Here is a 55,200-nt window from a genome sequence, read left to right as displayed (position 1 = left end):
CCGGCGGCTCTTCTTCGTCATCTTCGCTCCTGATTCGCAGCAAGAATCCTCGCCGCTGTCAGGCAGAAAATCCACTCAAGCTACTGTCCGAATTTGCGGGGCCAGCTCTGTATTCAGCCGTCGCCACCTCGCGCTCGATAGGCGAAAGCGCTCTGAAGCCACGCAACGGACTGCCAAGCGTGTGTCCGCGCACGTGATCGAGCGTCCACATGTCCTTGGAGTCGAAGCGCAGATGCGGTTGCGCGATCATGGTCTTGCCGTCGGGCCGGACAAAACCGAGATCCTTGATCGCGTCGGCGACGTCCCAGCCGTGATAACAGTCCTCCCATTCACGGCGACCGCTGAAGCGGCCCATTGCCGGCGTCGCGCGGCCCTCGTATTCCGCGGCGAACGCCACCTTGTGGGTCCAACGGCAACCTTCGGAGCAGTAAGTGTAGATCTTGCCGTCGACCTCGTCGCAGACGAAGTCCTCGCGGATCAGGCAAGGGACCATGCAGCTCCAGCAACGATGCGGGTACGAATAGCCCACCTCGCTGTTGAAGAGGATGTTGGTCTCGCCGGGCACGCTGAGCTTGGCGTGCCATTTCCAGAAGTCGCCGAATTCGGCGTACCAGCCCGGATATTTGTGCTCGAACCACTCGAAGTCCCGCTCGGTCTGGGCCTCGATACGCCAGAAGTTCACCGACCATCCGACTGTGAAGAACTGCGCGGTCTTGTGGACATAGTTCTTCTTGACGATCCGATCCCAGGCGGCGGCGACGTCATCGTGATGGATCTTGATGCCGTACTTCTCGAGCGGCAGCATGTAGGTCCGGTAATAGTCTTCGTAGATCCAGCGATGCCAGAGCTCGGCGTAGGACTCCTTGTTCTTGTCGCGGTTGGTCGTGCCGCACTCGATGAACGTCCCGATCGCGGCATCGACAATCGCGTGATTCTGCCAGAAGGCGTATTTCAGATCGCGCTCCAGCAGCTGGTGGTTCGATGGATCGTTGATCATCGCCATCAGCATCGAGTGACCGTTGCCGATATGACGGGATTCGTCCGACTGGACCGACAGGAACACGGTCGGCAATGCATAGTCGCCGTTGCGCGCCGCCTCCGACGGCATCGCCACGAACAAGGTATTGGTGAAGGCGGTTTCCGCGACGACCGTCAGATAGACGTTGGCCGCGGTGATTGCGTCACCGGTCAGGAAGCCCTCGGCGAACTGGCGGCCGATCGTGGTCGCATAGCATTTACCGAACGCGGCTTCCGTGATGTCGAACCCGGCTGGATCGATGTAATTCTCCATGTACCACTTCTTGAGGTCATCTGGATCGTCGAGTGCCGGAACTCGTCGACCATCTGCATGGTGAAGCCGGTGCGCAATTCCTCACCGGGCGCCAACCGCCCGACCATCGCCATCGAACGCGCCGCCGAGATCTCCGGGAACGGGATGATCGCCAGGAACAGCTTCATCCTCTCGACCCATCGCGGCTCGACATTGCGGAACATGTCGCCGCGCAACGCCGCATCCAGCGCGCCATAGACGCGGTTGTCTTTCTCTTCCTGCATCGGGAAATATGACCGCAGGACCTGCTTCATCGGGTCGCGCGGTGTCTTCGAGATCTTGTAGTCGGTCGGGAAAGTCATCGCCTCCTGCACGTAGCTTGGCGTCCAACCAAGGTCCGCGACGCGGTTGGCCGCTTCAGCGATGCTGATCCCCTTCTGCGCGGTGATCTTGTTCAGTGTCAGACTTGCAGACATTTCCAGCTCCTTTGAACGTTGCGTTATCTTCGGCATTCTCGCTTCGGTTCCGGGTCAAACCCCTGGATCGCTTTGTTGAAATTCTCCGCCGCAAAACACACTTTAAGTCCGTTAAATGGATTGATTGATCTGCTGACTCGTCGCTTCACGTCAGCCCGGTTTCTCGGCGCTGACGGTCTCGTCACCTCCGTTGGCTCGTTTGATGAGAGGTTTGCCTTCGGCAACGAATTTCGCCGAGAGGACCAGCGCACCAGTAGCGAAATCCCTGCCGTGCGCGGCGATCATGGCCTCCGCGATCTCGGCCAGTTGAATGAAGAAGGCGTCTTTCGACCCGGCTTCCTCGCTCATGTCCGGTTGCGGAGACGGCATTTGTGCCTGTTGCTTTGATGCAATCATGGTTGCGTTGTCCTTGCTCATCATGCGTGCCCCGAACGTTGGTGGTCGCCGGACGAAGGACCGTTGTCGATCTCCCGCAGGGACGTGTCGAGCCATTCACGCTCGACCACCAGGCGTCGATGCTCCTCCCGGAGCATCTCCAGGCGCGCGATCGCTCGCTCCAGTTCGGCATGCGCGTCGCTTCCGGCGTCGGCGCGCGCCGCGCCACGCACGGCGCACGCGAGTTCGATTTCGGCTCCGCCACGCGCGTACTCATTCTTGATTTGCATCTCGTTGTTATCGACCATCTCGTCGATCAGCCTGTCCCGGGCAATCATCCGATCACGGGCGCGCTGCAATTCAGCGGCTTCCTCGGTGGTGATCGGTGGCCGGCATCGGCTGTCCTTTGTCACTCGCGCAACTCTCGTTCGATGATCTGGACCGAAGCTTTGCATGTCGCGGCACATGCCCTACGGGATCAGGACCGCGCGGCCATGAATGCGTCCATGATGCAGATCGTGAAGCGCGTCATTGGCCTGGCTCAGCCTGTATTCCTTGGTGTGGAGTTCGACGAGGCCGCGATCCGCGAGCGCCATCAGCTCGACCAGCTCGGCGTATGTGCCGACCAGGTTGCCGACGATGGTCTTTTCCGACGTGATCATGTCGATGGTCGGGATATCGATCTTCCCACCATACCCGACGATGTAGTAGTAGCCGGCGTTCGCTGTCATCGACAGGCCCTTGGCGATGGCGTCACCCTCGCCAACAAAATCGATCACGGCCTCCGCGCCGCGCCCGTCGGTCAGCGCCAGCACGGCCTCGACTTCGTTGCCGTCTGCCTTCACGACATGATGTGCACCGCACTTCTTGGCGAGTTCGAAAGACTGTTCGGCGCGATCGACCACGATGATTTCTGCCGCGCAGAGCGCTGCGAGAACCTGGATGCCGATATGGCCCAGCCCACCGGCGCCGATCACCGCGACATATTCGCCGGGCAACAGATGACGGGATGCCTTCTTCGCGGCGCGATAAGCCGTCAGCCCGGCATCGGTGTAGGGAGCAACATCCTTCGGTGCGAGCGACTTCGGCAGCTTGATCAGGGAGCGCTGCCCCGTCAGCAGATACTGCGCATAGCCGCCATTGGCATTGATGCCGGGAAACGAGCTGTCCAGCGCATGCATGTCGTCGCCGCGCCGGCACGCGAGACAATGCCCGCTGGTCACCAGCGGATGACAAATTACGCTGTCGCCAACCTTGATCCCTTCGACACCCGGGCCGATCGCTTCGACCCAGCCGGCGTTCTCGTGGCCCATGATGTATGGAAGCTTGACGTCGACCTTGCTGCGCCAGATGCCCTCAACGATGTGCAGATCGGTGCGACAGACGCCGGCACCACCGATGCGCACGATCACGTCCATCGGGCGCGAGATCTTCGGGTCAGTTACGTCATCGAACTTGACGAACTCCTTCGCCGTCAGCTTCTCGTCGAACTCATGAAGCACCGCCGCTTTCATTAAACGCCTCCCCGGCAAAATTTTTATTCTGTCGATCTGACGCGATCGCCATCCCGCTGAACAGTTGAGCAAGGGCTGTGCCAAGCGCACAACGGCCTGATCTTTCTATTGTTCTTGCGATCTTGGGAGTGCTCGCGCCGATCCGCCTCGGAGCAGACTTTGCGAGCGACTGTTCCGAGACGGAACAGTTCGACGGCTGCAACAGCGGGTGAGCAGAAATTTGGATTTCTGATTGTTTGATCTATGATCGTGAGAACCGCGCCACGCGCGAGAACGACCCGAACCGGGCTACGACCAAGAGGAAATCGCCAAGCCGCGACTCCCGGAGGAGCTATGATGCTGACCGCCAGCCGACGCATGGACAATGCTTGGATGACGCTCGATCAGCGCGGCGTGCCGCCGGCAGAGCTTCTATCGGCCGATATCTACGACAGCTGGATGCGCTGCATTTCGCTTGGTCTCGATACATTGCGCCCTCCTTCGCCCGAGTTAGTGAGCTCCGCTGTTTTGCGCCAGGAGCAGCAGCGCTGTTCACTGATTCGCGGCCTGGCGCTCGCGGAGATGCACACGCTGCATCAGCAGATCGCCGGCTCCAATTTCATGATCGCCTTTGCAAATGCCGACGGCCTGCTGCTCGACATCATCTCGGACTCGAGCTTCAGTGATGCCTCGAACGCAGCGAGCATTCGGCCCGGCACTATCTGGACTGAAGCCATTTGCGGCACCAATGGCCTCGGCACCGCTGCGTATCTCAAGCGGGCCATCGTCGTTCACGGGGGCGAGCACTTTTTCTCGCGCTACAACAATCTTACTTGCATCGCGGCGCCAATCTTCGCGCCCGATGGCGAACTGGCCGGAATACTGGACGCGTCATCGGATTGCATGTCGAGGCAGGCGCATACCCAGGCGCTCGTCGTGATGGCGGCAACCCAGATCGAGAATGGTCTGTTCCGTGAACATCACCGCGGAAACATCCTGATCGCTTTCCATAACCGCGGCGAGTATCTGCATACGTTGAGCGCGGGCCTGCTGGCCGTCGACAACGAGGGCAGGATCCTTGCAGCCAACAGGGCCGCAAGCGTCCTGCTGCATGGCCTGCCAGCCTCGCCGGGTCGTCGCTTCGCCGACGTCTTTCGTACGAAATTCAACGCCTTTGTCGATGAAGGCCGGCGCAAGGAACGCCAGCGCCTCGAGGACGAGGTCGGTAGCCAGTTCGTCGCAACAATCGAGAACGCGCGCCAGTTCTCGATGATGCAGGCCATCCCGCGGCCTCGGCCGTCGACGCCCAAGGACGTCCCCACCCAGTTCGTCTCCGCCGATCCGGCGATCGCTTCCGTTGTCCAACGGGTGGGAGTCGCGGCGGTCCGCAAGATCCCGATCCTGATCCGTGGCGAAACCGGCACCGGCAAGGAGCAACTCGCCCGCCATGCTCATACCGCCAGTGGACGGGCCGGCGCTTTCGTCCCGGTGAATTGCGCAGCGCTCCCTGACAGCCTTATCGAGGCGGAGCTGTTCGGCTATGCCGAAGGCGCTTTCACGGGAGCAAAAAAGGGCGGGGCTGCGGGACTGTTCAAGGAAGCGGACGGCGGAACGCTCTTCCTCGACGAGATCGGCGACATGCCGGTGACGTTGCAGGCCGTGCTGCTGCGCTTTCTGGACGATTGGACTGTCCGGCCGGTCGGTGGCACCAAACGTCAGGTCGACGTTCTCCTGGTGTCTGCCACCAATGCCAATCTCGACGAATCGATTGCAAAGGGCCGATTCCGATCCGATTTGCTGTTTCGCCTCAACACGCTAGAGGTGACGTTGCCGCCTTTGCGAGAGCGTTCCGATTTCGCCGAGATTGCGCGCCATTTGATCCACAAGATCGATCCCTTGATGGATTTAACCGAAGGGGCGATCGATCGTTTGGCCGAGCTCGATTGGGATGGAAACATCCGCGAACTGCGCAACGTGCTCTCCCGATTGTCGCTGGCCGAGCCGGGAGATCTGATCGACGAGACATCGGTCGAGTCCGTACTTGCACATTCAGGCGGCGAGCGCCTGACCGGCAGGGCGGTGGGTGGTAGGCTCAAGGCCAATCTGCATGAGATTCAGCGTTCGCATGTGCTGACCGCGTATGCGGAAACGGGCAACAACATCAGCAAGACCGCGCGCCGTCTGGGCGTGTCGCGCAATACGATCTACCGTGCCCTGCGCGGCAGCAAGGATTAGCACAATCGTGGCGAAGGCTCTGTGGCGACAGCGCGATCCGGCTGCAACTGGAGGCGCTGAAGTCCAGCCCCTCGTCGGGTTCAATTGGGAGTGTCGCCATGTTTGAACCGGAGAACAGTCTCGAAGCCCTGATGCAGGCTGCCGCAAGGGACGCCAGCGTCGTTCCCGCATTCTATCGCGCGTTGCTCGAGACGGAGATCTACATTCTGACGCCGGGAGCGCCGATGAAACCTGGACGCCGTCGCTCGCTCAAATTTCAGGAGGAGATCAACGTTGCAACGGTCGATTTCCAGGACATGAGATGGCACCCCACCTTCATCTCAAAGAAACGTATCTACGACTATTTAAAGCAGCCTGAGGTGTGCCTTGGCGCCGCCGCGCGCAATCTGTTCGAAATGTTGCCTGACTCTAATTTCTGGCTCAATCCGTTGTCCGAATGTCAGAAGCCGCTGCCCGCCACCGAGATCGCTCTCCTCATGAGTGGCAAGATCTTTGACATGCCGATTAAGTCCGCGCGATAGGCGCGGTGCTTGTGCAACAATGTATCGGCACGACCAGCTAGCACGACACGTTGAATTCGTCGCTCTCGCACTCAGCCGGACCGCATCCTGAGGCTTGGTCGGCTTCGGCTTCGTGGCCCACGGGGCGCCCAGGACGAGTTTGTTCTGGCTGCCATCGCTCAAAATCTGAGGCGCCTCGCGTCGTTCGTTGCGCGACCACCACCCGCTCATGCTTTGTGCGTTGCGTCGCGTAGGAGCTGCGTTGAGAGCGTTAGGGTCGGCGGATCAAAGCCGGTCGGCCTTACCGAATGGCCGAAAGACATCCGTCGGTTACAGCCGACTTTTGCAACAAAATCGGCCTTGCCCGGACATCGCCAGAGGCGGGGCTAGCTGACATGTCGCTTGCTTGACACCTCTCGTAGCGTTGGTCTCTAATCCCCAGGCAAGTCCTGAGGCTGGAGGCGAAATTTTCGCCGCCAATCAAGAATAAGGCCAACTGCTCCGCCAGGCGAGTGCCGGGTAAAGGAGCAGAGGCTGAAAATAGCTTCCTGGGAGGGAACAATGGACAGACGCCAGACAATCAAAATGCTTGGTGGTGCGGCGGCGATCGCCGGTACCGGTTTTCCGGGGTTTGCTTTTGCGCAGGCTCAAAAGGAAATGGTCACGGTCGTGAAGATCGCCGGCATTCCGTGGTTCAACGCTCTTGAAAAGGGAATCCAGAAGGGCGCCAAGGACTTCAGCATCAATGCCACCATGGTTGGACCGGCGAACGTCGATCCGGCACAACAGGTAAAGCTGCTCGATGACCTGATCGCCAAAAAGGTCAACGTGATCGGCTTGGTGCCGCTGGACGTCAAAGTCTGCGAGCCGGTGCTCAAGCGCGCCCAGGCGGCCGGCATCAAAGTCATCACCCATGAGGGCCCCGAACAAGAAGGCCGTGACTGGAATGTCGAATTGATCGATTCCGTTCGCTTCGGTGAAGTGCAGATGGAGCGTCTCGCCAAGGACATGGGCGGCGAAGGCGATTACGTGGTTTATGTCGGGACGTTGACGACGCCGCTTCACAACAAATGGGCCGACGCCGCGATTGCCTATCAGCAGAAGAATTTCCCGAAAATGAAGCTCGTCGCCGACCGTTTCCCCGGCGCCGACGAGATCGATACCAGCCAGCGCACGACGCTTGACGTGATCAAGGCCTATCCGAACCTGCGCGGCATTCTCGGCTTCGGCTCGAATGGGCCGATCGGGGCCGGCAATGCGGTGCGTCAGCAACGCCTTGGCAAGAAGATCGCCGTGGTCGGCACGGTGCTGCCGAGCCAGGCGAAATCGCTCATCGCGGATGATACCATCCGCGAAGGTTTCCTGTGGAATCCCACCGATGCAGGTTACGCCATGGTTGCAGTTGCCAAGCTCGTGCTTGATGGCAAGCCAATCACGGATGGCGTCGATGTTCCCGGCCTCGGCAAGGCTGCCGTCGATGTGGCCGGCAAGCAGATCAAGGTCGACAAGATCATGCGGATCAACAAAGAAACCATCGACGGACTGATCGCCGGAGGACTCTAGAACTACACCGGTCCCAGCCGCCTCGTCGCGCTGCATTCCCGGCTTTCCGGCCGGGAATGCGATCCTCGTCGAGGCGATCGCTTGACGAGCGGTCCCATTACAGGACGAAGCCTTGACGACTTTCCTGGAGATGTCCGGCATATCAAAACGTTTCGGCGGCGTGCATGCGCTTCGCGACGTCGATCTGACGCTGGAGGTCGGAGAGGTGCATTGCCTTGTCGGCGAAAACGGATCCGGCAAGTCCACGCTGATCAAGATCATTTCCGGCGTCGAGGCGCCGGAACCAGGAGGCCGGATCGTCATTTCCGGCAAGGAGTACCCAAGACTAAGCCCGGTCTACTCCACCCATTGCGGCATTCAGGTCATCTATCAGGATCTATCGCTATTCTCCAACCTCACCGTCGTCGAGAACATCGCCATGGCGCACCATCTTGGCGGCGTCCACACGGTGAACTGGTCCTCTATGCGGGCCATCGCCATGGCCACAATGGCGAAGGTCGGCATTGAGGTCGATCCAGAAACAAAAGTCTCCGAACTCAGCATTGCCGGACGCCAGCTGGTCGCGATCTGCCGGGCCTTGGCGGCGGATGCCAAACTTCTCATCATGGATGAGCCGACGGCGTCGCTGACCCGCCACGAGGTCAACACCTTGATCAAGCTCGTCAGCGACCTGAAAAGAAGCGGTATCTGCGTCGTATTCGTGAGCCATCGCCTCGACGAGGTGCTTGAGATTGCCGAACGCGTGACGGTGTTGCGGGACGGCGCAAAGGTAGGCACCTTTGCCGCAGCGACCATCGACGGCAGCAAACTCAGTCACCTGATGACCGGGAAGGCTTTCGAGTATCAGAAACAGGTGCCCGACCTTGCCGTGGGTGCGGTTGTTCTCGAAGTCCAGGGGCTTGGCCGCGATGGTGACTACGACGATGTGAGCTTGCAATTACGCGCCGGAGAAGTCGTGGGCCTTACCGGATTGCTTGGATCGGGCCGAACCGAGCTCGCACTGTCGCTGTTCGGCATGAACCCACCCGATCGAGGCACCATGGCGCTTGACGGCCACCGCATCGCGCTGAACACGAATGCAGACGCGATCCGTCGAGGCATCGCCTACGTATCTGAAGACAGGCTTACACTTGGCCTCATCCTTGACCAGTCGATCACGTCGAACGTCACGCTGACTGTGTTGGAACGTCTCGCCGGCGCGTTCGGCCTGATTGGCGCACGCGCGCGGCAAAGCCATGTTGCGCGATGGGTCGCCGAACTCGGAATCAAGGTCTCTGATCCCAACAACCCGGTCAAGACGCTCTCCGGCGGCAATCAGCAGCGGATCGTGCTCGCCAAATGGATGGCGACCAACCCGCGGGTGCTTATCCTCGATAGCCCAACGGTCGGTGTCGACATCCGCGCTAAGGATGGGATTTATGAGATCATCCGGCGGCTGGCCCGCGAGGGCGTCGCAGTGCTGATGATATCAGACGAAATCCCCGAGGTACTTTATCACAGCCATCGCGTGCTGGTGATGCGCGAAGGGCGTTTGACCGCTGACGTGATGGCCGCAGACACCTCCGAAGATGCGCTTCGGCAGGCAGTCAATGCCTGAATCGCGGTTTGCTTCATTTGGCAGGTTTCGGCGCAGCCATGAGTTCTGGCTGTTGATCGTGATCCTCGTGCTCTGCGCCAGCCTGGGCGCGGCGAACGGCCAGTTCCTGACCATGCAGAATCTGTTTGACCTGCTGACCTCCTACGCATTCGTCGGCATCCTCGCCCTCGGGCTGCTCGTGGTGCTGATCGCCGGCGGAATCGACATATCCTTCACGGCGACGGCATCGGTGGCGCAATATGTCACGCTTACGGTGGCGAACGCATACGGCGCGAACTGGATCTGCGTTTTTGCGATCGCGATCGGCATTGGCGGTGCGCTCGGCGCCCTCAACGCGATCTTCATCCAGAAGCTTCGGATACCATCAATCATCGTGTCCGTCGCAACGTTGAACATTTTCTATGGGCTGCTGATTTTCTTCACGGGCGGTAAATATATCTATTCGTTACCCGACTGGTTCGCGACCGGGATATTCTGGTTCGAGTTCGATTGGGGCAAGGATACGTCCTACGGCGTCAACCTGCAGATCCTCGCGCTCGGGTTCTCATTTCTCTTCACCTGGCTCCTGCTCAATCGTAGCAATATCGGTCGTCAAATCTACGCCATGGGGGGCAATACCGATGCCGCGCAGCGACTCGGCTTCCATGTCTTCGGCCTCAACATGCTGGTCTATTGCTACATGGGGGTCATGGCCGGTATCGCCTCACTGGTCCAGGCGCAGCTTGCACAGTCCGTCGCTCCGACGGTGCTGGTGGGCAAGGAGCTCGATGTGGTTGCGGCCGTCGTGCTCGGCGGCGCCAGCCTGATGGGCGGCGTCGGCACCGTTCTCGGCACGTTTCTGGGGTTGGCACTGCTCGCCATCCTGCAGAATGGAATCATTTTGCTGGGCGTTTCGTCCTACTGGTCGCCATTTTTTGTCGGGTTGGTCATTCTGATCTCGGTCTCGGCGACAGCCTGGTCGCAGCGAGAACGGCGGACCCGGAGCGCGCGGCCATGAGAAATGAGTCCACCCTCGCCCTTCGCGGACGCCTGATCCGTTTTGCCGGCAGCGGGACGATCGCAACCCTGATGCTGTTGTTGGTCGCGCTCTGGTTGGTGTTCGCCATTACCATCGGCGACCGGTTTTTCTCCGTCAACACGCTGCAATCGATGGCCTTCCAGATGCCGGAGCTCGGCATCCTTTCGCTTGCGATGATGCTGGCCTTGTTATCTGGCGGCCTCAACCTTTCCATCATCGCCACCGCTAATCTCCGGACTGACCATTGCCTTCCTGCTGACGCACTACATTCCGGGCACTCAGGGCATTGCCTGGGCCGGCGTACAAGTGCTGGCGATTGCGGCAGGGTTTGCCGTCGCGGCACTGGTCGGCCTTGTCAACGGATTTGTCATCGCCTATCTCGGCGTTTCGCCGATCCTCGCAACCCTCGGCACCATGACACTCTGCAAGGGACTCGCGATCGGCCTGACGCGCGGCAATGTCATCTCCGGATTTCCGGAGCCCATTGTTTTCATCGGCAATGGAACGGTTCTCGGGGTGCCTTTTGCCCTGATCGTGCTGGCGCTCTGTGCGTTGCCCGTCGCGCTCATGCTAAACGCAACGCCCTTCGGGGCAAGGGTTTACATGATCGGCTCGAACGAGAAGGCAACCCGCTACTCCGGCGTCGATACCCGCGCCGTCCTGCTCAAGCTATATGTCCTCTCGAGCCTTCTCGCCGGCGTCGCAGCGGTCGTCATGCTGGCACGTTTCAATTCAGCCAACGCGGCATATGGCGAAAGCTATCTGCTCGTCACCATTCTTGCAGCAGTGCTCGGTGGCGTCGATCCATTTGGCGGCTTTGGCAAAGTCGGCGGATTGCTGCTTGCGCTGATCATCCTTCAGGTGATCTCCTCGGCGTTCAACCTTCTCAATCTCAGCCAGTTCCTCACTCTGGCGATCTGGGGTGGCATCCTGATTGCCGTTGCCGCGGTTCCTCATCTGGGCGGCAAAGCGCCCCGGTAGACAACGATGACAAGATCGAAAGCCTCTCCCCGGATCGCGGTTCTCGACATTGGCAAGACGAATCTGAAACTGCTGGTCGCGAGTGAGGACGGCTGGCCGCTCGAAACACTTTCGATCCCGAATGTGCCGACCACGGCAGGACCATACCTCGCCTATGATCTTGCCGGGCTGGAAGAGTGGTTCCTCGACACTTTGGCCGTGGTGACGCAACGCCACACGATCGGCGCGGTGATCGCGACCGCGCATGGGTGTGGCGCCGTTCTTGTCGAAGGTGACGAGCCGGTGCTGCCGATGATGGACTATGATGCGGTCTCGCCGCCTGAGATCGACCAGGCCTACGCCCGGATTGCGCCTGCCTATGATGAAGTGTTTTGCGGTATCAGCGGCGCGATGCGGCTCGGCAAGCAATTACTCTGGCAGGAAAGCGCATATCCCGCCGAATTCGCCCGCGCGAAAACCTATCTTACGACTGCGCAGTATTTCGCCTTGCGGCTCGGCGGGTCTGCTGCAAGTGAAATTTCACAGCTCGCGGCTCAGAGCCATATCTGGGACCTTTTCCACCATCAGCCTTCCTCCCTGATGCGCAAGCGCGGCTGGGACCGTCTTCTGCCGGAGCGGGCATCCGCCGGTGCGGTGCTAGGGAGGGTTTCGGAGGCCGTAGCCAAGCGTACCGGCCTGGCGCGTTCGACCGAAACCCTCTGCGGCGTGCATGATTCCAACGCCAACCTGTTCCGCTACAAGGCCGCCGGCATGGCCGATACCTCGATCCTATCGACAGGCACCTGGATGATCGGCTTTCAGCGCGGCCTCGCGCTAGACAAGCTCGACGCCACACGCGGCATGGTGCTCAATATCGACGTCGACGGTGAGAACGTACCCTCCACGCTGATCGCGACAGGCCGCGAATACGACTTGATCAGCAGAGACCACGACGCTTCTGATGCAGCCGTCCTCGCCGCATTGCCGAGTCTATTGGCCCTTGGAACCCTGGCACTCCCCTCCTTCGTTGGGGATGATGGACTGTTCCCCGGTGCAGCTCACCGCGGACGGATTATCGGACCGCGGCCCGAGACGCCAGCCGAATGGCAGGGGTTGGCAGTCCTCTACGCCGCATTCAGCGCAAACCGCTGTCTAGATGCGCTTGGCAGCTCGAAACACATCGTCATCGACGGTGGCTTCGCCGCCAACCTGCCCTTCGCGCGCGCTCTGGCCGCGTTGCGGCCATCGCAGAGCGTCTCGGTGAGCCAATCGCGGGATGGAACGGCGCTCAGCGCGGCGCTGCTGTGGCGGAGATTTTCACGTACGATTCCGGTTTCGAGCGTGGTGCTTGAAGCTGTCACGCCGCTCGGCGAGGATGAGTGCAAACGCACCCTTTCCGCCGCCTATCAATCCTGGATTTCTTTTTCGGAGCACCCATCATGACAGACCGCAATCATGCCGATCTCCGCCAGGGCATCGTCGATACCTGCAAGGAGATGAACCGAAACGGTCTCAACCAAGGGACTTCCGGCAATCTTTCGCACCGGATTCCAAACGGCATGCTAATCACACCGACAAGCTTGCCCTACGAGCGCATGCGACCAGAAGACATTGTCGCGATGGATTTTGCCGCGAATTACCAGGGCAACCATCGCCCTTCTTCAGAATGGCGTTTTCATCGCGATATTCTGCGAGCGCGGGACGACATAAACGTCGTGCTTCATACGCATTCCACCTTCAGCACCATTCTCGCCGTGCACGAGCGTGGCATTCCCTGCTTCCACTACATGGTCGCGGTAGCCGGTGGCAACGATATCCGTTGTTCGCCTTATGCCTGCTTCGGCACACAAGCGCTGTCGGATTATGCCGTCGATGCGCTCGAAGGACGAAATGCCTGCTTGCTCGGCCATCATGGCTTGATCGTAACGGCGCAGACATTTGAAAAGGCGCTTTGGCTTGCCGTGGAGGTGGAGACCCTGGCGAAGATGTATGTCCACGCGCTCGCGATCGGCGAACCTCCGCGCCTCAGCGAGACCGAAATGGCACAGGTCCACGAACAGATGAAACGCATGGGCTACGGCCAGGCGCCCGATCTTGACGACGTCGGTGATGTTCCACGCGCCATGCCTCAGTCGAACCTGGCGCCACATTGACTCAGATTTTCGTTGAACGCGGCTAGTCTTCTCTTCGCTAAGGAAACTTGCAAGCAACTCTACCAGCCGCTGGTGATCAAGCGAAAATTGTCAGACAACGAGCTAATATCCCTTGTGAATATCGAACTTCACGGCGCCGTCGTCACGCATCTTCAACAAGAGCGATTGGCAATCGTCCTCATGCTTTATGTTCACGCGCTTCATGATTTCGGAATCCTTCAGAGGCTTTTCGCCAAGGGCAATCAGAATCTTGTCTCGATCAGTCATTGGGGCTCCTTGTATCGGCATCGCAGCCTGATCAGACCGGATCAAATGAGCATCTGATGTCGTTGCCTGCCAGCAACGGCGGCATTCGGCATGTGCGCTTGAGTCGGACACGGATCGACTTCCTGCTCGCCGAGAGGTCAGGAAAGTATTCGTCGCCGAAAACCGTGCCTCCGCTCGCCGGCACCGACCTGCCGCAGGTGCATGCCGCGCCTGCGCGCGCGCAGGTGCTCTTGGCGGCCGAGGGGATGCGACGCAGATCGCGCGCTGCTCGAACTGTGGCTGGACGATGCGGTAGCCTGGTGAGGCGTTCGCGAATTTGTGTGCGTGTCAGTCGCGGAGCTCGCCATCAATATCTGGACTCTCCGGTTCCACGCGCCATAATGAGGCGATGGGCGGGATATCCAAAACCTTAAATTGTGCGCGTTGCGGCAAGCCGCTGGTCCTGATAGCGCGACCGGATGGCAAGGGCCCACTCCGGCCGACATGCTTGCATTGCGAGGAAGCCGATCCGATCACGTCGCCCGAGCTCGCGAGGTGGTTTGCTGGGGAATTGCAGCCGCCGAAGGGATAAGCCGTGAGGATCGCTGCCATGGCCGTGACTGCCGCATAGTGCCGAGAGATGCTCGGGGACGACCGTCGTTGGCCTCAATTGTGTCGACAAATTACGGTACTGATTCGCCAGTGAGCCAGCGTCTCGCAATCGGTTGGTCCTTTGGCCTCTGAACTCACAAGTCACCGACGCGAGTGGCATGCAATGGGGCCCGGCCCAGCCGGGCCTTTTATCCTTTGTGAATTATGTGCACTCACTGCACCTGGGCCCATCGCGCCGCATCGCGACCAAGGACCCTCGTTGGCGCGAACTCACAAATATTTGGCCTGAACTGCCAAGATACAAACTGCCCTTTTTACTATGGCGACCCAGTTGGCCCAACGCACGGGGTGCACTTCGACCGGGGATCGATGACCAATGCGCGTCTTTTTTAGTTGCTTGTTTTGCGGGGCGCTTCACAGCGCCATCCAAATAAGGCGGCCGGTCGTGGCAAGCGGGCGCTTCGATTGCAAAGCGTGCGGGCAGACCCTGCATCGATGGTGGGCCGTATACGACTTTACAGATTGGAAGGGGCCGTTCGACCAGTAGCGGGCGCGGCCAATCCGGGTCGCCGCACCTTGCCGGCCTCGCACAAATGCGCCTATGCCCGTCCTCACCCGCCGGCGCGATCCGCACCGCAGCGATTGCCTCGGATGACGCTGCGCGCCTCCTATCGTCCGTGTCTCAACAAATCCTCGCATTGTCGCCATGGTCGCAAATGCGGCCGGGCACGCCCCGGACCGACGGACCGAACCATATTGGAACGCCCTCCCAGACAATCCAGCAGCCGCCGGGGCCGGTATTGAATATATGACAGGGCTTGCCGTACACCGTGATGCGCGTTGGCCCGGCTGCGAATTTCTCGCGAGCCACGGCGGTCGTTGTAAGGACGGTGATCGCGGTCAATCCAGTCGCCAAGAACTTGATTGTGGTCATCGAGCTTGTCCTTTTGACCCTTGACGGGGGCTGCGACCTTAGCCTGTTTCCTGGGCCAGTGGAGGACCGGATGCGCTTGCTCGTTCGCATCCTGCCTGACGAAGCTCACGGTAGGTAACGGCAAGGACCTATTTGCCCAATCGTCGCAAATAGTGGCGTTTGGCGCCGGAACGAGGACAAGAGCAAGACGCCCCGGCTCTGTGATTTATTGGGCCTCAAGCGCTTCACGCCGCACGATCTCCGCCGAACGGCGGCGACCTTGGCAGGTGACCTCGGCTTCGACGATGCGTCGATCGCAAAGTGCCTCGACCACTCCGCGAGCAAGAAATCGGAGCAGATCGTGCCGACCGTGACGGGCAAGGTCTACAATCATTCAAAGCGGATGAAAGAGAAGCGCGCGGCGCTGGACGGCGTCGCGGCCGAGCTGAGGCGGATCGTCGGCGCGCCTGTCGCTAAGGCCCTGGAGCAGGACGGGCCACGGCTCGCCGCCTGATTGCATGCGGACTGACTTTGAGCCAGGTCACAGCTCTCGCGGGCCTCTATTCCCCTGCGCAGAAAGCGTCGCCTCCTAAAAAGCGTATACAAATCAAATATCTAAATTATGAGTGTCGTTGTTTGTGTCGCGATCCGTTGAGCGACTGATAGCTGTGCAAAAGTCCGCGCCAGCCGGAACCGCCTTGGCCCAAGGGTAGGCCCTAGTTTCACCGTATGCGCTGGTGAGGGCCTGCCCCGTGTCTTGGCTGCTCCGGGACGGCTTTGCTCGTGCGCGCGTCGGCGGTCAAGGCGTCAAGTAAAGCGCGAGCCACGCCAGTCGATTAGACTATTAGGCTCGTAAAGAAGGGCTTGGTTATCTCGACGACCGAGGGTTCTCTCTCATCAGGAGTGGCGGCGGTGACAAACTCGCTTTTGCAGTTAAAGCAGCGCCAAAGATCATGGATTTCTTGGGCATTGACGCGCTCACGCCACTCTAGATGGACCAACCCAGAACCACATTGAGGGCATTTTTCTGGATGGGGCGTCGAGAAGATTGATGCCATGTGGAACCTCCCTCGTTTTCGGCGCAGCGTACGACTGTCTGGGCACCTTGGAATTGATCCACAACAAACAATTTGCCCATTTGTCATCGCCGGGCCGCTTCCAGGTCCGGGACCGTCGAGTGCTGGCGCGCGCCCTCCGCAATCGGGCCTTGCCAGTTGGTACACAAAGGGCGGCGATGTGGCGCATGTCGAATACGGAAGCCGTGATCTTCATCGGTTGGAACGCCCAGGGCCCGCATAAGGTTAGATAGATTGCGCACCATCGCGGCGGCCTGACCGCACGCTGGATTGGAGGCAGCACATGAAAATCGTGGACGAAGACGGCGAGATCATCGCAACAGCATCCGATGACCATACTTTAATCGGCGGCCACCACCGCCTCGCAGTGGCGGCCAGCCTCGGTAAAAGACTGTTCTGGCGAGATACCGGCGAACCAGTGAAGCTTGATAACTTCTTCAAGCATTATGGAAGTTCTCTTCGACATACAGCCTGAGCCGCTCGCCGGGCGTACGTTGTTCGGTGCATCGCAACAACGCCAACGAGGATTTTTGCCATCGCGCATTCCTGGTTTAATTTTATGGGGTCCCGTACACAAAGGCGGCGCGCGATGTGGCGCAAGTGCGACAATCGATCACTCCGACTCGCCGAATATCTCCAGCCAACCAAGGCGTCACATCATATGTCGAAGGTGTCTTACAAGGCGTTTGCTGCGACTTGGGGCAACGGCGAGGTGATGGTCGAGCTAGGAGTTAGCAAGGACCAGTGGGATCACATTGCTCGCGGAGATCGTGTCGAATTTAATGGGCGCGGATACGGGAAGCGCACGGGCAAGAATGGTAACGCCCGCAAGGTGCCGGTCGAGCGGCGCGCCTTGGCCACCTGCGTCGAGCCTGTGTCACGTCGCGAGATCAGGTCGCTTCAAATGACCAATTGCGCGGGCCCGCCGCCGATCTATCAGGTCTGCCTCTTCACGATTTCAAATCCCTTGGCGTGCAATTCCAGCAGTATGCCCTGCGCCAAGTGCGTGCACTCTTCAGACTTGATCCAGTGCGGACTTCTCCAATCCGGGTCGTCTTCCTTTGGGTAACTGGTGAAGGCGGAGCGAATGGCGGCTTCGATCACGTCGATGGGATTGTCCGACATCTGCATCCCTCACGCATTTGGCGAAATAGATCAAAATCCTGGGAATTAAAGAACAAGCCCAGCCGGACACTCACCCGGCGGCCCTCTCCGTTCAGAAGAACGTCACCGCCATCAATGGTTTGATCTAGGTCAACGCTGTGCCTCGGGCTCAGGCACGTGAACGGATCGCACAAAATTTAACGCGGTATGATGAATTGCAAATATGTTCATACGGCGCGGTCCCGGCACTTGCCTCTGGCCCCCCAAAAGGAGCCGGAGCCGCACCAATGACCGCACCCGGCGCGGCGTCACTGGGCCAGAGAGGGCTGCGGTAATGCCGAGAGCGGTCGTCGGCAGGCGGTCGCAATCGTTTCAGGCGCCCGGCAAATCAGGAGGTGAAGCCGCCGGTACCGCCGCTTTGACCTCCGCCAGAGCCGCTTGTAAGGCGGCTTCCTTAGTGTGGTCGAGAGAAGTCTTTAGCACCGTGCCGCCTTCGCCTTTTAGCCTCTCAAGAACCTTGTCTGCCGTGACTTTGCGCACCAGTACGAAGAGCGCCGCGGTTCCGGGTTGAACGGCGGCAGCGGTCTCTTTCATCCATTTGTCGTTGATGCCGACATCCGTTAAATATCCGCTGAGTGTGCCGGACGCGACGCCAAGGGCAGCACCAGCAAGCGGCATCAAAAAGATCAGGCCAATCAGCGTGCCCCAAAAGGCGCCAGTAGCCGCACCAGCAGCCGTGGTATTGATCAGTTGATTTAGTTTGATGTTTCCGTTGCTGTCTTTCACCGCGATCACGGCATCGCCGAGTTCGATCAAATACTCCTTCTGCATGGCCAGCAATTTTTGACGAACTTCCTCCGCCTTCGCCTCGGTTGGAAATGCAATTACGACAAGGTCACTCATCTGTTCTGCTCCTCTCCTCGAACGATTGCTGCCCGTGCGAGAGAGGATGCGCCCGGTCGCGCGGGACAGGCAAGCCGCTACGGATAGCGGATGACGGCGCTCCGGGCACAACGGGAGGCGGCGGGCACACCCGGCACGGGCGGCCCGGCTCGCGAGAACCGACAAGATGAGGCGTCAGGGTTCGAGTCAGGAGACCGCTACCGCCTCTCCCCACAAGACGCAGATTTGCGATATCAGCAAAAAATGAGCCGCACGCGGAAATCAGACGCCCCAACGCAGAGCTGCGGTCTGCACCGGGGCATCCCATAATGTCGTGGCTTTGCGATCGAGCACCGATACGGTGATCGAGACACCGGCCATGTCGAGGGATGTGACGTAGGAACCGGTCAGGAAGCGCGTCACCGTGATCCCCGCGCGATCCAGAGTCCGCTTTGCGGCATTGACCATCAGATAGAGTTCGATCAGAGGCGTCGCACCAAATCCGTTAATGAGAAGCAGCACTTCACTGCCCTTGCTCGGCGCAAGATCCTTCAGGATCGCGTCGAGCACCTCGGCGGCGATCGCATCGGCGGAAGCCAACGGTACCCTGCGCCGGCCAGGCTCGCCATGAATGCCGACGCCCATTTCCATTTCATCGTCGGCCAACGTGAAATTTGGCCGTCCGGCCGCTGGCACGGTACATGGCAGCAGTGCGACCCCCATCGAGCGCGTACGCCGGTTGACTTCATCGCCGAGCGCCTTGAGCGCGGCAAGCGGCATTCCGGTCTCGGCAGCGGCGCCGACCATTTTTTCCACGATCAACGTTCCCGCGACGCCACGACGACCAGTCGTGTAAGTCGACTTCTCGACTGCCACGTCATCGTTTGTCACCACACTCGCCACCTCTCGGCCGGCCATCTCGGCTGCCATGGTGAAATTCATCACATCGCCTTCGTAGTTTTTGACGATGAACAGCACACCTGCGCCGGTGTCGACAGCCTCCGCGGCCTCGATCATCTGATCTGGCGTCGGCGAGGTGAAGACCTGGCCAGGACAAGCCGCGTCGAGCATGCCCAGGCCGACAAAGCCCGCATGCAGCGGCTCATGTCCCGAGCCGCCTCCCGAAATCAGCGCGACCTTGCCCGGTTTCAACGTGCGACGGCGCACAAATTTGCGCTCGGCGCCAAGCAGCAGGATATCCGCGTGCGCTGCGGCGAGGCCGTCAAGACTTTCTTCGAGTACAGTATCGGCGCTGTTGATCAGCTTTTTCATGAGCGTTCTCCCAGTCCGGTCTAAAGATCAAATCAAGGGTTCAGCCGACGCTTTCTGCGTAGCGGGCGAGCTGCGCGGCGAAATCGACGATCAGCTGTTCGAGCGCGCGGTTCTTCTTGTCGTCGCCGAGGTCAGGTACGGTCACCGAGACGGTGCGCGTGTGCGCTTCGCGGTGAGGTGAGCGCAGACGGCCAGGATGGGCGCGTCCATAGGCTTCGAGGAAAGCCGCGCGCTCGGCGCCGGACAAATGGCAGACTTCGAAAATAATCGCGACATGCTTCGCCGGGATCGGCACCAGATAAGCCGGATTCGTGATTTGACTCACGAACGAACGATTCTTGCCCAGCGCCGCCGCAAGCTTCAGGCGCGTCCCCGAGGGCCGATTGTCGAGTACCTTTCGCAGGATTATTTTGTATTCTGCGACATTCTTGTCACCGGGCGTGTCCTTGCCGACATCGTCCTTCATGAACTCACCTTTGCGATTGCGGCCTTGAGCCGTGCGACGGCAATCGGCGACACAGAGAGAGTTGTCAATCCGGTTGCGAGCAGCGCCGCCGTCAGGTGAGTGTTGGCCGCGGCGTCGCCACAGAGCGAAACCTCGACGCCCCGCTTTAGCCCGGCCTCGACGGTCGCGGCTATCAGTGCCAGCACAGCCGGATTGCTGGTATCATTGAGGTCAGCGACTGCGCCGATGTCGCGCGCCGCCGCCATGGTGTACTGGGTTAGATCGTTCGAACCGATGGAATAGAATGCAGCGCCAAAATCCGCTGCACAGAGCGCCGCCGCTGGAACCTCGACCATAATGCCGAGCGGCGGGCGAGCGCAGGCAACTCCTTTCGCTTGGAGGGCTGTGAACTCCGCGTCAAGTATTTCGTTCGCGCGGTCCAATTCCGACGGGACCGCAACCATGGGCAACATCACTTTCAGCGTGCCATGGACAGCCGCACGGCAGAGCGCGCGGAGCTGCATGCGAAACACCTCCGGCCGCGCGAGCGAGAGGCGGATACCGCGGAGGCCGAGAAACGGATTGCTCTCACCTTCGACCGTCAAACCGGGAACCTGCTTGTCTCCGCCTGCATCCAAGGTCCGGATCGTCACCGGTTTATCTTGGGCCCAGACGAGAATGTCTCGATAGACCCTGTATTGCGTTTCCTCGTCCGGCAGGCCGTGGGCCGCCTCGAACAGGAATTCCGTGCGTACAAGGCCAATGCCGTCGCAAATTGCGGAATCAAGGTTTGCAAGGTCTTCAGGCCCGGCGACATTGAGCAGAACCGCTATCCGCCGACCATTGGCGACGAAGGCAGGCGCAAGGCTGGTCGTCTCGGCGACAGCCAGCTCGGCCTTCGCAGCCGCCATACGCAGCTCAAAGAGACGGATGGTCTCCGGCTCCGGATCGAAGATGACCCTTCCGGCGTCGCCGTCTACCAGCGCCAAGACTGGTGGCTGTCCATGCCACGACAACGGACCTAATCCAACAACCATCGGCGCCCCGCGCGCACGCGCCAACATGGCGACATGCGAGGAAGGTGAGCCACTGGCCAGCGCGATCGCGCCGCCTTGCGACCAGTCAGTCGCAAGAAAGGTCGAAGGCGTGATATCTTCAGCCGCAACAATCGAACCGCCCGCGATTCCGGCGACAACATCCACACCGCCCAGATGCGCAAGCACGCGATCGCGGATGTCAACGATATCAACGGCCCGGGCACGGAAATATTCATCTTCAGCCGCGCGATAGCCGGCGATCTCTAGGTCGAGTGCCCGGCGCCAGGCATGGTCGGCAGCGATCCCGATCGCGATAAGTTCATATGCCGTATCTGTTAGTGCATCGTCTTCCAACATGGCGGCCTGGAACTCCAGAATGTCTGCCGCCTCACTCTGAATCGTCTTGATCTGCTCGGCGAGTTGCGCCCTCGCCCCCCCGATCGCCGCCCGCAGCGCTGCAGCCTCCTGCTCCGGATCCTCGCTCGCCATTCGCCCGGCCACGGCCGCAGTCAGCACGGCGACCGGCCCGAACGCGAGGCCCGGCGATGCGGCACGGCCGATAAGTTGGATCTCTGCCACTGCAGTTAAGCCTCACCAAAACCGTCATGCACAAGCGCAAGCATGGCAGCGAGCGCCACCTCTCCGTCCGGTCCGGCGACCCGGAAATGCAGCGTCGCCCCCTGCGGAGCTTTTACACGCATCACCTTCACCGGACTTTTGGCATCCGTCCAAGGCCCATCTCCAGAGAGGGCGAGTTCGATCTTTGCGGCAAACCTCTTCGCACACTGCGTGAGCTTGACCGACGGCCGCGCATGAAGTCCGACCTTGTTGACGAGAACCGCCGAGGCGGTCAGCGGCACCGACGTCTCACCTGCCCGGCTGGCGTGGGCATCATGCATAGAATTCCTCCGCGCTACGCTTGACGGCTGCGAGCGATGAGCCACCCGAGGATTCCGTCGCTGCAATCACCGCTCCTTCGACCACCGGAGCATTGCAGACGACGACGCGCGCCCTTCGATCTTCAGCCAACATTTCCACCGCCATCTCGGAATTTGTCTCGGCACCGCCGAGATCAACGAGCACAGCCACACCTGCTGCGGACCACGCCGCCTCGATCGCCTCCAGGATTCCAGCAACATTCGTGCCGAGCCCTCCATCGACATCGCCGCCGGTCCAGGCGAGCGGCACCGCATTGCCCACCATCTGACGCACCATATCTGCCGCGCCTTCCGCTATCTTGGGCGAATGTGAAACGATAACGATTCCGACATTGCCGCCATTTGGATTGTTCATGACCTTGCCTCGAATTCCAATACTTTGACTGCAGCCCCGATCAACAGGGACGCTGAGCGCGAACCGGGGTCCATGTGACCAATGGAGCGTTCGCCGAGAAAAGAAGCCCTGCCGCGAATAGCGAGCATCGGCGTCGTGCGATCGGCCGCCTGCACCGCTTCTAACGCAATCGCCCGCGCATCGCCGCCTGCAGCCAATACCGCTTGCACGGGCACCAGGACATCCAGCAAGGTTTTCTGTCCTGCCTCCGAGCGTCCGCGCGCCTTTACGGCATTGATTGCCATATCCGTAGCCACGACAAACTCCGCGCGTGTTGGCTGGTCTGGAAGCGCCTTGCCCAACTCCATGAAGAAGGTGCCAACCAGCGGCCCAGAGGCTCCGCCAACCTTCATGACCAGCGTCATTCCGATCGACTTCAGCATTTCTGGCAGAGACTTGTCCGCAAGGCCGGGCAACGTCGCGAGCACGGCCTCGAAGCCGCGTTTCATGTTCAGCCCATGATCGCCGTCACCGATCGCCTGGTCGAGGCTGGTCAGTTCGTCGGCGTGCTGGATCACCGATTCCGCAAGCGCCCGCACCAGGTTCTCCCTGGAGGTCCGATCGAGACTCATGCCGCGACCCTCCCGCCGGCCGCATCGAAGAACAGCGGCCTGTTAAGGCGTAGCGACACGACGTCGCCGACGTCTAACCTCGCCTCAGGGTCGGCCAACGTCACGACAGGTTGGCCGCCGAGATCGAGATGGACATGGCTCTGGTCGCCGAGATGTTCGACCCGCGTGACGGTGGCCGACACGTCCCCGCCGCTGCGTGCGATCGCCAGGTGCTCGGTACGAGCGCCAATCGTCTTGACGCCGGGCGGAACGCCGGCAAACAGAGTTGCCGGCAGCAGGTTGATCATCGGCTGGCCGAGCCGGGCAGCGACATAGGCGTTGACCGGGTTCTCGTAAATCTCGCGCGGCGTGCCGATCTGCATCAGCCGCCCGGCCTCCATCACGCCGATGCGCGATGCCATGGTCATAGCCTCGGTTTGATCGTGGGTGACGTAGAGGATCGTCGCGCCGAGATCGATCTGGATGCGCTTAAGCTCCAGGCGCATTTCACCGCGCAGCTTGGCATCGAGCGAAGAGAGCGGCTCGTCCATCAGGTAGATCGAGGGCGAGCGCACCAGAGCGCGGCCAATCGCAACGCGCTGCATCTGCCCGCCCGACAACTGGGTCGCCTTGCTGTGGAGCTTGGCGTCGATATGGAGAAGACGCGCAACCTGTTCGACCTTTGCGCGAATTTCGGCCTCCGGCAGCCGCCGAGTCGGCGCGCGTAGCGCAAAGGCCATGTTCTCGAACACGGTCAGATGCGGGTACAACGAATATTGCTGGAATACGAAGGCGACGTCACGATCCGCCGGCGCATCACTGGTCACATCGCGTCCGTCGATGCGGACCGAGCCGCTGTCGGGCGCCTCTAATCCGGCAACGAGACGCAGCGTCGTTGTCTTGCCGGCGCCGGTCGGCCCCAGCAACGCAACGAATTCGCCATCTCCAATGGTGAGGGACAGATCGACGACGGCTTGCGTCTTGCCAAACGCCTTGGAGACCGCCCCGATCTCGACTTCAGCCATGCTTGCCTCCCTCGTGCAATGCGGTGCGTATTGCCCGTCCCGACCCCTGGTCGAAGAGCGACAACGTATCGGGCCGAAAATCGAGCCCGACATTCATCCCAATCCGAAGGGGCATGCTGGCGGGCGAGCGGGCCTTGAGAGCGCCGTAAGGCGTCGTCACCGTCACGATCTGCGTCGTGCCGAGATATTCCGACCCATAGATCTCGCCCCGCACCATGCCGCTATCGGAAAAACGCACATGCTCGGGTCTGACGCCCAGGACAAGGTCGCTCTCCACCAGAGCCTCGCGTGCGGTGGGTATCGCAACGTCGCGATCCCCGAGCCGGATCGCCTGCGCCCCGGCTTGCAGGCTGCCGCGAAATGGCAGGAAATTCATCGCTGGAGAACCGATAAAGTCCGCGACGAAGAGCGAAACAGGCCGGTCATAAATATCGCGCGGACTCGCAATCTGCTCGACCACGCCGTTGTTCATCACCGCAATCAGGTCCGCCATTGCCATGCCCTCCAGTTGATCATGCGTGACGTAAACGGTGGTCGCGCCAAGCCGGTCATGCAGCGCGCGCAATTCCTGGATCATCGCCTCGCGCATCTCGGTATCGAGCGCTCCGAGCGGCTCGTCCATCAGGAAGCACTTCGGCTTGCGGACGATCGCCCGCCCAAGCGCGACGCGTTGACGGTCGCCGCCGGTGAGGGTCGAAACCGACCGATCAAGGAGGTGGGAGATACGCAGGATCCGAGCGGCCTCCACCACGCGCCGGTCGCACTCCGCGGCTCCGATGCCCTCGCATTTGAGCGGAAAGCCGATATTGCGCCGGACATTCATGTGCGGATAGAGCGCAAATAGCTGGAAGACGAAGGCGATATCTCGCGCGGAGGCACGGTTCATCGTCACGTCCTCACCGTCGAGCCTGATCGTGCCGGATGTCGGCAATTCCAGTCCTGCAATCATCCGCAGCGTTGTCGTTTTGCCGCAGCCGGACGGCCCAAGCAGACAAAGGAACTGGCCGTCATCCACCGTAAAGCTCGCGCCCTTGACTGCGTGAAACTCTCCAAAGGATTTGTTGAGCGCTTCGACCCTGATCTGTGCCATCGAGCGCTACTCCCGGACCTTCGAGACGATCGTGAACATCACCGTCCCAAAGAGAGTGACCGCGAAAGACCAGGAATAAAGCGTCAGAAAAAACGGCTGCATCAGCATGATCACGCCCGCGGCAATGATCGCCGTCGCGATGGCCTCGAGCGGACCGCGACGCAACATTCTGCTCGTCAGGCTGACGTGCGGCGTTGACGTGTTCACATCAAGGTTCATTTGCGGACGGCCCCAAAGGTAATACCGCGCAGAAGATGCTTGCGGAGCAGCACTGTGAACACGACGATCGGCACAAGAAAGATCGTCGTGCCGGCGGCTACGGCCGGCCAATCCTGGCCGCCTTCGCCAATGATGATCGGAATGAATGGGGGCGCGGTCTGAGCGTTGCCAGAGGTCAGAAGCACAGCAAAGGCGTATTCGTTCCACGCAAAAATCAGGCAGAAAATCGCCGTCGCCGCGATCCCCGTCGTCGCCTGCGGCAGAACCACCTTCACGAACGCCTGAAAGCGCGTATAGCCATCGATCATTGCCGCTTCTTCGTATTCACGCGGGATTTCGTCGATGAAGCCCTTGAGTAGCCAGACAGCGAGCGAGACGTTCACCGAAGTGTAGAGCAGGATCATCCCGAGACGGGTATCCGATAGCCCGACGGTCCGGTACATCAGGTAGATCGGGATCGCGACCGCGATTGGCGGCATCATTCTGGTCGACAGAATGAAGAACAGGAGGTCGTCCTTGAGAGGCACGCGGAAGCGCGAAAAACCATAAGCCGAGAGCGTACCGAGCGCGACGGCAAGCACGGTCGAGCCAAAGGCGATGATCAGCGAGTTGATGAAGCGCGGCACGTAGTTCGACGGCCCGGCGACAACCATGTTGCGGCTGCGCGCGATGTTGTCACAAAGCCCCTGCGGCGGCCCCAGCGTCTGGATAAACTCCTGAGTCTGACGCGAGCGTGTTGTGAAGACATTGCAATAGCCTTCAAGGGAGGGCTTGAAGAGGACCTTCGGCGGATAGGAGATCGCATCGTCAGGCGACTTGAACGAGGTGAGCACGATCCATATCAGCGGAACCATCGTTATGATGGCATAGAGTATGACGAGCAGGCCGGCAAAGCGGCGAGTGCCGGTCGACGGTTCGACGACTGAGTGGGCTGCATTTGAGGCGCTCATCTGCTTTTCACCCGGTTCAGCGCCTTGACGTAGATGTTGGCAAGGCCAAACACTGTCACGAACAGAATGATCGCGAAGGCCGAGGAATAGCCGGTTCGCCAACTCTCAAAGGCTGCGCGCTTCAGTGTGATCGAAGCGACTTCCGTGGTCGAGCCCGGCCCTCCTCCGGTCAGGAGGTTGACCATGTCGAACATCTTGAAATTCTCGATCCCGCGAAAGAGCACCGCGAGCATGATGAACGGCAGAGCCATCGGCAGCGTGATCGACCAGAACTGCCGCCAATTCGACGCGCGGTCGACCTCCGCTGCCTCATAAATGTAATCCGGGATCGACCGCAACCCCGCCAGGCAAATCAGCATCACGTAAGGCGTCCACATCCAGGCGTCGACGATGACGATGGCCCACGGGCTGAGGGTCACGTCTCCCAGCATCTGGAACGACGAAGCGCCGCGCCCCGTGAAGAAGGCGACCACGTAGTTGAACAGCCCGATCTGCGGCTGATAGAGGAAGGTCCAGAAATTGCCGACAACCGCTGGTGAGAGCATCATCGGCAACAGAATGATCGTGGTCCACAGGCCATGGCCACGGAATTTCTTGTCGATCAGGAACGCAAGGCCGAATCCGAGCACAGTCTCGATCAGCACGGTCCAAACCACGAAATGCGCCGTGACCTGCATTGCCGCCCAGATATCCGGATCGGTCAGGATCGACTGGTACCAATCGGTCCCCAGCCATAGCGTCGGCGCGTTCGGCCGATTGGCGCGGTAGTTGGTAAATGACAGGTAGATCGTCCATACCAGCGGGAAGATATTGATCGCCAGCAGCAGCACGATCGTCGGTGTGATGAAGAGCCATGCAAGCGCCTGGTCCGAAAGGCCGCGGATACGACGTATCACGCCTGGTCGGATCGGGACGGCCCGGTAGGTGATCTGCGACGAAGTGCTCAAATCGTTCATGGCCCTGGTCAATCCTGGCGTCGCGATTGTCGACTATGCGACGCCTGCGGGTTCTACCGAAGAGAGCCTGGAGCGCGCTCGGCGTGCGCTCCAGGCGTTTGCCCTAGAACTTCTTGCCTTCTTCCTTGAAGATCGCCTTCCAGTCCTTTACCAGGCCATCGAGCGCTTCCTGCGCGGTGCCCTTGTCCGCCACCACGTAGTCATGCACGCGCTTCTGTTCGGCTTGCAGGAGTTGGGCATAGGAAGGCTCGGCCCAGAAGTCGACGACCATGCCCATCGACTTCAAAAACTCGCCGGCAAACGGCGCGCTGTTCGGGAAGCCCGGATCGTTCAACACTGACTTGGCGCAGGAATAGCCGCCCAGCGCCCACCACTTCTTCTGCACATCTCCACCGGAGAACCATTTGATATATTGCAGCGCCTCGGCCTGGTTCTTGGAATAAGAAACGACCGAGATGCCCTGCCCACCGAGCTGCGTCGCCCGGGTCGCGGGGCCGGCGGGATTGCTGAAGAAGCCGATCTTGTCCCCACCGACGTTCGGATCCTTGTAGAGGCCCGGGAAGAAGGCGAAGAAGTTCATCTGAAGCGCGACTTGCCCCGACTTGAACGCATCAAGCCCTTCGGACATGTAGGAGTTGGATGCGCCGGGGGGCGTACAGCACTTGTAGAGCTCCTTGTAGGCCTCGAGCCCCTTCACGGCGCCGGGCGAGTTGACGAACCCGTCCATTGAATACGGCTTCTTCGGATCCTGATACTGGAAGCCGTAATCATAGAGGTAGTTCGACACGCCCATGGTGATGCCTTCCGAGCCCCGCTCGGTATAGATCGAAGCGCCATAGACCTTCTTGCCGTCGATCTCGCGGCCCTGGAAGAATTTTGCGATGTCGCGTAGTTCATCGAGCGTCTTCGGCACGGCGAGATCGCGGCCGTACTTGGCCTTGAAATCCGCCTGGATCTCAGGCCGCGCAAACCAGTCTTTGCGATAGGTCCAGCCCACCGCGTCACCCATGGCGGGCAGCGCCCAATAGTTCGGGCTGTTCTTCGGCCACTCGGAATAGCCGACCACTGTCGCCGGCATGTAGTCGTCCATGCTGATTCCTTCCTTTGTGAAGAAATCGTTGAGCTTGACGTACTGACCGTTCTCGGCGGCGCCCCCGATCCATTGCGAATCCCCGATGATGAGATCGCACAGCGAACCATGCGAATTGAGCTCGTTCAGGAAGCGGTCGGCATAGTTGGTCCACGGCACGAACTCGAACTTCATGCCGACGCCGGTCTTGGCGGTGAAATCCTTCGACAGTTCGACCAAGGCGTTGGCAGGATCCCACGCGGCCCAGCACAGCGTGATGGTCTTGGCCTGCGCATGCGCAGGAGTAGTCCCCACTCCGACACCGAGCGCGGATGCGAGAACTCCGAACGTAGTAAGAAGCGCCTTTACTGCCTGTTTCATAACGCTTTCCCTCCCAGTGGGGCCGGCCATCGACATGGCGCGACTCTCCAACCCGCTCGAATGCTTCGAGCAGAGCGATACAGTCCTTCACGGGCTGAACGACTAAACGGACGTTTCCTCGCGCCTGCCTGGATTCTTAGGGATTCAGCCAAGCTCGATTTGTTTAGTGAAACACCATATACTAAACATTGCAAGCACGCTCTTCTGAGGCGCGGTTGGAACTGACATAGCGTTCGCGATGACGGCCGTGCCCCCGAAGGTCAGACAAGTTGTTCGGGGTGATATCTGTAACGAGGGATTTGCTTCGCTTGGACGAGCCGGGCCTCGGCGACCGCTGTCCGTCCAGCAAATCTCCCACAGGGTTGGGTTCGGCAGCCTAGCTAATATGCACCGCGCGTTCGTTCGTGCCTTCCAGACGCCTGCGGCGTATCGCCAGAGCATCCGGTCCAACGGCCGCTTCAGAGACGGTACGAGTGCTGAAGTCTAACCAACTGGCCTTCGACAAGCCGTAAGACGTCGGAGAAAGGCTTCCACCGCTTCCTGTAGTTCATTCTCGCCATCGCGTTCCGGCCGCTACCGATCGCGTATTCCAAGAGGCGCATGATACTCCGAACAAACACGATGCCCGACCGCGGGAAGTATAGAGGTTACCGCAAACCAATCCCGAAATAGCCGCCCTGCCCGGCTCGCTTGCTCGTCGGCCACGCCAGCATGAAGGCGTGTCGCTGGAGTCGTCGCCTCCGCCATGCGCACAGAAAACGACATTGAAGTCGGATACGAACAGGATTCGGGCGAAGGACTAAACCGGCCGGGCGGGCAGCGCGAATCCTTTTCCTGTTTCAGGCGTCGAGCGACTGGAGTCGGTACTCGGACATCCTCTGGGCGGCGATGATGACCTCGACCCTGTTCCTGGCTTGCATCTTCTGCATCAGCTCGGTCATGTAGTGCTTGACCGTCTTCTCGGTGATGCGAAGCGTCGCGGCGATTTCCTTGTTGGTCATGCCACGCAGCAGCAGCCGGACAATCTGCCCCTCGCGCTGACTGAGCTTGATGGCCTCGGCGACGCGGTGGCGGACGTCGGTGTTGCGGAGCGCGTCGATCACCCGGACCGCAAAGCCCTGGGTAATATAGGTCTCATCCTTCAGCACGGCCCGGACGGCGGCCATCAACTCGTCGGCCGAGGAGCGCTTGAGGACGTAGCCGTGAGCGCCGGCGTCGAGCGCCCGGACGGCATGGTCGACGCCGTGCTGGGAGGTGTAGGCGACGATCTTGATCGCAGGCAGGACGTTGCGGATCGTGCGGATGGCGTCGTAGGTCTCGTCGGGGACGGAGGGGCTCAGAATCATCAGCCTGGGGACATGGAAACGGGCCAGCCGGATCATGTCGGCGGCGGTGGCGCCGAAGGCGACGATCTTGAAATCGGTCGGCGTCGAAAGAAAGGTCGTGAGGGCCGTCATCATCAAAGGCTGGTCCTCGACAATCGCGATCGAAATATCGCTCATCAAACCCACCCTAAAAAGGCATCATGAATAGTTCCGCCTCCGGGAAACGGCGGTCCAAGACATTGACGAGGAAAGCAAAACCCCCGGACCCGAAAGAAAACAGCAAGTCGTAAAGTTCGTCCCGGGAAATTCCGACGGTGTGGCAAGATGCCCGGGCTGCAGCGCTAGGCCGGAGATCACGGCCGAAACTGCCGCCGATTCGCGGCTTTCGACGCCCCCCTTACCCGGAAGGGTTACCGCAAAAACCCCGGCGACCACCTCGGCCGTCGATGCCGTCGTCGGTGTGTCGGCGGGAGAATGCGTCATGCTCAGCGCTCCCGAAAGGCGCGTGTCATCTGGTCGATGACGGGCTTGGCCAGATAGGAGGCCGCGGTGCGCTCCTGGGTCGAGACGAAGACCTCCGCCGGCATGCCGGGAACGAGCTTCAGTCCCTTGTGCTGGATCAGGTCCTCCTCGACAGGAAGCAGGCGGACGTGGGCGATGTAGTGCTCCTGGCCGTTGGACGGATCCCGGGCCGAGGCCGGCGACACCATCGCGACCTTGCCCTTCAGCTCCGGCGTGGTGGCGCGGTTGAAGGCGGAGAGGCGGATGCGCGCCGGCTGTCCAACCCTCACCTGGTCGATGTCGGCCGGCGAGATGCGAATCTCGAACTTGAGGTCGGCGTTCTCCGGCACCACGGTAGCGATCTTGGCCGCCGGGGTGATGACGCCGCCCACCGTGTAGGCAAACAGTTCGTTGATGTAGCCGGACGCCGGGGAACGTATCTCGGTGCGCGACAGCCGGTCCTCGACGGCGAGCTTGCGCTCTTGAAGCTCGGCGATGCGCGCCTCCACTGTGCGCAGGTCCTTCTGGGCCTCGGTCGAGGCGTTCTGGTCCACGGCGATGATCTGCACGCGGATCTCGCTGGTCCTCACCTTGGCGCGCGCGATGCTCGCCTGGATCTCGCCCTGCTCGCCCATGATGCGGGCGTAGTCGCGCTGGGAGGTATAAACGCGCTGGTACTCGACGATCTTGCGCTCGAAGAGCGACTGCAGCTTCTCGCGCTCGGCACCGACGAGCTTACCTTCCTCCTCCTTGGCGGCGAGGCGGGCCGCCATGCCCCTGATCTCCTCGCCGGTTTGGGCGATGCTGAGCTCGAGCTGTTCCTTCTGGCTGTCGCGCGCGGTCTTGTTGCCGGCGAACAGACGGGCCTCGCCGTGGATCACCGATCCGGCGGTCGAAGGGAATAACGCGTGCATGTCGCCGGGAAACTCGACGGACGTCAGGTTGTCGCGTTCGGCCACCAGGCGGGCGCGGCGCCCGAGCGCCTCGACCAGCTGCGCGCGCACGATCAGATGCTCGGCCTTGATCTGGACGTCATCGAGGGTCGCCAGCACCTGGCCTTCGCGAACCTGGTCGCCCTGGCGCACCGACAGTGTCTTGACGATGCCGCCGTCGCGGTGCTGCACCTCCTTGAGGTTCTGGTCGACCTTGACCGTTCCGGCGGCGACCACCGCGCCCTCCAACATCGCCCAGGCGGCCCAGCCGCCGCAACCGGCGACCAGTAGCGCGCTCAGCACGAGGCCGGCGACGATGCGCGGCCACAGCCGCAACGGCCGTTCGCGGGGCGCGTCGATAGCCGGATGCTCCAAGCGGGCGAATTCAGATGCGGCGACATGCTTCATGGCTTCACCTCAGGAATGAATCGACGAGAATTGCAGATGGTGGTGACCGGCGACTTCGATCGTCATGCCGTCTGCGTCGTCGTTGCCGTAATCGACGTCGATGGCGGTGTACTTGCCCTCGGCGAGTTCCTCGAAGCGGAAGCGCACTTGGCGATTGTGGCCGCCGTGGTTCTCGTCGAGGTAGATCTGTTCAAACAGGTCAGCGACTTGCTCCTCGGCGTCGCAGCCTTCCTTGATCGTAATCTGATAGGTCGCGGCCACGATCTTGTCGCCGATTGTGAAGTCGGTGATCTTCTTGACCACGTCCTGCTGCTGAGCGCCGTCATCACCGCGTTGGAACTGAAAGCAGTCATCGCCGGCGCCGCCGGTCAGGACCACCGCGCCGCCGCCGGCGATGATCACGTCGTCACCGGAGCCCGCGATGATCACCTCGAAGCCATCGATCAGGTCCTTGCCGATCTCACGTCCCATGGCGGTGCCGCTGCGCAGATCGATCGTGACGGTGACGGTGGTCGCCGAATAGTCCAGGGTGTCCTGGCCCGAATTGCCATCATAGGCGTCGTCGGTGCCGTCGGCCGACGCGAGCACGACGTCGTCGCCGAAGCCGCCGTCCACCTTGTCGGCTCCGCCGCCGTCGGCGATGATGTCGTTGCCGGCCCCGCCGGCGAGACTGTCGGCTCCCGCACTCCCCGTCATGACGTCGTCGCCCGCGCCGCCGACGACAATCTCGAACTCTGCAATCGCGTCCTCTCCGATGTCCTCACCGAAGGCCCGGCCCGAGGCGAGATTCACGGCGATCTTCTTGACGGCCGAGGAATAGTCGAGGGTGTCGGTCCCGGCACCGCCGTCGAGGCTGTCGTCCGCGGCATCGGCCACAGCGAGAACCAGATCGTTTCCGGCCTCGCCGGCGACCGTGTCAGATCCGCCGCCGTCCGAGATCGTGTCGTTGCCAGTCCCGCCGGTCAGCGTGTCGTCGCCGGCGCCCCCGGCCACGACGTCGTTTCCGCCGCCGCCGTCGATCGAGACCGAAGCCGATCCAGCGGCCGTGAGGGTATCGTCGCCCGCGCCGCCGATGACGATCTCGAACTCCGCGATCGCGTCGTTGCCGATGTCAGTGCCGGAGGCGGTACCCGAGCCCAGATCCACCCTGATCGAACGCGTAGCCGATGAATAGTCCAGCGTGTCTACGCCGGCGCCGCCGGCGAAGCCGTCGTCCGCGGCATCGGCGGCCGCCATTACGATATCGTTGCCCGCGCCGCCGGTGGCGACGTCGTTTCCGCCGCCGTCGGCGATGATGTCGTTGCCGCTACCGCCGGACATCCGGTCGGCGCCCTCGCCGCCGTCGAGATGGTCGTGGCCGTCACCGCCCTCAAGGGTGTCGTCGCCGGCTCCCGCCAGCAAAATGTCGCGGCCCGCGCCGCCGTCGAGGTGGTCGTCTCCCTCCTCACCCAGCAGGGTGTCGTCGCCTTCGTCGCCCCACAGACGGTCGTCGCCGGTGCCGCCGAACACCACGTCGTTGCCCGTGCCCGCGAACACGGTGTCGTTGCCGTCGCCCGCATAGACCACGTCGTGGCCCGCGCCCGCCAAAATATGGTCGTCGCCGGCCCCGCCCGAGATCCGGTCGTTGCCGCCTCTGGCGTCGATGTTGTCGTCTCCGCCGAGTCCCGCGATGGTTTCGGCGCACTGGGTGCCGAGCAGGATGTCGTCGCTCTCGGTCCCGACGATGGGCGGCGCCTCAACCACATTGAAGTAGGCTGTCTGCATGACGATGTGGGAGCCGTCGCTGATCGCGTAGGTCAGCTTGACCTCGCCGAGCATGTTCGGTGCGCGGTCGAATTCCCAGCCGTCCTCGGTGCGGACCAGAGTGCCGGAGGAGGAGAAGATGCCGACCACGGTCAGATTGTCGCCGTCCGCATCTGTGGCGCCGGCCAGCAGCGCCGCCATCGATATCGCCAGCCCATGGCAGGCCACCACGTCAGGAAGATGCACCGCGCCCGAGACGCGGGGCGCGCGGTTGCGGTGATCCGGCGCCGGCGGGTCGCGCGGTCTGTCGCCGCCGCCACCTCCTCCGCCTCCGCCGCCACCTCCTCCACCACCGCCACCGCCAGCCGCGGGGTCCTCCTGGCGAGGCCGGTGGTTGTCGTTGGCGACCTTCGGACTCGCGCCGGACCCCTTGTTGTTCAGCTCGGGCTTGTCGGTGCGCGCCCGGGCGCTGAAATCGGTCGCACCGCCGCCTACGGCGCGCTCCTCCTCGGCGTGCGCGACGATCCTGCCCTCCTCGGTCCAGCCCGACGACCGGGGCGGCTCAGGCTGCTCCTCCGCGGCTTCCTCGGCCGCCGCGAGCGCGTCCTCCTTCAGGTTCTCCTCCTCGCCCGAGCCGCGGACCTTTTCACGGTCCTCGCTGGCCCCCAGCTTCATTGGCAGGAAGCTCTTGAGGTAGGCTGTGCAGGATCCGACGATGAGCAAGAAGATCAGCGGCACGAAGCGGCGGCTGCGATCCTGCTTCTCTTCGTAGTCCTCGCGGCCGGGGGCAGTCTCGACGGTGGACTTGCGGGTGGCCTGGACGTTGATCATGCAGGCCTCCGCATTTGGGCTTCTACGGGAATCGTGCCGGCCGGGGTTGGCGCGGAAGGCTGCAGGACAGGAGTCATGATGTCCTGCTTCTTGCCGAAGGCGACCATGCGGCCGGCCTGGACGATGGCGACGAGATCGACCGCCACCAGCGCGCTCGGGCGGTGCGCGATCACGATGGCGATGCCGCCGCGAGCGCGAATGCCCTCGATCGCCGCGGTGAGCGCCGCCTCACCCTCGCCGTCGAGATTGGAGTTGGGCTCGTCCATCACCACCATGAAGGGATTGCCGTAAAGCGCGCGCGCCAGCGCGATGCGCTGGCGTTGACCTGCGGAAAGCGCGCAGCCCTGCGGCCCCAACCTGGTGCGATAGCCCTCCGGCAGCCTGACGATCATCTCGTGGACGCCGGCCGCCTTGGCGGCCTCGATCACCTTGCGGGAGTCGGGCTGGCGCTCGAGGCGACAGATGTTCTCCTCCATGGTGGTGTCCATCAGCGCGACCTCCTGGGGGAGATAGCCGATGTGCCTGCCGAGGTCGTCCTCGCGCCACTGGGTCAAGTCGGCGCCGTCGAGCCGCACGCTGCCGCGCAGCGCCGGCCAGATGCCGGTTAGCGCACGCACCAGCGTGGTCTTGCCGCCGGCGCTGGGGCCGATGATGCCGAGCGCCTGGCCGGCCTCGAGCTCGAAGGCGACTTCGCTCAGCACCACCTGTCCGGTCCCGGGGACCGCCACGGTGATCTTCTCGACGGAGAGGCGGGCGGTCGGGTCGGGTAGCCGCATCGGCTCGTCGGCGGAGGCGAGTGCGATGACGGTGTCGCGCAGCCGTTGGTAGGCCATCCGCGCCGCGATGAAGGCCTTCCAGTTGCCGATCGCGAGATCGACGGGGGCCAGCGCGCGCGCCGAGGCGACCGAGACCGCGATGATGGCGCCAGCCGAAAGCTCACCCTTGATGGTGAGGTAGGCGCCGAGCCCCAACAGGGCCGACTGCAGCACCATGCGTAGCACACGCGAAACCGCGGCGAATCCGCCGGTGATGTCGTTGGCCCTCGTCTGCAGATCGAGATGCTCGGCATTGGCCTCGTTGAAGCGGCCGACGGCGCGGCCTGCGAAGCCCATCGCCTTGAGCACCTCGGCGTTGCGCGCGTTGCAGTCGGCGATGCCGTTGCGTTCCGTCGCCGCCTTGCGCGTGGACACGATGAGACGGCGGGTCATGACTTCGCTGACCACGGTGAGCACGACGAGGACGAGCGCGCCGGCGAAGGTCAACGCGCCGAGCATCGGATGAAGGAAGTAGATGAAGGCCAGATAGATCGGCATCCAGGGCAGGTCGAACAACGCCGAGGGGCCCTGGCTGCCGAGGAAGCCACGGACGGTGTCGACGTCCCGCCCGCGCTCCAGCGCTTCGGAGGTGGAGAAGCCGAAACGCGGCATGTCGATGGCGACGCGATGCGCCAGCGGCGCGATCTTGCGGTCGATCCGGGCGCCAACCCGCACCAGCACCTGGGAGCGGACGACGTCGAAGGCACCCTGGAATAGATAGAGCCCGATCGCGAGCACCGAGAGCATCACCAGGGTGGGGATGCTGCCGCTGGTCAGCGCGCGGTCGTAGATCTGCATCATGTAGACGGAGCCGGTGAGCGCCAGCACGTTGATCATGCCGGAGACCACGAAGAGAAACAGGACGATGCTGCGGAAGCCCCTTGTCAGCTCGGCGAGGCGCCGGCGCTTCGCGGGTGTGAGCTCTTTCGGTTTAGCCATTTGTTTGGATGCCCTCAGGTGCGAGGAACGGAAATCTGGCCGGAACGGGAAGATGGTCTCCCGTTCCGGCATAGGGTCGTGAGGCTAGAGCGTGACGTTGGAACCGAGGTTCTGGTGGCCCGCGATCTCGATCTTGAAGTCGGCGGCGGCGTTGCCGTCGACGTTGCCCTGGATGACGGTGAATTCCTGACCGTCGTGGGTCTCGTAGCTCACCGCGAGCTGCCCGGCCGCGGTGAACGCGGCATCGGAAACCAGGGTGAAGCTCTGGTTGCCGTCGGCGGCGTAGTTCGCGTCGATGCCGCTGAGGTCGATGCGGTCTCCCGGCTCGAAGCCGACGATGGTGTCGCCCTTGGCCGCTTCCACCGAGTTGAAGCGGAAGGTGTCGTCGCCGAGCCCTCCTTTCATCACGTTGGCGGCAGTGCCGGCGACGATGACGTCGTTGCCGGAGCCGGTGGTGACGTTCTCGATGCCCCACAGCGTGTCGTTGCCGGTCTGCGAGCTCGAGGCACTGCCGTTCGCGAGCGGGCCGGAACCCAGGTTGACGGTGACGGCCGTGCTCGCCGCTGACATGTCGAGCGTGTCGGTGCCCGACCCACCGGCACCTTCGTCGCCGAAATAGGCGTCGTTGCCATCGCCTATCTCGGCCACGATCAGGTCGTTGCCGGCCCCGCCGAACACGGTGTCGTCGCCCGCACCGGCGTTGATCAGGTCGTCGCCCTGATCGCCGAAGATGCGGTCCGCCCCGGCATCGCCGTAGACGATGTCCGCGTCGGCTCCGGCGAACACGTGGTCGTCGCCCGCGCCAGCGAAGATCACGTCCCGGCCAGCACCGCCGTTGACGAAGTCGGCCCCCTCGCCGGCCGAGATCGCATCGGCGCCAGCATGGCCGACGGCGATGTCGTCTCCTGCGAAGGCGACGATGCTGTCGTCGCCGGGTGTGCCGACCAGCGTATCGGACTGCGCCGTGCCGTTCCGGACCACGCCGTCGGTTGCGGTCTCGGTCTCTTCTTCGTCGTCGCCGCCCGCGGTTGGCGTCTCGTCATCCTCGTTCGGCGTTTCGGTTTCTTCCTCGTCGTCCTCGTCCGGCTCATTGGGTTCGAACTGGGGCGGCACCATGCCCGAGAAGGTGACCGAATGGGTTCCGTTCGAGATGGTCTTGGTGCCGTCCTGGTTCTCGACCAGGTGGTAGGTCGCCGGATCCGCCCCTTCCGGAAGCTCGATCACGTCCTCGGCCTGGAGGGCGCCGATGATGGTGTCGTTGCCGCCGTTGGACTTGAACACGATGCGATGGGCCGAGGTGAGGGCCGAAATGTCGATCGTGTCGTCGCCCTCGTCGCCATCGATCGTGATGGTGTTGAGGCGCAGGTTGGTCGCGGTGAAGTCGCCGACGACCGTGAACGTATCGCCTGCTCCCGCGCCGCCCGTCGCTCCAGTCGGTTCGATGCCGTTGATGCGGATCTCCTCGATCTCGCTCAGTTCCGCGATCACGTTGGCGAAGGCCGAACCGCCTCGGGTGATGACGATTTCCGGCGTACGTCCGCCGAAGCTCGCGATGTCGTTGCCGGCAACGGCATCCCAGGCGGCCAACGTATAGATCGTGTAGGCCTCGCTGGAGGTGTTGCCATTGATGACGAAGGTGTCGCCCGCGGTGCCTTCGGTGCCGCCATTGACGATGTCGCGGCCATCGGTCGGGACCGCCGTCGCATTGGCGTTCCAGACGATGGTGTCGTCTCCCGCACCGCCGTTGACCGTGTCTGCCCCGGCGTTGAGGCCCGGCGCGGTGACGTTGACCGTGAAATTGTCGACGTAGAAGTTGTCGCCATTGTCCCAGTTGTTGCCGTCGCCGGTAGTCCGGAAGCGGATGGCCGAGTTCGAGCCGATCTGGGCGGACGTCAGGGCGGCGCTGAAGTTGAAGGTGCCGTTGGCACCGCCTCCCAGCGTTCCGCCGGTCAAGACCTCCCAGGCGTTGGTGTTGACATTCCGTGCCTCGACGATGACGGTCTGGCCGCCGTTGAGATTGTCGTCCTCGTAGGTGAACGACACCGTCGCCGCGGTCGCGCCGGCGAGGTTGACGGCGCGCTCGATCGTCTCGCCGCCATCGACGCCCTGATTGAACTGAAGGCGGCCGCCGGTGATCGAGATGTCGCCTGCTGTCGGGCTAGTCGTCTCGCCGCCGCCTTCGGTCCAGTTTCCCGTGAACGCTAGCGTGCCGTTGCTGTTCGAATACGACGCCGCTCCGAAGCTGTCGACGTAGGCGCCGTTGTTGCTGCCGGTGCCACCGGTCAACGTGTCGTTGCCGTCGTCGCCGTTGAGGGTATCCGCGCCCTCGCCGCCGAGGATGACATCGTCGCCACCACCGCCGCTCAGCGTATCGTTGCCGCCGAGGCCGTCGATGAGATTGGCACCGCCGTTGCCGGTGATGACGTCGGCGTTGGCGCTCGCCGTGCCGAACGGCGCCGGCGCGGCCTGCGCTAGGACGTAGTCGGACGCGTCGATCGCGGCCGTCGTCGTGTTGTTGACCTGGATGGTGCCGATCGTCGCCAGGGACGCATCCCTGACCGTGAGCACGGTATTGGCGCCCACCTGGGTCTCGACAACACGCGTCGCCAGGTTGGCGGCCGTGATGCCGAGGGCGCTGAGGTTGATCAGGTCCTGGCCCCCGGCCGCGGTCGAGTCGAAGCCGGTGATGGTATCGGCACCGAACCCGGCGGCGTTGTAGACCACCACGTCGTTGCCATCGCTGACGTTGATGGTGTCGTTGCCGGCGCCGCCGATGATGGTGTCGGTATCGCCGCCGGTGCCTCCGCTCAGCGTATCGTCGCCAGTACCGCCGTCGACCAGGTCGGTGCCGTTGCCGGCATCGATGGTGTCGTTGCCGCCACCGCCGAAGATCTGGTTGTTGGCGCCGTTGCCGGCGATGGTGTTGGCCTGCGCGTTGCCATTGCCGTTGATGGCGTCGCCTCCGGTCAGCGTCAGGTTCTCGACTTCGGCCCCGACTGTGTAGGAGACCGAGGACTGCACCGTGTCGGTGCCGCCGGCCGCAAGTTCGGTCACCACGTCGGCGGCATCGTCGACGACGTAGATGTCGTTGTCGGCGCCGCCGGCCATGACGTCGGCCCCGGCTCCGCCGTTGAGGGTGTCGGCCCCGATCCCACCTGTCAGCGTGTCGACGTCGTCGCCGCCGTTGAGGGTATCGTTGCCGTCGCCGCCGTCGAGCGTGTCGTTGCCCAGACCGCCGTTCAGGGTGTCGTTGCCCGCCAGGCCGCTCAGCGTGTCGGCCAGATCGCCGCCGGTGATGACGTTGTTGCCGGCGTTGCCGGTGCCGATGAACTGGTCGGCGTCGACGCCGCGGTAGGTGAGGTTCTCGACGTTGGCCATGTTCGCGATGGAAAGCTCGGCCAGGAAGGTCTCGACGGTGTCGGTGCCCTCGTCCTGGGCCTCGATCGCGACATCGAGCAGATCGTCGATGCCGTAGGTGTCGTTGCCCGCACCGCCGACCATCGTGTCGGCGCCGATGGCGCCTTCGAAGTCGTCACCAGCGAGGTTCAGCCGGGCGTCGAGATCGTCGTTGCCCGCACCGCCGACCAGGAGGTCGTCGCCGAGCCCGCCGACGAGGTCGTCGTTGCCGGTGCCGCCGAAGATCAGGTCGTTGAGGCCGCCGCCAGTGATCTCGTCGTCGACGCCCTGCTCGCCCACCACGAAGTTGGCCTGAGCGTTGGTCACCGCATTCAGCGACATGTCGACGCCGCCGCCTGCCCGGTCGGCCGGATCGGAGCGGCTGATGAAGTAATCCTCCGCGCCGAGCGCATAGCCGGCGAAAGTCGCGCCGTTGAAGTTGATGCGTTCGACGCCGGTCTGCGCGTTGTTGCCGGTGAAGTGGCCTGCCACTGTGATGGACTGGGCGACGGATCCCGTAGGCCCGGTCGGTAGGCTGTAATTGATGACCAGGTCGCCGGTCTGGGTCGCGGTGCTGCTGTCGAAGGCATCCAGCGCGGTGATCGTCGGTACCGGAAGCAGGGTCACCGGATCGATGATAGGCTGACCGGACGCGTCGACCGCGTTCGGAGCCTGGATCGAGATGCGGTCGGCGGTGCCGCCGCTGGCGGCATTGACAGCTTCGTTGATGAGATCGTTGCCGTCGCCGAGCCCGAACGCGTAGGTGTCGTTGCCGAGACCGCCGTTGAGGGTGTCAACGCCGCCGTTGAGGCCGGCTCTGACGATCGTGATCGTCAGGTTGTCGACGTAGAAATTGTCACCGTTGTCCCAGTTGTTGCCGTCGCCGGTTGTTCGGAAGCGGATTCCCGAGTTCGCGCCGATCTGGGCAGCGGTCAGCGTCGCGCTGAAATTGCCGTTGCCTGTCGCGGTGGTGCTGCCGAGCGTGCCGAGAACTTCCCAGGCGCCGCTGCCGCTGTTGCGGGCCTCGACGATGACACTCTGGCCCGCGCCGAGATTGTCGTCCTCGTAGCTGAAGGACAGCGTTGCGGCCGTGGCCCCCGCCAGGTTCATCGAGCGTTCGATGGTTTCGCCGCCATCGACGGTCTCGTTGAAACGAAGGCGATTGCCATCGATTTCGATGTCGCCGCTCGTGGCGCTGTTGTTGTCGTTTTCCGTCCAGTTTCCGGCGAAGTTTGCAGCGTTACCATCGTTGCCGGCATAGCCGCCCGAATTGAAGTTGTCGGCAATCGTTCCCGTCGCAGAACCCGGACCGCCGACCAGGATGTCGTTGCCGCCGAGACCGTTGAGCACGTCGGCTCCGGCAAGGCCGACGATGATGTCGTCGGTCGCCGAACCGTTCAGCACGGGACGGTTGTCGGACGGCGGGCCCTGCGGTGCGAGGCCATTGTCGCTGAACGGGGTGCCTACGACGATACCGAGAGTGCCGTCGGAAAACTGCAACCTCTCCATGTTGCGCAGCAGGTCGGTGCCCTCGAGCGGATCGAGGCCGCCGGTGTTGGAGACCACGAGGGTGCCGTCGGCGCGCGCCGAGAACGAATAGTTGGCGCGGACGTCGGAGTAGACTGCGGTGTCGATGTCCGATGCCGCCGCGCCGTCGGAGACGATGTCGCGGACGATCTTGAGCTGGCCGGGATTGATCTGACCCGAGAACACTTTCTGGACCAGAGTCGTCATGCTGTCGTGGAACTCGAGCACGGTGTTGCCGACCGGGCCGTTCTCGTCGAAGTCGGACATCACCGCGATGCGCACCCGCAGCCATCGGTCGCCGTCGATGATATCGTCGCCGCCGCGGCCTTCGATGAGGTCGCTGCCGGCACCGCCGAGCAGGATGTTGCCGCCGACGAAGCTGCCGTTGGCATCGAACGAGGCCGGTCCCGCGCCGGCGAGAAGCGCCTGCAGGCCCGTGATGAGGGCGATGCCCTCGGCATCCAGGGCACTGCCGCGGAAGCCTTCGGTCGGCACGAGGTCGGCGGTGACGTCGGAACCGCGGATGACGTCGTTGTGGGCCGATCCGGACGCGCCTTCGACCTGGGTGAAACTGTCGAGCGCCGCGTTGCCCGGAAGCACCGGCAGACCGGGCAGGATCACCCGGTTGAGGTCGACGTCGACCGCCAGGTTCATGTTGGCGTAGGTCGTCCAGTCGTAGCCGGACATGCCGTCGAACTTGCCGCGACCAAGGCTGCCGAACCAGATATCGTCGCCGCCTTCGCCGATGAATTCGTCGAAGCCGCCGTCCCCGTGGAACACGTCGTGGCCCTTGACGGCATCGAGCTGGAACTGGTCGTCGAAATTGTCGCCGACCGCGCCGGTCCAGGCGCCGATCTCGATCCAGTCGTCACCTTCGCCGCCAAGCGTCTGCTCGGTGGTCTTGCTGCCGAGAACGAAGTCGTTGCCGACCCCGCCGAAGGCCTCATCGAGACTGTCGGCGCCGAGCACGATGAAGTCATTGCCCTCGTCGGCGACGATCAGGTCGACGCCCTGGCCGGCGTTGACCGCGTCGTGGCCGCGGCCGGTGCGCATGATGTCGTCGCCGAACTGGTCGGTGATGATGTCATCACCGTCGCCGCCGATGTACTGGTCGTTGCCGGCGCCGCCCTCCATGCGGTCGTTGCCAGCGTCGCCATAGAGGGTATCGTCACCCTCGCTGGCGATCAGCGTGTCGGCCTGGTCGGTACCGCCCAACAGGACGTGGTCGGCGCCGGTATAGCGCAGGTAGTTCGCTTCGGCTCCATCGGTCGCCGGGTTGTCGCGCAGGACCAGCGGGGTCAGGATCGTGCCACCGGTCGGATCGGCCGAATCGAGCCCCGGATTCCATTGCCGGGTCTGGTCGACTTCGAGGATGAGGCCGGGCGTGGAGAACACGTCCGAAGGCAGATGGCCGGCGTCGGCATTGAGGCCGATTACCTTGGCGAAGGTGTTGTTCTCCATCTCGGACAACAGATGCAGCCCGTCGAGCCGCTGCAGGTAGTAGAAGCGGTCGCCGTCCTGCAGCTTTTCGAGCTGAACCTCGAACACGAAGTTGAAGGTGGAGCCCAGCATGCCGCCGAACGGCATGACCTTCTCGGCGAGACCGCCGATCCAGAGATCGACGTTCTCGAGGCCGCCCAGCGAGCCGCCGGCGTAGATGCCGGTCGCGTTGAGGAAGGCTATGCGGTCGGCATTGAATGCCGCGAGCTCGGCCGGGTCGGTCGGAACGACGACGTCGCCGAAGCTGGTGCCGAAGATCAGCGCCATGGCCGCGTCGCGCTTGCCTTCGACCGTCGTCTCGCCGGTGATCAGCGTGTGCGTTCCGTAGGCGGCGACGAAGTTGACTATCGAAGCCTCGTTTTTGAGGTGGCTCGCGAAGTCGACCCAGCTCGCGTAGGGCCGCAGCTCTTCGGCGTGGCTGCTGGCCTCGAAGAAGTCGCGGCGCGCAACGTTCAATGACGGAACGCCTGCATCGCGTCCTCGCGCAAGGTTGATGGTAGCCAGATCGAGCGGCAACCCGAGCAGATTGTTGCGCAGCGCGCTGGTGACGAACTCATCGATCTCGTTGCCGACCTGCCGCGTCATGCCGCGGATGATGTTGCCGGCGGCGACGCTGTCCGCGACAGTGTGGCCCGAGTCGAATTCGATCGGGTTGAGGAAGGCCTCGATGAGCCCGATCTGGTCGTTGGTGAAGGTCGGGTCGAGCCGGTCGATCGTCTCGGTCAGCATTGAGTGGCCGAAGCGGTAGACCACGTGCGCGAATTCGGCGACAATGCTCGGATTGATGTCGGCGTGGTATCCGTCCGGCACGACGAAGAAGTCGATGTTGGGCTGCACCTTGCGGGCGAAGTCCTCGAAGACGAGATGTTGGTATTGCATCTCGGTGCCGAACTTGGCGGCCTGGAACAGGCGTTCGCCATCCCAGACGAGGGCGGCGATCTGAGCGGGCGTCGTCGGCAGTGCGGCGAGGTCGACGGCCAGCCATTCGTTGAGGAAGGCCAGGTCGTTCGAGGCCAGGACGATCTCTTTGGTGTGCTCGGCCAGCCGGTTGTGCTCGGAGTGGAAGATGTGGTGGACCGCGGTCAGGCCGATGTTCTCGTTGGCGCGGCCGTCGCCGGCGATGAAGTGGGCGTCCAGCAGTTCGTTGTCGTAGACCGCCGGGTTGTTGCCGGGGTTGAGCAGCCCGATTTCAATGTCGCCGTCGGCGATGCCGTTCGGCACGGCGTCGTGCGCGATGTCGGCAAGGAAGGCGGCGTTGATACGGATCGCGGTGGCGACGCTGACCGGCGCCGTCGAGGTGCCGGAGATGACGATGTCGTCCGCAGTGTTCGGAATGCCGTCGGCGCCGACGCCGGTGATCACCTGGGCGAAGCCCGCGGCATTCGGAATGAAGTTGCCGTACGGGTCGGTGCGGAGCAGCGGCACCGCGCCGACGTCCTGGTCGGTCAGGAGGATGCCGAGCATCTTGGCCTGTTCCTTGACCTCGCCCCAGGTGGCCATGCCGCCCGGCTGGTCTCCGCCGCCCTCGATCAGCTTGCCGGTAGCGTGCGGGACGCCGTTGGCGTCGAGCGCGTACTGGCGCAGGAAAACCTGGTGGGAGGCATGCGACGTATAGGTCTGGTTCTGGTCGACAAACGGCGTCGTGGTGTTGACGGGACGCACGTCGTCGGCCGTCCCCATGACGCCGTCGGCGCCCGGGCTAACGGTGGCGCGGGTCAGGACCATGAAGTTGGTCGGGCTACCCGGCACGTACAGCGGATCGTCCGGCTGGAGCGGAACGAACACGGTGCCGCTGCCGCCCTTGTTGACGAGATCCAGACCGTGATCGAAGAACTGGCCGAACAGAGTGAACCAGGAGTTGAACGGGGCCGACAGGCCGACGTCCGGAGAGACGTTGACGACCTGGACGTTGTCGCCGTCCATTGTGATCCCGAACGGCTCGAGGCCCGCATCACGGACCGCGCGCGCCACCGCCAGATCGTTGAGTACGTCGTTGTGCGCCGCCGTGGCCGCCGCGAAGGCGTCGATCGCCGCCTGTTCGGCCGCGCCGGGAACGGTGGACTCGTCGCCGTCGCTCAGCTGGTTCGCCGCCGCCTTGGCGTTCTGCATCACCACGCGGGCCTGATACTCGGCGTCGAGCGCGGGTTTGAAGGCGTTGTAGATATCTTGCACGAGGGCGACGTTAGCCAGCGTGGCCTCGACGATCCCGCCGGACTGCAGGCCCTTCATGATCGCCGCCGGGTTGGCGAGCGTCTGATCGACGATCAGGTTAGAGATGGTGCGCAGGCTCGAATCGAACACCATCGAACCCGGGTTGTTGGACGGCGCGTAAGACGTCGGCACGGCGGGCGCGCCCGGCGGCAGGAAATTGCCCGGTACGTTTTCCGCGGGCCTGAAGGTCGGATCCAGCAGTTCGGGGAACGGCATGTCCGCGGCGCCCCACTTCTCCTGGCCGGGCAGCAGGTTGTTGTTCTGTCCGTCGACGGTACGAAGGCCGATGCTGAGGTTGTAGGATGGGACCGAGCCGACCTGGCCGGCCAGACCGGCTCCGTAGAGCGGCGCGGCGTTCGGGTCGAGCGGATTGACGATATAGGCGGCGTGCTTCTCCGCGACCTTGATCTGCGCGAGAATGAAATCCAGATCGCTCCTGATGTATGCAACCATGGCGGCCTCACCTGTTGTGGCGCACGGTCCGCCGCGGCGGCCGAGCCGTTGAAATTTTTGCGAGCTGTCCGCGTCGGATGGCTCCTATGGGCTCAGGTTAGATTTTTCTGTGAACAACGGGACAGGGTACAAGGTCCAACGACCTCGTGGGACCGAGGTCTGGCGCTTCGGCCGACCATGGTCGTAGGACCTTGGTCCGATCGTCGGACGACCATCCTCGCTTCGCCAGCGCCTCGGCGCGGCGGGTGAAGCGGTGTTTTCCGGATGTTTTCGGGAGGCTTGGCCGCGCCCGATCGGAGAAGCCGTCGCATCGATCGGGCATCATGGCGTGCGGAACATGCAATGCTGGGCCGAGGACTGCCGGAGCACCGCATCGCAAGCGTCAAGAGCGCTCCAGGCCGGCGACTTCTTCGCGTCGTGTCAATCGTGAGGACCCGGAAGTCCGCTGATCCTAACATCGGCTCTAACCCGCAGATCAGTGCTGATCCGCCAACAGGGCATCGATGTATATGGGAATTTCCGGCTCCTGAAGGCGATGACGCTCGGCCGCCCCACGAGCGTCCTCAGCCCTCAAACCGCCAATAGGTCACCGCGCGCTGGAAGCTCTACTTTCGTTACACTGAAGGCTTTGCTCGCATGTATCGCCACCCGCGGCTCTAGAGACGATTACGCATGGTCGCTATGGACGGCGATGCCTTCTGGCTTCGTGCCTGCCTAACTATCTTCTTTCTGAAGGAGAGAATGCAGACGTTGAGCGAGTTCGGACACGCCAAAGGGCTTGTGAATAATCGGGAACTCATCTGTCGCCCCGTGACGCGCGAGCACGTCTCCCACGTAGCCCGACGTAAGTAGTATCTTGATCCTGCTGTTCCGCCGCTTTGCTTCGCGAGCAAGCTCGACGCCATTGGGACCATTCGGCATGACGACATCGCTGAACAGAAGATCGAACCCCTGATCGCTGTCGAGAATTCGGATGGCTTCGGTGCCGTTGTGAGCAAGGCGAATCCGATAGCCGAAGCTCGTCAGCATTGCAGACACGACTTCCAACAGATCTTCATTGTCCTCGACCAAAAGAATTCGCTCGGAGCCTCCCGGCATAGCCCGGGTCTGTTCGGCTTCCACCTCGTCGCGAGCCTCCTGATTGGCTCTCGGCAGGTACAGTGAGATCGTGGTGCCGGCGTTAGGGGCACTTTCGACTGAAATATAGCCACCGGATTGCCGGACAAAGCCATACACCATGCTGAGACCGAGGCCAGTGCCCTTGCCAACTTCCTTGGTAGTGAAGAAGGGCTCGAAAATCCGGTCTCGCACCTCGGGAGACATCCCCTGCCCCGTATCCGAGACGGACAGCCTCACATATGATCCGGCCGGACATTCAGCGACGGCTTCCCCATCCAGAACGACGTTCCGCGCCTCGATCTCGAGCACTCCGCCGCCCGGCATCGCATCACGACCGTTCAACGCTAGATTCAGAAGGGCAGTCTCCAGCAGGGATGGATCCACCTGACAGAGCCACAATCGCTCGTCGAGCTTCAGCCTGACCTCGCATTCTGCGCCGACCGCCTGACGGACGAGCCCCTGGAAGTTGGAGATCAGCTCGCTGGCATTAATCAGTTTAGGGTTGAGCTTTTGCCGTCGAGAGAAAGCGAGGAGCTGTGCGGTGAGCTTCGCCCCCCGGTCGGCGGCACGCCGCGCAGTCGCGGCGAAGCGCCGGATCTTGCCGTCATTTGCAGCGCGCTCTATGAGATCAAGGTTTCCCGAAACGACGGCAAGCAGGTTGTTGAAGTCATGGGCAACACCGCCCGTGAGCTGTCCGACGGACTCCATCTTCTGACTCTGATGAAGCTGCTCCTCGATGCGCTGGCGCGCCTCCACGGCATGCTTTTGCTCGGTGACGTCTCGAAAGAAGATCGCGATCCCTTCGCCAGAAGGAAACGCGTTGATCGCATACCAGGCGGCACGACGAGGACAGTGCGCTTCGAACGAAACCGGACGGCGGTCCGACATGACTTCCCGAAGCTGCTCGACGATTCCCGTATCGGGGGCATCCAGAAGCGACGCCTGCAGGTGCATTCCAATCAGATCACGCCCCTGAGCGATCTGAGACCAGGCCCTCTGGTTGAAGAAGCTGATCCGCCAATCGTGGTCGACGATCACGACGCTGTCTGTCGTGCTTTCGAAGAGCATCGTAAGCCGGGCCGCGGCGTCCTCGGCCTTCTCTTTTGCATCGGACAATTCCTGCTCGCGGCGATCCAGCGCATCCGCCATGGTGTTGAAGGCGCCGGCTACGCCCGCGATCTCAGAACTGCCGCGGATGTTCACACGGCGAGCATAGTCGCCGAGGCGCCATCGGTTCGCGGCGTCAACCAATAGTCCGAGAGGCCGATGGATGAATTGCCGGGCGCCGAGCAACGTCAGGCCCAGCACCATCATGGCGCTGAGGGCGATGAGGAAGATGTCGTGTCGGGTCCGGCTCTGGATCTCGGCAAAGGCGTTCGCCTTGTCGAGGCCGAAGCTGACGCGAAGTCCCCCAGAATCGGGCCCGAGCCTCGAGAAACCCACGATCCTCTCGACGCCGTCAACATCAACCAGGTCGGCTGCGAGACCGTCGCCATACTGCCTCTCATCACCAGCGCGAACCAATTTCTTACCGACAAATCGGTCATTGTCCGGATAGCGGGCAAGATAGGTACCGTTCCGATCGGTGATGGCCAGCGCGTCTCCCGCCGGAACACCCGCGCGCGCGATGTAGTCCGCTAACCAGTCCAGGCCGAGAGGCGCAATGATGACGCCCCCTGGCTGACCATCATCTCCGTAGAAAGGCAGCGCAAACTGAATGAGTTTCCGATCGACGGACAGACCGATCGAGAATTGTCCCACCGTAAACGCGCCCGTCTTCAACGCATCCGCAAAGTAGGGACGCCCGGAGACATTCACCGGCTTGCGATCTGTGTTTGTATCGCAGAAGGGCTGGCCACTCAGATCGGTGGCGACGAAAGTGAGGAAAGCCGGAAACCGGGACCTCATCCCTGCCATCGCAGCATTGCACCCCTTGCTATCTTTCGCCTTTATCGCAGGGAGTTCGGACAGCGCAATCAGGACCTGCCGAATGCCCTGAACGATCTGTTGCTGCTGTTCGGCGGCGAGCTTAGCGAGACCGAGCGCCTGATTCTGTACGTCCACCTGGCGCGCGCGTCGAAGGTTAACTTCGTTGTACGCCTGAATCGAGATAGCGGGCAATAACGCGACTGCGACAAGCGCCAACAGGCGCGACAAGATGGTCATTCTCTGCCGTATTCAAATCGTCCCGGAGCTTGCTGTGCATTTCAATCCCAATGGGGATACGCTTATAGGCGTTCGTCATTCCAATCACGATCGTGAGAACCACGAGTGACCGCTCGTTGAACATGCGCGGCGGCGCGAGCTTCATCCGCACCCGCATTCAAATGACACATGTTGCATGTTCGCCCCTGCAATCCCGCCCCACTCGCGAGCGCCATGACATCGCGCGGTGGTACAGCCAAAATCGACAATCTTGGTACTGTTTTTTGAGCGGGCATCGCGCATCTATCTGCCAAGACCAACGGCAACTCGGATGTAACTTCGACCTGTGGAGCGACGGTTCGAATGCGTCGGGCGCGATCGCGCCACGGCGTCGGAGTATTGCGTCGGTAATTTGGACCAAACCTACTTTGCTTAAAGCACGGCCTTGCTCATCATCGCTCATGAAATGCCAGGCGATCACAGATCCGATCTGGACCGCGCCAGCGATACCGGCAAGCGCCGGTACTCATGGCCCAACCATCCTGGAAAGGCTGGCGGTGATGGAGTTATGGTCTAACGAATCGGCGGATGTGTTTCGGTAACGGAAGGAGCCGCCTGGATCGGTTCCGTTACAAGCGCCTTTATCTTGTCGAAGTCTGTCTTTGACCCTCCAGGCACGATTAACCTTGGCGGTTAGGCTTACCGAGCAAGCATCTCCGCGAGAAGCTTGACGGCCGATCTATGAGCCGTTGGCCAGAACCGATAGATTGTAAGGATTGAGTCGTTGCGTTCGAGTGGCGCGCGTGAGTTTTCAGCTTTCCATATTGAAGATTTTGGCAGGGCAGCCAGACGGCCGGGGAAACCTTGAGCTTATCAAGCTGCATCTCGCGGTTTTCTATACGAGCGGCCCTGAATGGACGTTGCGTATGAAGCGTCTCGCTGAACTTGCGCCGGATCTTGATGCGTTCAGCCAAGGACTCATCACTCGTGAACGCGGCGCATGGACTATCACGAACCAAGGACGCGACTTCCTTGCCAAACTCGAGGAGGCTGCCTTGGGTGCAACGCCGGCCATACGGCCCCCCGACCCAGCCGAGCCGGTTGAGGTCGAGCAAGCCTCGCCAATAGCTCCTCCAGCGGCGGCTTCTCTGCCGAAAGTACTGGAGCGATCGCACGGGCGCCCCCAAGGCAAACACCGCAAGAACCATCGCAAACGATCGGCTTAAGTCGGCTGAATCTTGGATCGCGAAACGAGGACGACTTCGCGACTACATCGACCATCGGCCCCGGACCCGGCGAGTGCAAGAGCGCACCTGCGTTAGTATCACTTGGGCCGCTTAACGACACCAGATCGCTTCGCAGATGGCTTCCGGGTGACGATCGTTTCAATACTTTGCAGAGTCCGCGCGAATTCGGACCGCAGCTGCTGCACGTGTGCCGTATCCTTCGGCTCAGATAAAAATGCAATCTTCACGAGGAAGCGGTTCAATCGCGATGTGACGAGAAGATTGTCAGAGTGTTGCGAGCGCAAGTTCGTGATCTGTCGTCGTATCTCAACGAGATCGAACCGGTCATCGTCGGGCTTATTCGCCAAATGAAGCTCATACCGTTGCGGTAGATAAACAAAGCCGCCGCGCCGAATATCTTGGCGCGACGACCTCGCCATGGTGAACCCGGACGGGGCAATGTCCGGTGCAGAGAGGTTAGCGCTCCGCAGCTCGGGCGCAATCGAAGACGCGGATTAAGCTTGATGTCGTCGCGGAAGGTTAAATCTGGAACAAGCGCTACTGTGGTCTGCAGCACGCCCGCGCGTCCAGTTAAGCGCCTCTTGTCCAGCGACCTCCCGGCGACACGATCAAGGTCGGAGCCTAGCGCTTTGGCGCGGGTTACGTCGCGCTCAATCGACCGCTCGGACTTGCCGGATTTTGCCGCCGTGTCCTTGGCACAACTGTCTATAGAGCCGTCAAGCCGCCTTTCGCTTGGAGATCAGCTTCGCCCGTTGCGCCGGCGTCAGGTCGCGGCGGATCAGGTTTTCGTCGATTTCCATAGGCGCGGAGGAGCCGCAGCCACGCGCCATTGCTTGGCGCACGCAGCGCCGCGGCGCGCCAAGCGCCCAGGCCAGTGGCGGCAATGGGAAGCGCGTTGCTCAGCGCGCATTCCGCTGCGTCCTAAAGGGTCTTCAAGCGAATACTTGCGGATGCTTGTCTCTGAGTCCTTGCAGGCAGTTACGCCTGATTGATCGGCTCTTCGAGCCACAAAACCGCTTCCGACTTTTGATCAATCGTTATCGTTGTGCCTCGCTATCCGACCAACACGTAATTGCGCGAGTGTTGTTCTGATACCTTTGTGGGCGAACCTAAGAACCAAATCACCAGATCGGCGTTGTCCCGGCACTATGGAGCCGTTTCGCGGAGGTCTAATGATGGACCCGAATCGAGCAGCTTTAGTCCTATCTGCTATCGCTCTGGCCATCGCCATTGGAACGGCAATCACGTCAGAGCGCCTCGATACTCGTACGGCCAGCAACGACGCACCTCCCGGAACGGTAGGCCTCGCTAGGCCACACCCGCCGCTGGACCGTGCGGCAGGTGAACCGATACAAACGGTGGGCGGGCCGCCTAGCGCGAGTATTCGGCAGCGTCCCTGACCGAACACTGGCCACCCAGCGAGAGCGCTACCGAAGCTCCTTGATGTGGCCGGTGCTGTCGACGATGAGCGACCGCACCGTACCCTCCTTGATTGCTCGGTAGGTCTTGATCTTGCCGCTCGGGACCTCCTGAATCTGCGAATAGCCCGCGGCACGTAGCTTGGCCTCAATCTCCCCCTGCGTCAGGGCGAGCACGGGCGATGACGCCCCGACCGTTACAACAATGGCAATGACTGATCGCATCGTTCGCCTCCTGGCTCCGCCAGAGGATGCGATGGCTCCGACCGTTTTTGGCGGCGCGCACTGTCTCACTGAAGTTCGCCAATTTTCGCTAGCGATTAGTCGAGCTACAAAGCGCGAATCGCTAACTCTTGTTAATCATTGGGGCACACGCTCTACGTCAGATATTTCATATTCTATTTTTTTCCGCGCATGGCTTTTGGTCGAAGAAAATCGGACCGTGTTCAATTCGCCATCAGCACGCCGTCAACTTGATGGCTGCTAAGAGGAAGTCTGCGTCGTGAGCGCCATGCTGCAAAACATGGAGCTGATCGTCCAGCGCAGCTTGCCTACTCTTGACGTAGAGTCCCTTGAATGTTGTGAGGCAAAAGAAGCACTTTTCCGAAGCAAAGATGGCTTTTTGCTCTATCTAACAGATGGAACCCCACCGCCTCTTGGTAGGGAGCGAGTGGTCCCATTGAGTCTTCGTCAGGCACTCCTCTGGCTAAACGAAAACCAACTCTCCGAGGCTGGGTCTTTCTGGGCATAGCGGAGAGCAGCTTAGCTGCAATACCGGCAAAACCAAGTTTGCGTCTGGGCCCAACCCGCTTAAGCAGCTCGCGGAGTTGCGGATGGAGCATCCCCGCGCGAGACCGCAATCGCATTGAGTCCACTCCGGATCCTGCCTTCAAATCACTTCCGCCGATGCTGTTGGCTGACGTTCTCAACCAGGCCCTGATCACGATCCGCCACCGGGTGCTGTTCTGGGAGCGTCTCGGACGGGTTGAGGCACGCTTATTGCTCCCTGCCCTCACGCGACGCGCATCAACTCGGCGTCACGCCAATGCTCGACCCGCCTACTTGATCGTCGCGTGCACTGTGATGACCGATGTGCCGGAAGCCTTCGGCCCCTTGCCCGTTGCTTTGATGGCAAAGGTGTCACTTCCTTTGTATCTGGCCCTCGTCCTGTACTCGTAAGTCGCAACGTTGAGCTTCTTCAGTTTGCCGTTTGCTGGCTTTTGCGAGATTTCCGAGCTACTCGCCGTGCCGCGCAACGTGATCGGGAAGATGCAACTGTCCCCAGACGCGACGCTGATGTCGCCGGTCGAGTTCTCGCCCCAATCCGCCAATTCCATTGATCTGGAACATTCCGAAGCCGCCAGGGCGATCGAAACATAAGTTGGGCTGGAAGCTCCCGCGACAAGCGCCAGAGTGGCAAGGCTAGACAATCGCATCGTTGATCTCCCGGATCATGCCGCAGCTTAGCGCGAATCGGTATGCTCTGCCCCTCCGTTACAGGAGCCTGCGGGCCAAATTCCGGACGCATGCACCGCAGCAAATAGAGCTCTTAGTCTACCCCATCGTCGGTGGGCAAAGCGGCGTTGTTGCTGGCGAGCGCTGAGAGGCGCTGAAGCCGACCGGGAACCCTGCCGCGCGAGTCTGGATTCCCGCGATGGTTGGAGTAAGGTCGTGCGGCCTGCGCAGAACAATTGCAAACGACATCCGGGAGGAAGTGATGCTCGACACCACGCTTAGCGCGCGCGTCCAGGTTTTCCTCGACAAGTTTGAAGCCGCGCTTGCGGCGGGCGATCTCGACGCCGCCGTAGGAATGTTCGCTCCGGAATGCTACTGGCGCGACCTCGTTACCTTCACCTGGAACATCAAGACCATGGAAGGCCGCGATCAGGTCCGCGACATGCTCGCGCATTGCCTCGAGCATGTGAAGCCGCGCAACTGGAAAATCGCCGAGGGTGAAACGCCAACCGAGCCCGGCGGCGTGACCGAATCTTGGATCACGTTCGAGACCGAGGTCGCGCGCGGATATGGACTCATCCGCCTGCAGAACGGTCAGATCTGGACGCTCTTGACGACCATGGCCGAACTGAAGGCCCATGAGGAGAAGGCTGGCTTCAGCCGACCGCTCGGCGCCAGGCACGGCGTCAATCCCGGCGCCAAGACCTGGAAGGAACTGCGTGACGAGGAAGCCGAGCAGCTCGGCTTCAAGACTCAGCCCTACGCACTCGTCATCGGCGGCGGGCAGGGCGGCATTGCGCTCGGGGCCCGGCTGCGCCAGCTCGGTGTGCCGACGATCATCATCGAAAAGAACGCACGCGCCGGCGATTCCTGGCGCAACCGCTACAAGTCGCTCTGCCTGCACGACCCCGTCTGGTACGATCACTTGCCCTACATCGATTTCCCCAAGAACTGGCCTGTGTTCTCGCCCAAGGACAAAATCGGCGATTGGCTGGAAATGTACACCAAGGTCATGGAGCTGAACTACTGGTCGAACACCGCGGCCAAACGCGCCAGTTGGGACGACACCAAGAAGGAATGGACCGTCATCGTCGAACGCGATGGCAAGGAGATTACTCTGCGGCCCAGGCAGCTTGTGTTCGCGACCGGCATGTCGGCCAAGCCGAACATGCCGAAAATCAAAGGCATGGAAGCGTTCAAGGGCGAGCAACACCATTCCTCACGCCATCCCGGCTCCGGCGGCTACAAAGGCAAGAAGGTGGTGGTGATCGGCTCGAACAATTCGGCCCATGACATCTGCGCTGCGCTATACGAGGCCGGCGTCGACGTAACGATGGTGCAGCGCTCAACGACGCACATTGTGCGCTCGGATTCGCTGATGGAGAGTATCGGCGATCTTTATTCCGAACGCGCCGTCCGCGGTGGAATGACGACGGCAAAGGCCGATCTGATCTTCGCTTCACTGCCCTACCGGATATTGAATCAGTTTCAAAAGCCGGTCTACGACAAGATCCGCCAGGACGATGCCGCTTTCTATGCCGGGCTGGAGAAGGCCGGCTTCAGGCTCGACTTCGGTGACGACGATTCCGGGCTATTCATGAAATATCTGCGCCGCGGCTCGGGCTATTACATCGACGTCGGCGCCTCACAACTTATCATTGACGGCAAAATCAAACTGTTCGCTGGACAGGTCGAGGAAATCACGCCCGACGGCGTCAGGCTCGACAACGGCAAGGAATTGCCAGCGGACGTGATCGTCTATGCCACAGGCTATAGCTCGATGAACGGCTTTGTCGCCGATCTCGTGAGTCCGGAAATGGCCGACAAAGTCGGCAAGGTCTGGGGCCTCGGCTCGAATACGACAAAGGACCCCGGCCCATGGGAAGGTGAGCAGCGCAACATGTGGAAGCCGACGCAGCAGGAAGGCCTATGGTTCCACGGCGGCAATCTGCATCAGTCGCGACATTATTCGCAATTCCTTTCCCTGCAGTTGAAGGCGCGCTACGAGAGCATCCCGACGCCGGTCTACGGCCTGCAGACTGTCCATCACAAGGCCTGAAATTGCCGAGCGCACAGCGGAGCTCGCGGATTGCGAGCCCCATGCCATTTCCGGGTTTCCGCACTCGCCAGCGCAATGGTCGCCTTGCCAGCGCGCAGCAGAAAGGCTCGGCAATGGTTAGGCCAAGTGCCTTCGCACTCTCCGGGTGTCATCGAAGCTGGTGACAGGGAGGTCACCGGTTCTGAGAGAATTCCCGTCGCCAGTGGAATTGGCCAACTGCCGCCGTTAGATGGCCGCCTCGGTCTGCCCGTCGAAAACATGAAGCCTAGCCCGTCCTATTCGTGAGAGTGCGGCTTTTGGGCCCGATTGATGCGGCCGCACATCTTGTCTGACGAGGCGCACAGGATTGCCTTCGGCTTTTCGCCGCCTGACGACC

At 61.8% G+C, this 55,200-nt stretch carries 38 protein-coding genes and 1 pseudogene; 12 read left to right on the top strand and 27 right to left on the bottom strand.

Annotated features, from left to right (window positions below; translation table 11 throughout):
* Positions 1–58: 58 nt before the first annotated feature.
* The 4 genes and pseudogenes from QJT78_RS25385 to QJT78_RS25370 all read right to left on the bottom strand — a co-directional run bounded on the left by QJT78_RS25385 (position 59) and on the right by QJT78_RS25370 (position 3,635).
* Positions 59–1,746, bottom strand: a pseudogene (locus QJT78_RS25385) (aromatic/alkene/methane monooxygenase hydroxylase/oxygenase subunit alpha).
* A gap of 150 nt (positions 1,747–1,896) precedes the next feature.
* On the bottom strand, positions 1,897–2,166 hold the full coding sequence (locus QJT78_RS25380; RefSeq protein ID WP_240537604.1) for a hypothetical protein: 270 nt from the start codon (positions 2,164–2,166) through the stop codon (positions 1,897–1,899).
* A complete protein-coding gene (locus tag QJT78_RS25375) occupies positions 2,163–2,534 on the bottom strand; it encodes a hypothetical protein (RefSeq protein WP_028150063.1) in 372 nt (123 codons plus the stop codon). Before QJT78_RS25375 ends, QJT78_RS25380 begins: the two co-directional genes overlap by 4 nt.
* A gap of 57 nt (positions 2,535–2,591) precedes the next feature.
* The gene (locus QJT78_RS25370; protein ID WP_038943529.1) at positions 2,592–3,635 is read right to left on the bottom strand and encodes an NAD(P)-dependent alcohol dehydrogenase; all 1,044 of its coding nucleotides are present in this window, start codon (positions 3,633–3,635) and stop codon (positions 2,592–2,594) included.
* A gap of 333 nt (positions 3,636–3,968) precedes the next feature.
* On the opposite strand from QJT78_RS25370, the gene QJT78_RS25365 reads away from it, so the two are divergent.
* The 8 genes from QJT78_RS25365 (at position 3,969) to QJT78_RS25330 (ending at position 13,640) form a co-directional block, all read left to right on the top strand.
* Positions 3,969–5,849, top strand: a complete 1,881-nt coding sequence (locus tag QJT78_RS25365; RefSeq protein WP_244433258.1) for a sigma-54-dependent Fis family transcriptional regulator — start codon at positions 3,969–3,971, stop codon at positions 5,847–5,849.
* Between the two features lie 98 nt (positions 5,850–5,947).
* Positions 5,948–6,370, top strand: coding sequence for an SseB family protein (locus QJT78_RS25360; RefSeq protein WP_028150066.1), 423 nt, complete (start codon positions 5,948–5,950; stop codon positions 6,368–6,370).
* A 540-nt stretch (positions 6,371–6,910) separates the two neighbouring features.
* Positions 6,911–7,912 carry an autoinducer 2 ABC transporter substrate-binding protein gene (locus tag QJT78_RS25355; RefSeq protein ID WP_028150067.1) on the top strand — a complete coding sequence of 334 codons (1,002 nt, stop codon included), beginning with the start codon at positions 6,911–6,913 and terminating at the stop codon, positions 7,910–7,912.
* 112 nt (positions 7,913–8,024) lie between these two features.
* Positions 8,025–9,509, top strand: a complete 1,485-nt coding sequence (locus QJT78_RS25350) for a sugar ABC transporter ATP-binding protein (protein WP_080586607.1) — start codon at positions 8,025–8,027, stop codon at positions 9,507–9,509.
* Positions 9,502–10,506 (top strand): ABC transporter permease, encoded by a 1,005-nt coding sequence (locus tag QJT78_RS25345; RefSeq protein ID WP_028150069.1) that lies wholly within the window; start codon positions 9,502–9,504, stop codon positions 10,504–10,506. Before QJT78_RS25350 ends, QJT78_RS25345 begins: the two co-directional genes overlap by 8 nt.
* 213 nt (positions 10,507–10,719) lie before the next feature.
* Positions 10,720–11,508 (top strand): ABC transporter permease, encoded by a 789-nt coding sequence (locus tag QJT78_RS25340; protein ID WP_348652389.1) that lies wholly within the window; start codon positions 10,720–10,722, stop codon positions 11,506–11,508.
* A gap of 6 nt (positions 11,509–11,514) precedes the next feature.
* Positions 11,515–12,930 (top strand): carbohydrate kinase, encoded by a 1,416-nt coding sequence (locus tag QJT78_RS25335; protein ID WP_281460347.1) that lies wholly within the window; start codon positions 11,515–11,517, stop codon positions 12,928–12,930.
* Positions 12,927–13,640, top strand: a complete 714-nt coding sequence (locus QJT78_RS25330; protein ID WP_028150072.1) for a class II aldolase/adducin family protein — start codon at positions 12,927–12,929, stop codon at positions 13,638–13,640. Before QJT78_RS25335 ends, QJT78_RS25330 begins: the two co-directional genes overlap by 4 nt.
* A 102-nt stretch (positions 13,641–13,742) precedes the next feature.
* Here the strand turns inward: QJT78_RS25330 and QJT78_RS25325 are convergent, their stop codons facing one another.
* Positions 13,743–14,018 carry a hypothetical protein gene (locus tag QJT78_RS25325; protein WP_155257837.1) on the bottom strand — a complete coding sequence of 92 codons (276 nt, stop codon included), beginning with the start codon at positions 14,016–14,018 and terminating at the stop codon, positions 13,743–13,745.
* 1,673 nt (positions 14,019–15,691) lie between these two features.
* Between QJT78_RS25325 and QJT78_RS25320 the strand changes: the two genes are divergently transcribed.
* Together QJT78_RS25320 and QJT78_RS25315 are read left to right on the top strand one after the other, a co-directional pair.
* Positions 15,692–15,925: a hypothetical protein gene (locus tag QJT78_RS25320; protein ID WP_240537606.1), complete on the top strand. Its 234-nt coding sequence runs from the start codon at positions 15,692–15,694 to the stop codon at positions 15,923–15,925.
* Positions 15,926–16,770: 845 nt separating this feature from the next.
* Positions 16,771–16,962 (top strand): hypothetical protein, encoded by a 192-nt coding sequence (locus tag QJT78_RS25315; RefSeq protein ID WP_028150075.1) that lies wholly within the window; start codon positions 16,771–16,773, stop codon positions 16,960–16,962.
* 461 nt (positions 16,963–17,423) lie between these two features.
* Here QJT78_RS25315 and QJT78_RS25310 read toward each other — a convergent pair whose 3' ends face one another.
* From QJT78_RS25310 to QJT78_RS25215, 20 genes are all read right to left on the bottom strand, one after another.
* Positions 17,424–17,612 carry a hypothetical protein gene (locus tag QJT78_RS25310; protein ID WP_224517481.1) on the bottom strand — a complete coding sequence of 63 codons (189 nt, stop codon included), beginning with the start codon at positions 17,610–17,612 and terminating at the stop codon, positions 17,424–17,426.
* 351 nt (positions 17,613–17,963) lie between these two features.
* Complete coding sequence (locus tag QJT78_RS25305) at positions 17,964–18,494, bottom strand: DUF1269 domain-containing protein (protein ID WP_028150077.1); 531 nt, start codon at positions 18,492–18,494, stop codon at positions 17,964–17,966.
* A gap of 261 nt (positions 18,495–18,755) precedes the next feature.
* The gene (gene dhaK, locus QJT78_RS25300; protein ID WP_028150078.1) at positions 18,756–19,745 is read right to left on the bottom strand and encodes a dihydroxyacetone kinase subunit DhaK; all 990 of its coding nucleotides are present in this window, start codon (positions 19,743–19,745) and stop codon (positions 18,756–18,758) included.
* Between the two features lie 40 nt (positions 19,746–19,785).
* A complete protein-coding gene (locus QJT78_RS25295; RefSeq protein ID WP_028150079.1) occupies positions 19,786–20,211 on the bottom strand; it encodes a hypothetical protein in 426 nt (141 codons plus the stop codon).
* Positions 20,208–21,806, bottom strand: coding sequence for a phosphoenolpyruvate--protein phosphotransferase (gene ptsP / locus QJT78_RS25290; protein ID WP_028150080.1), 1,599 nt, complete (start codon positions 21,804–21,806; stop codon positions 20,208–20,210). Before ptsP ends, QJT78_RS25295 begins: the two co-directional genes overlap by 4 nt.
* Before the next feature lie 5 nt (positions 21,807–21,811).
* Positions 21,812–22,126, bottom strand: a complete 315-nt coding sequence (locus QJT78_RS25285; RefSeq protein ID WP_028150081.1) for an HPr family phosphocarrier protein — start codon at positions 22,124–22,126, stop codon at positions 21,812–21,814.
* Positions 22,119–22,520: a dihydroxyacetone kinase phosphoryl donor subunit DhaM gene (gene dhaM / locus QJT78_RS25280; protein WP_028150082.1), complete on the bottom strand. Its 402-nt coding sequence runs from the start codon at positions 22,518–22,520 to the stop codon at positions 22,119–22,121. The genes QJT78_RS25285 and dhaM overlap by 8 nt, the downstream gene beginning before the upstream one ends.
* On the bottom strand, positions 22,517–23,131 hold the full coding sequence (gene dhaL, locus QJT78_RS25275; protein ID WP_028150083.1) for a dihydroxyacetone kinase subunit DhaL: 615 nt from the start codon (positions 23,129–23,131) through the stop codon (positions 22,517–22,519). Before dhaL ends, dhaM begins: the two co-directional genes overlap by 4 nt.
* Positions 23,128–24,135 (bottom strand): ABC transporter ATP-binding protein, encoded by a 1,008-nt coding sequence (locus tag QJT78_RS25270; protein WP_028150084.1) that lies wholly within the window; start codon positions 24,133–24,135, stop codon positions 23,128–23,130. The genes dhaL and QJT78_RS25270 overlap by 4 nt, the downstream gene beginning before the upstream one ends.
* On the bottom strand, positions 24,128–25,225 hold the full coding sequence (locus QJT78_RS25265) for an ABC transporter ATP-binding protein (RefSeq protein WP_028150085.1): 1,098 nt from the start codon (positions 25,223–25,225) through the stop codon (positions 24,128–24,130). Before QJT78_RS25265 ends, QJT78_RS25270 begins: the two co-directional genes overlap by 8 nt.
* Before the next feature lie 6 nt (positions 25,226–25,231).
* Positions 25,232–25,444, bottom strand: coding sequence for a hypothetical protein (locus QJT78_RS25260; RefSeq protein ID WP_028150086.1), 213 nt, complete (start codon positions 25,442–25,444; stop codon positions 25,232–25,234).
* Positions 25,441–26,394, bottom strand: a complete 954-nt coding sequence (locus tag QJT78_RS25255; protein ID WP_028150087.1) for a carbohydrate ABC transporter permease — start codon at positions 26,392–26,394, stop codon at positions 25,441–25,443. Before QJT78_RS25255 ends, QJT78_RS25260 begins: the two co-directional genes overlap by 4 nt.
* Positions 26,391–27,350: a sugar ABC transporter permease gene (locus QJT78_RS25250; RefSeq protein WP_014492573.1), complete on the bottom strand. Its 960-nt coding sequence runs from the start codon at positions 27,348–27,350 to the stop codon at positions 26,391–26,393. The genes QJT78_RS25255 and QJT78_RS25250 overlap by 4 nt, the downstream gene beginning before the upstream one ends.
* 103 nt (positions 27,351–27,453) lie before the next feature.
* A complete protein-coding gene (locus QJT78_RS25245; RefSeq protein WP_028150088.1) occupies positions 27,454–28,800 on the bottom strand; it encodes an extracellular solute-binding protein in 1,347 nt (448 codons plus the stop codon).
* 839 nt (positions 28,801–29,639) lie between these two features.
* Positions 29,640–30,302 (bottom strand): response regulator transcription factor, encoded by a 663-nt coding sequence (locus QJT78_RS25240; protein ID WP_028150089.1) that lies wholly within the window; start codon positions 30,300–30,302, stop codon positions 29,640–29,642.
* 308 nt (positions 30,303–30,610) lie between these two features.
* Positions 30,611–31,966 (bottom strand): HlyD family type I secretion periplasmic adaptor subunit, encoded by a 1,356-nt coding sequence (locus QJT78_RS25235; RefSeq protein WP_028150090.1) that lies wholly within the window; start codon positions 31,964–31,966, stop codon positions 30,611–30,613.
* Between the two features lie 9 nt (positions 31,967–31,975).
* Positions 31,976–34,540, bottom strand: a complete 2,565-nt coding sequence (locus QJT78_RS25230) for a cadherin-like domain-containing protein (RefSeq protein ID WP_212480903.1) — start codon at positions 34,538–34,540, stop codon at positions 31,976–31,978.
* On the bottom strand, positions 34,537–36,294 hold the full coding sequence (locus QJT78_RS25225; RefSeq protein ID WP_028150092.1) for a type I secretion system permease/ATPase: 1,758 nt from the start codon (positions 36,292–36,294) through the stop codon (positions 34,537–34,539). Before QJT78_RS25225 ends, QJT78_RS25230 begins: the two co-directional genes overlap by 4 nt.
* Positions 36,295–36,378: 84 nt before the next feature.
* Positions 36,379–45,381 (bottom strand): peroxidase family protein, encoded by a 9,003-nt coding sequence (locus tag QJT78_RS25220; RefSeq protein ID WP_049807668.1) that lies wholly within the window; start codon positions 45,379–45,381, stop codon positions 36,379–36,381.
* Between the two features lie 714 nt (positions 45,382–46,095).
* Positions 46,096–48,666: an ATP-binding protein gene (locus QJT78_RS25215; RefSeq protein WP_028150093.1), complete on the bottom strand. Its 2,571-nt coding sequence runs from the start codon at positions 48,664–48,666 to the stop codon at positions 46,096–46,098.
* Between the two features lie 782 nt (positions 48,667–49,448).
* On the opposite strand from QJT78_RS25215, the gene QJT78_RS25210 reads away from it, so the two are divergent.
* Positions 49,449–49,871: a hypothetical protein gene (locus QJT78_RS25210; RefSeq protein WP_080586612.1), complete on the top strand. Its 423-nt coding sequence runs from the start codon at positions 49,449–49,451 to the stop codon at positions 49,869–49,871.
* Between the two features lie 1,448 nt (positions 49,872–51,319).
* Here QJT78_RS25210 and QJT78_RS25205 read toward each other — a convergent pair.
* Positions 51,320–51,535: a hypothetical protein gene (locus tag QJT78_RS25205; RefSeq protein ID WP_038943538.1), complete on the bottom strand. Its 216-nt coding sequence runs from the start codon at positions 51,533–51,535 to the stop codon at positions 51,320–51,322.
* A gap of 833 nt (positions 51,536–52,368) precedes the next feature.
* Positions 52,369–52,746, bottom strand: coding sequence for a hypothetical protein (locus QJT78_RS25200; RefSeq protein ID WP_193375947.1), 378 nt, complete (start codon positions 52,744–52,746; stop codon positions 52,369–52,371).
* Positions 52,747–53,027: 281 nt separating this feature from the next.
* Here QJT78_RS25200 and QJT78_RS25195 point away from each other — a divergent pair, with 281 nt between their 5' ends.
* Positions 53,028–54,824, top strand: coding sequence for an NAD(P)/FAD-dependent oxidoreductase (locus QJT78_RS25195; protein ID WP_038943540.1), 1,797 nt, complete (start codon positions 53,028–53,030; stop codon positions 54,822–54,824).
* Positions 54,825–55,200: the final 376 nt, after the last annotated feature.

The sequence above is a fragment of the Bradyrhizobium sp. Mp27 genome (assembly GCF_029953005.1).
Lineage (GTDB): Bacteria > Pseudomonadota > Alphaproteobacteria > Rhizobiales > Xanthobacteraceae > Bradyrhizobium > Bradyrhizobium barranii.
The sequence above is the reverse complement of the archived record's forward strand: the minus strand, read 5'-3'. Positions and strand labels throughout refer to the sequence as shown.

What these genes read in the sequence shown, in the direction of transcription:
- QJT78_RS25380 (WP_240537604.1), bottom strand. Translation starts at nt 2,166, where the DNA reads ATGATGAGCAAGGACAACGCAACCATGATTGCATCAAAGCAACAGGCA.
- QJT78_RS25370 (WP_038943529.1), bottom strand. Translation starts at nt 3,635, where the DNA reads ATGAAAGCGGCGGTGCTTCATGAGTTCGACGAGAAGCTGACGGCGAAG.
- QJT78_RS25365 (WP_244433258.1), top strand. Translation starts at nt 3,969, where the DNA reads ATGATGCTGACCGCCAGCCGACGCATGGACAATGCTTGGATGACGCTC.
- QJT78_RS25360 (WP_028150066.1), top strand. Translation starts at nt 5,948, where the DNA reads ATGTTTGAACCGGAGAACAGTCTCGAAGCCCTGATGCAGGCTGCCGCA.
- QJT78_RS25355 (WP_028150067.1), top strand. Translation starts at nt 6,911, where the DNA reads ATGGACAGACGCCAGACAATCAAAATGCTTGGTGGTGCGGCGGCGATC.
- QJT78_RS25345 (WP_028150069.1), top strand. Translation starts at nt 9,502, where the DNA reads ATGCCTGAATCGCGGTTTGCTTCATTTGGCAGGTTTCGGCGCAGCCAT.
- QJT78_RS25335 (WP_281460347.1), top strand. Translation starts at nt 11,515, where the DNA reads ATGACAAGATCGAAAGCCTCTCCCCGGATCGCGGTTCTCGACATTGGC.
- QJT78_RS25330 (WP_028150072.1), top strand. Translation starts at nt 12,927, where the DNA reads ATGACAGACCGCAATCATGCCGATCTCCGCCAGGGCATCGTCGATACC.
- QJT78_RS25315 (WP_028150075.1), top strand. Translation starts at nt 16,771, where the DNA reads ATGAAAATCGTGGACGAAGACGGCGAGATCATCGCAACAGCATCCGAT.
- QJT78_RS25310 (WP_224517481.1), bottom strand. Translation starts at nt 17,612, where the DNA reads ATGTCGGACAATCCCATCGACGTGATCGAAGCCGCCATTCGCTCCGCC.
- QJT78_RS25305 (WP_028150077.1), bottom strand. Translation starts at nt 18,494, where the DNA reads ATGAGTGACCTTGTCGTAATTGCATTTCCAACCGAGGCGAAGGCGGAG.
- dhaK (WP_028150078.1), bottom strand. Translation starts at nt 19,745, where the DNA reads ATGAAAAAGCTGATCAACAGCGCCGATACTGTACTCGAAGAAAGTCTT.
- QJT78_RS25295 (WP_028150079.1), bottom strand. Translation starts at nt 20,211, where the DNA reads ATGAAGGACGATGTCGGCAAGGACACGCCCGGTGACAAGAATGTCGCA.
- QJT78_RS25285 (WP_028150081.1), bottom strand. Translation starts at nt 22,126, where the DNA reads ATGCATGATGCCCACGCCAGCCGGGCAGGTGAGACGTCGGTGCCGCTG.
- dhaM (WP_028150082.1), bottom strand. Translation starts at nt 22,520, where the DNA reads ATGAACAATCCAAATGGCGGCAATGTCGGAATCGTTATCGTTTCACAT.
- dhaL (WP_028150083.1), bottom strand. Translation starts at nt 23,131, where the DNA reads ATGAGTCTCGATCGGACCTCCAGGGAGAACCTGGTGCGGGCGCTTGCG.
- QJT78_RS25270 (WP_028150084.1), bottom strand. Translation starts at nt 24,135, where the DNA reads ATGGCTGAAGTCGAGATCGGGGCGGTCTCCAAGGCGTTTGGCAAGACG.
- QJT78_RS25265 (WP_028150085.1), bottom strand. Translation starts at nt 25,225, where the DNA reads ATGGCACAGATCAGGGTCGAAGCGCTCAACAAATCCTTTGGAGAGTTT.
- QJT78_RS25260 (WP_028150086.1), bottom strand. Translation starts at nt 25,444, where the DNA reads ATGAACCTTGATGTGAACACGTCAACGCCGCACGTCAGCCTGACGAGC.
- QJT78_RS25255 (WP_028150087.1), bottom strand. Translation starts at nt 26,394, where the DNA reads ATGAGCGCCTCAAATGCAGCCCACTCAGTCGTCGAACCGTCGACCGGC.
- QJT78_RS25250 (WP_014492573.1), bottom strand. Translation starts at nt 27,350, where the DNA reads ATGAACGATTTGAGCACTTCGTCGCAGATCACCTACCGGGCCGTCCCG.
- QJT78_RS25245 (WP_028150088.1), bottom strand. Translation starts at nt 28,800, where the DNA reads ATGAAACAGGCAGTAAAGGCGCTTCTTACTACGTTCGGAGTTCTCGCA.
- QJT78_RS25240 (WP_028150089.1), bottom strand. Translation starts at nt 30,302, where the DNA reads ATGAGCGATATTTCGATCGCGATTGTCGAGGACCAGCCTTTGATGATG.
- QJT78_RS25235 (WP_028150090.1), bottom strand. Translation starts at nt 31,966, where the DNA reads ATGAAGCATGTCGCCGCATCTGAATTCGCCCGCTTGGAGCATCCGGCT.
- QJT78_RS25230 (WP_212480903.1), bottom strand. Translation starts at nt 34,540, where the DNA reads ATGATCAACGTCCAGGCCACCCGCAAGTCCACCGTCGAGACTGCCCCC.
- QJT78_RS25225 (WP_028150092.1), bottom strand. Translation starts at nt 36,294, where the DNA reads ATGGCTAAACCGAAAGAGCTCACACCCGCGAAGCGCCGGCGCCTCGCC.
- QJT78_RS25220 (WP_049807668.1), bottom strand. Translation starts at nt 45,381, where the DNA reads ATGGTTGCATACATCAGGAGCGATCTGGATTTCATTCTCGCGCAGATC.
- QJT78_RS25215 (WP_028150093.1), bottom strand. Translation starts at nt 48,666, where the DNA reads ATGACCATCTTGTCGCGCCTGTTGGCGCTTGTCGCAGTCGCGTTATTG.
- QJT78_RS25205 (WP_038943538.1), bottom strand. Translation starts at nt 51,535, where the DNA reads ATGCGATCAGTCATTGCCATTGTTGTAACGGTCGGGGCGTCATCGCCC.
- QJT78_RS25200 (WP_193375947.1), bottom strand. Translation starts at nt 52,746, where the DNA reads ATGCGATTGTCTAGCCTTGCCACTCTGGCGCTTGTCGCGGGAGCTTCC.
- QJT78_RS25195 (WP_038943540.1), top strand. Translation starts at nt 53,028, where the DNA reads ATGCTCGACACCACGCTTAGCGCGCGCGTCCAGGTTTTCCTCGACAAG.